Origin of the sequence: Bacillus sp. NTK074B (assembly GCF_017303375.1) — a bacterium.
GTDB lineage: Bacteria > Bacillota > Bacilli > Bacillales > Bacillaceae_B > Rossellomorea.
This window is the reverse complement of record NZ_JAFKOH010000006.1, coordinates 1-55,756: the sequence shown is the minus strand read 5'-3', so window position 1 is coordinate 55,756 and position 55,756 is coordinate 1. Positions and strand designations below refer to the sequence as shown.

The 55,756-nt window shown below is 43.6% G+C and carries 62 protein-coding genes, 1 rRNA gene and 1 pseudogene (1 of these 64 cut by a window edge); 42 read left to right on the top strand and 22 right to left on the bottom strand.

Features of this window, described 5'->3' with window-relative positions:
* The 6 genes and pseudogenes from JI667_RS11495 to JI667_RS11470 all read left to right on the top strand — a co-directional run.
* A protein-coding gene (locus JI667_RS11495; protein ID WP_206853389.1) for a class F sortase crosses the window boundary here: on the top strand, positions 1-253 show its 3' portion. It extends 356 nt beyond the left edge of the window; the window shows 253 of its 609 coding nt (coding positions 357-609); its start codon lies beyond the left edge, outside the window; it ends in the stop codon at positions 251-253.
* 128 nt (positions 254-381) lie between these two features.
* Positions 382-1,770, top strand: coding sequence for a bifunctional metallophosphatase/5'-nucleotidase (locus JI667_RS11490; RefSeq protein ID WP_206853386.1), 1,389 nt, complete (start codon positions 382-384; stop codon positions 1,768-1,770).
* Between the two features lie 76 nt (positions 1,771-1,846).
* Positions 1,847-2,872 (top strand): alpha/beta hydrolase, encoded by a 1,026-nt coding sequence (locus JI667_RS11485; RefSeq protein WP_206853383.1) that lies wholly within the window; start codon positions 1,847-1,849, stop codon positions 2,870-2,872.
* 15 nt (positions 2,873-2,887) lie between these two features.
* A complete protein-coding gene (locus JI667_RS11480; RefSeq protein WP_206853381.1) occupies positions 2,888-3,976 on the top strand; it encodes a threonine aldolase family protein in 1,089 nt (362 codons plus the stop codon).
* A gap of 232 nt (positions 3,977-4,208) precedes the next feature.
* Positions 4,209-4,823 (top strand): annotated as a pseudogene (locus JI667_RS11475) (FAD-linked oxidase C-terminal domain-containing protein); the annotation flags it as partial.
* Entirely contained in the window at positions 4,820-5,797 is a 978-nt protein-coding gene (locus JI667_RS11470; protein ID WP_206853347.1) for a bile acid:sodium symporter family protein, read from the top strand. The pseudogene JI667_RS11475 and the gene JI667_RS11470, both read left to right, overlap by 4 nt.
* Before the next feature lie 180 nt (positions 5,798-5,977).
* Here JI667_RS11470 and JI667_RS11465 read toward each other — a convergent pair whose 3' ends face one another.
* The 5 genes from JI667_RS11465 to JI667_RS11445 all read right to left on the bottom strand — a co-directional run bounded on the left by JI667_RS11465 (position 5,978) and on the right by JI667_RS11445 (position 9,196).
* Positions 5,978-6,682, bottom strand: a complete 705-nt coding sequence (locus JI667_RS11465; RefSeq protein WP_206853345.1) for a DUF421 domain-containing protein — start codon at positions 6,680-6,682, stop codon at positions 5,978-5,980.
* Positions 6,683-6,778: 96 nt separating this feature from the next.
* Entirely contained in the window at positions 6,779-7,501 is a 723-nt protein-coding gene (locus JI667_RS11460) for a TerC family protein (protein WP_206853342.1), read from the bottom strand.
* A gap of 247 nt (positions 7,502-7,748) precedes the next feature.
* Complete coding sequence (locus tag JI667_RS11455) at positions 7,749-8,045, bottom strand: hypothetical protein (RefSeq protein WP_244668294.1); 297 nt, start codon at positions 8,043-8,045, stop codon at positions 7,749-7,751.
* A gap of 355 nt (positions 8,046-8,400) precedes the next feature.
* On the bottom strand, positions 8,401-8,847 hold the full coding sequence (locus JI667_RS11450) for a hypothetical protein (RefSeq protein WP_206853340.1): 447 nt from the start codon (positions 8,845-8,847) through the stop codon (positions 8,401-8,403).
* Positions 8,848-8,857: 10 nt separating this feature from the next.
* Positions 8,858-9,196, bottom strand: a complete 339-nt coding sequence (locus JI667_RS11445) for an ASCH domain-containing protein (protein ID WP_206853337.1) — start codon at positions 9,194-9,196, stop codon at positions 8,858-8,860.
* 139 nt (positions 9,197-9,335) lie between these two features.
* Here JI667_RS11445 and JI667_RS11440 point away from each other — a divergent pair, with 139 nt between their 5' ends.
* From JI667_RS11440 to JI667_RS11420, 5 genes are all read left to right on the top strand, one after another.
* On the top strand, positions 9,336-10,274 hold the full coding sequence (locus JI667_RS11440; protein WP_206853333.1) for a DMT family transporter: 939 nt from the start codon (positions 9,336-9,338) through the stop codon (positions 10,272-10,274).
* An 81-nt stretch (positions 10,275-10,355) separates the two neighbouring features.
* Positions 10,356-10,877, top strand: a complete 522-nt coding sequence (locus JI667_RS11435) for a ferritin (RefSeq protein WP_206853331.1) — start codon at positions 10,356-10,358, stop codon at positions 10,875-10,877.
* Positions 10,878-10,922: 45 nt separating this feature from the next.
* Positions 10,923-11,543 carry a DUF3189 family protein gene (locus JI667_RS11430; protein WP_306465456.1) on the top strand — a complete coding sequence of 207 codons (621 nt, stop codon included), beginning with the start codon at positions 10,923-10,925 and terminating at the stop codon, positions 11,541-11,543.
* Between the two features lie 106 nt (positions 11,544-11,649).
* Entirely contained in the window at positions 11,650-11,793 is a 144-nt protein-coding gene (locus JI667_RS11425; RefSeq protein ID WP_206853328.1) for a hypothetical protein, read from the top strand.
* A 125-nt stretch (positions 11,794-11,918) separates the two neighbouring features.
* Entirely contained in the window at positions 11,919-12,554 is a 636-nt protein-coding gene (locus JI667_RS11420; RefSeq protein WP_206853325.1) for an FMN-dependent NADH-azoreductase, read from the top strand.
* 54 nt (positions 12,555-12,608) lie between these two features.
* Here JI667_RS11420 and JI667_RS11415 read toward each other — a convergent pair whose 3' ends face one another.
* Both JI667_RS11415 and JI667_RS11410 read right to left on the bottom strand, forming a co-directional pair.
* Positions 12,609-13,883, bottom strand: coding sequence for an MFS transporter (locus tag JI667_RS11415; protein WP_206853323.1), 1,275 nt, complete (start codon positions 13,881-13,883; stop codon positions 12,609-12,611).
* A gap of 31 nt (positions 13,884-13,914) precedes the next feature.
* The gene (locus JI667_RS11410) at positions 13,915-15,210 is read right to left on the bottom strand and encodes an ectonucleotide pyrophosphatase/phosphodiesterase (protein WP_206853321.1); all 1,296 of its coding nucleotides are present in this window, start codon (positions 15,208-15,210) and stop codon (positions 13,915-13,917) included.
* A gap of 314 nt (positions 15,211-15,524) precedes the next feature.
* Here JI667_RS11410 and JI667_RS11405 point away from each other — a divergent pair, with 314 nt between their 5' ends.
* The 3 genes from JI667_RS11405 (at position 15,525) to JI667_RS11395 (ending at position 20,881) form a co-directional block, all read left to right on the top strand.
* Entirely contained in the window at positions 15,525-17,576 is a 2,052-nt protein-coding gene (locus JI667_RS11405; RefSeq protein WP_206853318.1) for a catalase, read from the top strand.
* A 458-nt stretch (positions 17,577-18,034) separates the two neighbouring features.
* The gene (locus JI667_RS11400; protein ID WP_206853316.1) at positions 18,035-18,475 is read left to right on the top strand and encodes a hypothetical protein; all 441 of its coding nucleotides are present in this window, start codon (positions 18,035-18,037) and stop codon (positions 18,473-18,475) included.
* A gap of 270 nt (positions 18,476-18,745) precedes the next feature.
* A complete protein-coding gene (locus tag JI667_RS11395; protein ID WP_206853314.1) occupies positions 18,746-20,881 on the top strand; it encodes an ATP-dependent Clp protease ATP-binding subunit in 2,136 nt (711 codons plus the stop codon).
* Positions 20,882-21,118: 237 nt separating this feature from the next.
* Here JI667_RS11395 and JI667_RS11390 read toward each other — a convergent pair whose 3' ends face one another.
* Together JI667_RS11390 and JI667_RS11385 are read right to left on the bottom strand one after the other, a co-directional pair.
* Entirely contained in the window at positions 21,119-21,631 is a 513-nt protein-coding gene (locus tag JI667_RS11390) for a CBO0543 family protein (protein ID WP_206853312.1), read from the bottom strand.
* A 114-nt stretch (positions 21,632-21,745) separates the two neighbouring features.
* Positions 21,746-22,489, bottom strand: a complete 744-nt coding sequence (locus JI667_RS11385) for a Cof-type HAD-IIB family hydrolase (protein WP_206853310.1) — start codon at positions 22,487-22,489, stop codon at positions 21,746-21,748.
* Positions 22,490-22,620: 131 nt separating this feature from the next.
* Between JI667_RS11385 and JI667_RS11380 the strand changes: the two genes are divergently transcribed.
* Positions 22,621-22,974, top strand: a complete 354-nt coding sequence (locus tag JI667_RS11380; protein WP_206853307.1) for an MGMT family protein — start codon at positions 22,621-22,623, stop codon at positions 22,972-22,974.
* A 236-nt stretch (positions 22,975-23,210) separates the two neighbouring features.
* Here the strand turns inward: JI667_RS11380 and JI667_RS11375 are convergent, their stop codons facing one another.
* Together JI667_RS11375 and JI667_RS11370 are read right to left on the bottom strand one after the other, a co-directional pair.
* Entirely contained in the window at positions 23,211-24,833 is a 1,623-nt protein-coding gene (locus tag JI667_RS11375; protein ID WP_206853304.1) for an ABC1 kinase family protein, read from the bottom strand.
* Between the two features lie 158 nt (positions 24,834-24,991).
* Positions 24,992-25,504, bottom strand: coding sequence for a TetR/AcrR family transcriptional regulator (locus tag JI667_RS11370; protein ID WP_206853302.1), 513 nt, complete (start codon positions 25,502-25,504; stop codon positions 24,992-24,994).
* Positions 25,505-25,600: 96 nt separating this feature from the next.
* On the opposite strand from JI667_RS11370, the gene JI667_RS11365 reads away from it, so the two are divergent.
* Positions 25,601-25,942 carry a VOC family protein gene (locus tag JI667_RS11365; protein ID WP_206853300.1) on the top strand — a complete coding sequence of 114 codons (342 nt, stop codon included), beginning with the start codon at positions 25,601-25,603 and terminating at the stop codon, positions 25,940-25,942.
* 154 nt (positions 25,943-26,096) lie between these two features.
* On the opposite strand, the gene JI667_RS11360 is transcribed toward JI667_RS11365, so the two are convergent.
* From JI667_RS11360 to JI667_RS11350, 3 genes are all read right to left on the bottom strand, one after another.
* A complete protein-coding gene (locus tag JI667_RS11360; RefSeq protein WP_206853282.1) occupies positions 26,097-26,282 on the bottom strand; it encodes a YfhD family protein in 186 nt (61 codons plus the stop codon).
* A 100-nt stretch (positions 26,283-26,382) separates the two neighbouring features.
* Entirely contained in the window at positions 26,383-26,508 is a 126-nt protein-coding gene (locus JI667_RS11355; protein WP_206853279.1) for a YfhE family protein, read from the bottom strand.
* A 71-nt stretch (positions 26,509-26,579) separates the two neighbouring features.
* Positions 26,580-27,485: a TIGR01777 family oxidoreductase gene (locus JI667_RS11350; protein ID WP_206853276.1), complete on the bottom strand. Its 906-nt coding sequence runs from the start codon at positions 27,483-27,485 to the stop codon at positions 26,580-26,582.
* 90 nt (positions 27,486-27,575) lie between these two features.
* On the opposite strand from JI667_RS11350, the gene recX reads away from it, so the two are divergent.
* Entirely contained in the window at positions 27,576-28,382 is an 807-nt protein-coding gene (gene recX / locus JI667_RS11345; RefSeq protein WP_206853273.1) for a recombination regulator RecX, read from the top strand.
* A 51-nt stretch (positions 28,383-28,433) separates the two neighbouring features.
* On the top strand, positions 28,434-28,847 hold the full coding sequence (locus JI667_RS11340; RefSeq protein ID WP_206853270.1) for a hypothetical protein: 414 nt from the start codon (positions 28,434-28,436) through the stop codon (positions 28,845-28,847).
* 41 nt (positions 28,848-28,888) lie between these two features.
* Here JI667_RS11340 and JI667_RS11335 read toward each other — a convergent pair whose 3' ends face one another.
* Positions 28,889-29,560, bottom strand: coding sequence for an SDR family NAD(P)-dependent oxidoreductase (locus JI667_RS11335; RefSeq protein ID WP_206853266.1), 672 nt, complete (start codon positions 29,558-29,560; stop codon positions 28,889-28,891).
* Positions 29,561-29,912: 352 nt separating this feature from the next.
* On the opposite strand from JI667_RS11335, the gene JI667_RS11330 reads away from it, so the two are divergent.
* Entirely contained in the window at positions 29,913-30,239 is a 327-nt protein-coding gene (locus JI667_RS11330; RefSeq protein ID WP_060673394.1) for a YfhH family protein, read from the top strand.
* Between the two features lie 37 nt (positions 30,240-30,276).
* Here the strand turns inward: JI667_RS11330 and JI667_RS11325 are convergent, their stop codons facing one another.
* The gene (locus JI667_RS11325; RefSeq protein WP_082051311.1) at positions 30,277-30,435 is read right to left on the bottom strand and encodes a YpzG family protein; all 159 of its coding nucleotides are present in this window, start codon (positions 30,433-30,435) and stop codon (positions 30,277-30,279) included.
* 31 nt (positions 30,436-30,466) lie between these two features.
* Positions 30,467-30,631 (bottom strand): small, acid-soluble spore protein K, encoded by a 165-nt coding sequence (locus JI667_RS11320; RefSeq protein WP_034762570.1) that lies wholly within the window; start codon positions 30,629-30,631, stop codon positions 30,467-30,469.
* Positions 30,632-30,782: 151 nt separating this feature from the next.
* On the opposite strand from JI667_RS11320, the gene JI667_RS11315 reads away from it, so the two are divergent.
* Positions 30,783-31,058 (top strand): YfhJ family protein, encoded by a 276-nt coding sequence (locus JI667_RS11315; protein WP_206853264.1) that lies wholly within the window; start codon positions 30,783-30,785, stop codon positions 31,056-31,058.
* A gap of 43 nt (positions 31,059-31,101) precedes the next feature.
* Here JI667_RS11315 and JI667_RS11310 read toward each other — a convergent pair whose 3' ends face one another.
* Positions 31,102-32,088: a metal-dependent hydrolase gene (locus tag JI667_RS11310; protein WP_206853261.1), complete on the bottom strand. Its 987-nt coding sequence runs from the start codon at positions 32,086-32,088 to the stop codon at positions 31,102-31,104.
* 86 nt (positions 32,089-32,174) lie between these two features.
* Between JI667_RS11310 and JI667_RS11305 the strand changes: the two genes are divergently transcribed.
* Complete coding sequence (locus tag JI667_RS11305) at positions 32,175-32,483, top strand: hypothetical protein (RefSeq protein ID WP_206853259.1); 309 nt, start codon at positions 32,175-32,177, stop codon at positions 32,481-32,483.
* 52 nt (positions 32,484-32,535) lie between these two features.
* On the top strand, positions 32,536-33,639 hold the full coding sequence (gene mutY / locus JI667_RS11300; RefSeq protein ID WP_414635236.1) for an A/G-specific adenine glycosylase: 1,104 nt from the start codon (positions 32,536-32,538) through the stop codon (positions 33,637-33,639).
* A 42-nt stretch (positions 33,640-33,681) separates the two neighbouring features.
* On the opposite strand, the gene JI667_RS11295 is transcribed toward mutY, so the two are convergent.
* Positions 33,682-33,906: a hypothetical protein gene (locus tag JI667_RS11295; protein WP_206853255.1), complete on the bottom strand. Its 225-nt coding sequence runs from the start codon at positions 33,904-33,906 to the stop codon at positions 33,682-33,684.
* Positions 33,907-34,011: 105 nt separating this feature from the next.
* On the opposite strand from JI667_RS11295, the gene fabL reads away from it, so the two are divergent.
* The 10 genes from fabL to nikC all read left to right on the top strand — a co-directional run bounded on the left by fabL (position 34,012) and on the right by nikC (position 44,476).
* Entirely contained in the window at positions 34,012-34,755 is a 744-nt protein-coding gene (gene fabL, locus JI667_RS11290) for an enoyl-[acyl-carrier-protein] reductase FabL (RefSeq protein WP_206853253.1), read from the top strand.
* 76 nt (positions 34,756-34,831) lie between these two features.
* Entirely contained in the window at positions 34,832-35,038 is a 207-nt protein-coding gene (locus tag JI667_RS11285) for a gamma-type small acid-soluble spore protein (protein WP_034762583.1), read from the top strand.
* A 369-nt stretch (positions 35,039-35,407) separates the two neighbouring features.
* Entirely contained in the window at positions 35,408-35,668 is a 261-nt protein-coding gene (locus tag JI667_RS11280; RefSeq protein WP_206854417.1) for a YgaB family protein, read from the top strand.
* 204 nt (positions 35,669-35,872) lie between these two features.
* Complete coding sequence (gene ntdP, locus JI667_RS11275; protein ID WP_098441923.1) at positions 35,873-36,403, top strand: nucleoside tri-diphosphate phosphatase; 531 nt, start codon at positions 35,873-35,875, stop codon at positions 36,401-36,403.
* A 166-nt stretch (positions 36,404-36,569) separates the two neighbouring features.
* Positions 36,570-38,318 (top strand): ABC transporter ATP-binding protein, encoded by a 1,749-nt coding sequence (locus JI667_RS11270; protein ID WP_206853251.1) that lies wholly within the window; start codon positions 36,570-36,572, stop codon positions 38,316-38,318.
* Between the two features lie 305 nt (positions 38,319-38,623).
* Positions 38,624-39,640, top strand: a complete 1,017-nt coding sequence (locus tag JI667_RS11265; protein ID WP_206853248.1) for an ABC transporter ATP-binding protein — start codon at positions 38,624-38,626, stop codon at positions 39,638-39,640.
* Positions 39,615-40,580: an ABC transporter ATP-binding protein gene (locus JI667_RS11260; protein WP_206853246.1), complete on the top strand. Its 966-nt coding sequence runs from the start codon at positions 39,615-39,617 to the stop codon at positions 40,578-40,580. The genes JI667_RS11265 and JI667_RS11260 overlap by 26 nt, the downstream gene beginning before the upstream one ends.
* 75 nt (positions 40,581-40,655) lie before the next feature.
* On the top strand, positions 40,656-42,245 hold the full coding sequence (locus tag JI667_RS11255) for an ABC transporter substrate-binding protein (RefSeq protein WP_206854414.1): 1,590 nt from the start codon (positions 40,656-40,658) through the stop codon (positions 42,243-42,245).
* 301 nt (positions 42,246-42,546) lie between these two features.
* A complete protein-coding gene (locus tag JI667_RS11250; protein WP_206853243.1) occupies positions 42,547-43,551 on the top strand; it encodes an ABC transporter permease in 1,005 nt (334 codons plus the stop codon).
* Positions 43,552-43,579: 28 nt separating this feature from the next.
* Positions 43,580-44,476, top strand: coding sequence for a nickel transporter permease (nikC, locus tag JI667_RS11245; RefSeq protein ID WP_206853239.1), 897 nt, complete (start codon positions 43,580-43,582; stop codon positions 44,474-44,476).
* 43 nt (positions 44,477-44,519) lie between these two features.
* Here the strand turns inward: nikC and JI667_RS11240 are convergent, their stop codons facing one another.
* Both JI667_RS11240 and JI667_RS11235 read right to left on the bottom strand, forming a co-directional pair.
* Positions 44,520-45,602, bottom strand: coding sequence for an FUSC family protein (locus JI667_RS11240; protein WP_206853237.1), 1,083 nt, complete (start codon positions 45,600-45,602; stop codon positions 44,520-44,522).
* Between the two features lie 255 nt (positions 45,603-45,857).
* Entirely contained in the window at positions 45,858-47,147 is a 1,290-nt protein-coding gene (locus JI667_RS11235; RefSeq protein WP_206853234.1) for a glutamate-1-semialdehyde 2,1-aminomutase, read from the bottom strand.
* Positions 47,148-47,811: 664 nt separating this feature from the next.
* On the opposite strand from JI667_RS11235, the gene JI667_RS11230 reads away from it, so the two are divergent.
* The 8 genes from JI667_RS11230 to perR all read left to right on the top strand — a co-directional run bounded on the left by JI667_RS11230 (position 47,812) and on the right by perR (position 53,720).
* A complete protein-coding gene (locus JI667_RS11230) occupies positions 47,812-48,822 on the top strand; it encodes an ABC transporter ATP-binding protein (RefSeq protein ID WP_206853230.1) in 1,011 nt (336 codons plus the stop codon).
* Positions 48,823-48,873: 51 nt separating this feature from the next.
* On the top strand, positions 48,874-49,665 hold the full coding sequence (locus JI667_RS11225; protein WP_206853214.1) for an ABC transporter permease: 792 nt from the start codon (positions 48,874-48,876) through the stop codon (positions 49,663-49,665).
* 3 nt (positions 49,666-49,668) lie between these two features.
* The gene (locus tag JI667_RS11220) at positions 49,669-50,454 is read left to right on the top strand and encodes an ABC transporter permease (protein ID WP_206853196.1); all 786 of its coding nucleotides are present in this window, start codon (positions 49,669-49,671) and stop codon (positions 50,452-50,454) included.
* A gap of 62 nt (positions 50,455-50,516) precedes the next feature.
* Positions 50,517-50,921 (top strand): ion channel, encoded by a 405-nt coding sequence (locus tag JI667_RS11215; RefSeq protein WP_206853181.1) that lies wholly within the window; start codon positions 50,517-50,519, stop codon positions 50,919-50,921.
* A gap of 74 nt (positions 50,922-50,995) precedes the next feature.
* A complete protein-coding gene (gene bcp / locus JI667_RS11210) occupies positions 50,996-51,460 on the top strand; it encodes a thioredoxin-dependent thiol peroxidase (RefSeq protein ID WP_206853179.1) in 465 nt (154 codons plus the stop codon).
* Between the two features lie 226 nt (positions 51,461-51,686).
* Entirely contained in the window at positions 51,687-52,637 is a 951-nt protein-coding gene (locus JI667_RS11205; protein WP_206853176.1) for a D-2-hydroxyacid dehydrogenase, read from the top strand.
* Position 52,638: 1 nt separating this feature from the next.
* Positions 52,639-53,190 (top strand): cob(I)yrinic acid a,c-diamide adenosyltransferase, encoded by a 552-nt coding sequence (locus JI667_RS11200; protein ID WP_206853157.1) that lies wholly within the window; start codon positions 52,639-52,641, stop codon positions 53,188-53,190.
* Between the two features lie 89 nt (positions 53,191-53,279).
* Positions 53,280-53,720: a peroxide-responsive transcriptional repressor PerR gene (gene perR, locus JI667_RS11195; protein WP_414635234.1), complete on the top strand. Its 441-nt coding sequence runs from the start codon at positions 53,280-53,282 to the stop codon at positions 53,718-53,720.
* A gap of 341 nt (positions 53,721-54,061) precedes the next feature.
* Here the strand turns inward: perR and JI667_RS11190 are convergent, their stop codons facing one another.
* Positions 54,062-54,412, bottom strand: coding sequence for a YgzB family protein (locus JI667_RS11190; RefSeq protein ID WP_034762624.1), 351 nt, complete (start codon positions 54,410-54,412; stop codon positions 54,062-54,064).
* 158 nt (positions 54,413-54,570) lie between these two features.
* On the opposite strand from JI667_RS11190, the gene JI667_RS11185 reads away from it, so the two are divergent.
* Both JI667_RS11185 and JI667_RS11180 read left to right on the top strand, forming a co-directional pair.
* Positions 54,571-55,437, top strand: coding sequence for a nucleotidyltransferase-like protein (locus JI667_RS11185; protein WP_206854411.1), 867 nt, complete (start codon positions 54,571-54,573; stop codon positions 55,435-55,437).
* A gap of 259 nt (positions 55,438-55,696) precedes the next feature.
* Positions 55,697-55,756, top strand: a 16S ribosomal RNA gene (locus JI667_RS11180); the annotation flags it as partial.

Genomic DNA, 55,756 nt, shown 5'->3' with positions numbered 1-55,756 from the left:
TGTTTTTTTTGAACTGAAGAAACTTGAACCAGGTGATAAGGTCGTTCTGCAAGATGAACAGGGAAAAACCTTTACATTCGAAGTAAGGGGAAAAGTCGCTTATGAAAAAGATGATGCACCACTGAGAAAAATCTTCGGACCAAGCGATAAAAGGATGCTGAACCTGATTACGTGCACAGGATATTTCGATCATGATATTCATAATTACGTAGAACGTTTAGTGGTTTATACAGAACTGATAGATGAATCTTGATGCAGAGCTTAACTCCCATTCCGTGGTAGGTAAGCTCTATTTTTTTCCAAAAAAAACCTTTACACGATCTTAATTTCCTATACTATTAATAGAGAGAGTTTTCTGATAAAAAAGTTGTGGAGGTTAAGATGAAATTAAAAATCATACATACGAATGATATACACAGCCATTTTGACGCATTTGGGAGAGCGGCTTCTCTGATCAAGGAATTGAAGGACGAGTCTACTATTATTCTCGACGGCGGGGATTTTGCTGATTTCAAGAGCATCGAGCTTCAGGGAACGAAAGGGATGGCGGCGATTGAACTTCTTCAATCTGTCGGATACGATGCGCTGACCATTGGAAACAACGAAATGTTCAACGGTTTCGACACTCTTGAACATATGGCTAAAAGCAGTCCCATTCCTTTTATCAGCAATAATCTTTACAGAAAAGACAAAGCGGAAGTCAACGGAGTGAAGTCAAGCGTGATTCTGGAGAAGAAAGGTATCAGGATTCTCATCACAGGTTCCTCTCCTGATCTTCAAGGATTCAATGATGGTCTAGGTGTTCATATAACAGATTATAAAGATGCCATCAGGGAAGAGCTGGAACGCAACCGGGGGGCATACGATCTTTGTATCCTGCTTAATCATGTAGGGACTGAAGCCGATGAGGAACTGGCTAATGAACTGGATGAGGTGGACATCATTCTTTCCGCACATGATCATCGACTTTTTACAGAGGCAAAGCTTGTCAATGGGACCGTGGTGAACAGTGCAGGCTGCTATGGGGAACACATCGGAATGGTCGAAGTGGACGTGACAAGTGAAGGGAGTGAACTTGTACGGGGGGAAACGTTTGCGACTAGTTCGTTCCCACTGGATCATGAAGTCATAGGCATTCTTAAGAAAAACAAGGAGATGGCGATTGAGATGTTGAGTAAACCGCTTTATACGATCGACCAGTCCCTTTGGCATGACGTGTTGGAAGAAAATCCGATGACCAATTTGATTGCCGATGGTTTGCAGGACATGCTGAAATGTGATTTCGGTATGATCAACAGCGGGATTGTGAACGCTGGGGCCTTTCAAATGATCAGTCATAAAAAACTTATAGAAATCTGCCCATCTCCATTGAATCCGACTTCTTTTGATATCCAGGGGAAACATATAAGGACAGCAATTGAAGAGTCCCTGGATGCGGAGGTCTGCCTGGCAGATGGAAGAGGTCCTGGATTTCGCGGGAAGTTTGTCGGGAGACTGCATGTTTCCGGCGCTGAAATTATTCACAATGGGCAAGAGGTCTTTAGCATACTAATAGGGGGGGAGCCGTTGGAAGATGAGAAATGGTATTCTGTTGCCTCCTCCGATTATCTACAGAGAGGTTCCGGCTATGAATCACTTGGTCATGCCCAAAATGAAAGATATTTACCTGAGGAAATACGGGATGTGATCAGGATATATGGGGAACGTGAAGATTTCATTAAAAGGGCGCAGACAAATAGATGGAAAGAGAGTAGTAATATAATCGTTTAAATCGTTCTTAAAGCGCCCGGGGAGACCTGGGCGTTTTTCACTTGAGATGAACGAAGCAATTGGACGTGTCTTTTCTATGAATCTGGTAACTTATTCGGGTAAAATAGAAGTAACTTATTTGTACGAAGGAGACCATGCCATAAAGAAGAAAATTGTGTGGAGTGTGAGCAGTTTGCTATTGTTGACTGTCATTGGTTTGATCGTTTCCGGAAACTACTTTTACGATGTAGCCATTAACCGCAGCAATGAAGCGGTTGAACTATACGGCGGCACAGAAGAAGCGGTGGAAGCGGTCAGTGCTTTGGAGGAGGAACAGGAGAAATTAGAAGAATTGCGAACCTGGACAAGTAAACGGGATTTTCAGGAGGTGAAGGTGAAATCGAAGGACGGCTTGACTCTCAGAGCCCAGTACCTCGAGAACGAGTCACCGAACGGGAAGACGGTGATCCTTGCCCATGGGTATAAGGGAAACAGTGAGCAAATGCCTGAAATCACTAAATTCTATTATGAAGAGGGATACAATATTCTAAAACCTGATGCCCGGGGCCACGGTAAGAGTGAAGGGGATTATATAGGCTATGGCTGGGACGACAGGTTGGATGTAAAAAAGTGGATTCAATTCCTGACCGATGAAAAAGGACAAGACACCATCTTTCTCCATGGCTTTTCCATGGGGGCAGCTACCGTGTTGATGACGAGTGGTGAAGAGCTCCAGGAAGAAGTAAAGGGGATCATTGCGGATAGTGGATATACCTCTGTCGACGAGGAGCTTGCCCATCAGTTGAAATATCTTTATCGCCTGCCGGCATTTCCAATTATGGATATCACGGGTGTGGTGACGAAGGTGAGGGCAGGTTATTCATTTAAAGAAGCATCCGCACTGGAGCAGGTGAAGAAGAACCATTTGCCCCTATTCATCATTCACGGTGATAAGGATGAGCTTGTGCCGACAGAGATGGCCCAGCGCTTGTATAAGGCAGCAGGAGGGGTAAAGGAATTATGGATCGTGCCCGGTGCGGGTCACACGGAAGGCTTTACAGTTGAAGAAGAGGAGTATAAAAAGAGGATCAAGGGGTTTATTGCAGAGGCGATGAAATCATAGAAGGGGTGAACGGTGATGGGAGAGAAAAGGTTATTTGAGGCGTATAGAAATGCTCCATATTCTGTACAGGGGCATGGGAAAAGGAATCTTGAAGTTTTGAAAGAGGCACTAGATAAGCTCGAGGGAGACATGGACAGCGATATGTATGGATCCGGTAAGATCATAGAAGACTTTCAGGAGAAGATGGCGGATCAACTGGGGAAGGAACGTGCAGTGTTCTTCCCCAGTGGAACGATGGCCCAGCAGATTGCCCTCCGTATATGGTGTGACGAAAAAGAGGTTCCGAAAGTGGCTTATCACCCTTTATGCCATCTGGAAATACATGAAGAGGATGGGTTGAAGAAATTACACGGGATCGAACCCATCTTATTGGCAGATAAGGAACGTGTAATAAATCTTGAGGACGTATCCGGCTTGGAAGAAGATATTGCATGCTTATTATTGGAGCTTCCTCAACGGGAAATTGGAGGGCAGCTGCCTGAGTATGAAACCCTTGAAGCCATCTCGCGATTCTGCCGTGATAAAGGGATCAAGCTTCATTTGGATGGGGCGAGACTTTATGAAGTGCTCCCTTATTACGGGAAGACGGCCTCAGAAATAAGTGATTTGTTTAATAGTGTGTATATTTCATTTTATAAAGGGTTCGGCGGTGTAGCAGGGGCAATCCTGGCCGGGAGCGAGGCATTCACGGCAGAGTCCAGAGTGTGGAAGCGGCGGCACGGCGGTGATTTGATCAGTCTGTATCCTTATATTATCAGTGCCGATTACTATTTTGATCAGCGTGTCGGTAAGATGAATCAGTATTATGAAAATGCAAAGGAACTGGCTGCTCTTTTCAATGGCTGTGAGGGGATATCGACTCTGCCGCTGGAGCCGGTTTCGAATATGTTTCACGTCACCTTTGACTATCCTCAAAAACACGTCGAATCCAGACTGATCGACGTGTACGAAGAAGCCGGGGTCGGCTTAACCGCATACGTGAAAGAAATCAATGAAAACAAGTGTATCTATGAAGTAAGCATAGGTGACCAATACCAATCCATCCCAAAAGAAAACCTGCAAGCAACATTCACACTACTTAACCAAAAGCTAAAACAAATTTAAACCAGGAACCAGTGGTATCGGGTCTACACCCGATACCACTTTTTTGAGGGACGGACCTTGCTGAAATCCCGGTATGATAGTAAACAGCGTCTTAAAGTGATTGTTTTGGAGGTCCGTCCCTCAAATGAACACACAAATGGTTCCCCGAAAAGAATCCGATTTTACTATTGAAATATTCTGATTATTGGGTATAATTCGATACATTATACATTTTTTGAAGGGGAGAGTGCAAAACCGGTTCAGTGATACGGATTATATAGAAAAACCTACCCTGTTCCTTGAGTTTCATGGAAATGAGGCGGGGCTGAATCAAGATGTTGAATTCATGAAAGAAATCGTGAAAGATCATCAATGTGAAGACATGGTCTTTGAAGAGGATACCAGAGCTCGGAATAAACTGTGGGAAGCAAGGCATAACCTTGCCTATGCTTATGTGCATGGGCATCCTGGAAGAAAACTCATGGTGACGGATGTCTGCGTACCTATTTCCCAATTATCCGGTGCTGTTCAATTCGCACGGAAGAAGCTCGAAGAATTAGACCTCATCGGAGGGATACTCGGGCATGTGGGAGATGGGAATTATCATACATCACTCATGATTGATCTGAATGATCCCGATGAGGTGAAGAGGGCTGGATTATATAACGAACTGATTGTAGAATATGCCCTTCTGCGGAACGGGACATGTACGGGAGAACACGGTGTAGGTGTCGGAAAGATGAAGTATCAGGAGCGTGAGCACGGTGGAGCTTTAAAGGTCATGGAGAAAATCAAGCATGCCCTTGATCCACTTGAAATCTTCAACCCTCATAAACTCGTACATAAAAAGAAGGAGGAATCAGAATGAAAATTCTTGAAACCATCAGCAATCTGGCAGGGAAGTACTTTGCCGTCTGGGTCATCCTCGTAGCGGCTGTCGCTTATTTTGTTCCTGCACCTTTTCTGCCATTGGGTGCCTATATTACGATTCTATTAGGTGTCGTGATGTTCGGGATGGGCCTAACCTTAAAGCCTGTTGATTTTCAACTTGTACTGAAAAAACCACTCCCTGTCATCACAGGGGTCCTGGCACAATTTCTCATTATGCCTCTTGGTGCTTTTTTGATTGCCTACATACTTGGTCTGCCGGCTGAACTGGCTGCCGGTTTGGTATTATTGGGGTCTGTTCCCGGTGGGACGGCATCAAACGTCATGGTGTACCTGGCCAAAGGGAATCTGGCATTGTCCGTCGCCATGACTTCCCTTTCGACCCTTTTGGCACCCATCGCCACGCCGTTGATCCTTCTGGGGCTTGCGGGTCAATGGCTGCCGGTCGATCCAGTCGCCATGTTCCTTTCAATCCTTCAGGTGATCATTCTTCCAATCACAGTGGGGTTAGTAATTCGTAAACTATTCCCGGGGGCGGTGGAAAAAAGCTTGAATGTCATTCCCCTCATTTCAGTACTGGCGATTATCATCATCGTTTCAGCCGTCGTTTCGGCTAATGTAGAAAATATCGCGGCTTCCGGCGCAATCATTTTTACGGCGGTCATCCTTCATAATCTATTTGGGCTAGGTCTCGGTTATGGAACAGGAGTCTTGATGAAACTGGATGAGGGAACAAGACGGGCCATCTCCTTTGAGGTCGGGATGCAGAACTCCGGGCTGGGTGTAGCCCTTGCCACCGCGCATTTCGGTCCACTTGCTGCCCTCCCGAGTGTCATTGCAGCTGTATGGCATAATATTTCAGGACCGATCCTCGCAACGTTATGGAGTAAGAAGCCCGAGGCAGCCAAGGAGGATGAATACAGAAGTCCGGAAGTCAGTCCGACGGTGAAATAGCAAGAAGGGACGGACCTCCTAAATTAGGCTATTAATCCCTTCATTGTAGCATTCCTTCGTTAAAATTGAGGTCCGTCCCTCTCCTTCATGTTGCCGAGTATACAAGAAAGTGAAGGGAGGACTGTTTAAGGAGATGGTGATTTCATGTTGTGAAGAATACCTCTGCTGGTGGAGGGAGTGTCATTTGTATAAATAGATTTTTATTTGATCTTGCTTATCAATGGTAGCAAGGAGGACGTTATGTATTGTTGTCTGGTAAGAGTTTTTTAATTGATCATGCAGCCATACTTCGGTTTTATTTAGCTTCAGTAATTCTGAAAGAATGATTTTTCCATCTTCTACTATTGGTATGGGAAGATCAAAAGCTTTAGTTGGGACTCCGGCATCCTGATTTGTTAGGGGCTGATACTTCGGCTTCAGGAAGATTGAAATCTCCCCTCCAGGTTCCCAAAGGGCTATGGCCACTTTATGCACTTCTTCAATTTGCTGTTTTCTTAATTCTGAAAGCAAGCTCTCTAAAGGAATTCTTGCTTTCTTGAGGTTTTTATACAATATCTCCCCATTATGAACGATTGAAATAGGAGAAGGGTCAAGTACTTTACGTATAGTAGTTGAATGAAGGCTGAGGTAAATCCCAACCAGATAGAGAAAGACCAGGGTTCCCATCGTGAGCATAGATCCCTTCATTCCTAACCCTTCGTCAGATAATGGGTGAGCCATAATATTCCCTATTAATAGCGCCATCACAAAATCAAGGAATCTTAGCTGAGAAATCGACCGTTGTCCCATTAATTTGGTGATCCCGATTAAAAATATAAAACCTAAAGCGGCACGGGAAATCCATTCCACCGCAGTTAGCGAGTTCTGGCTCATGAAGAAATCCATTCCACACGTCCTCCTTCATAATAACTGCCATTTAGTCTTCCCAATAACTTCTTACTCAAAACAAAAAATGCCTACAATTGTAGGCATTTTCCAATGTTATGCATTATATTGATGAACCTTTTTGTGATCGGATTGAGAACGTTTGTTTGTGAGGAATCCACCAAGAAGAATCGCAGCAGTTAGTACGATAGTGATGATGGTAGTAATAAGTCCATGTTCAATATTGATCAGGTCTAAGAATTTTTCATCTGTTACAATCATTTCACCTGCTGTGTAGGCCAGGATTCCTGCTCCAAGGTATGCGATCCAGCGAAACCTTTCAAGGATCTTCACAATGACCTTAGAACCGAAGATCATGATTGGAATCGAGACGAAGACGCCAAGGGCGATCATGCCGATATGTCCGTGGGCTGCCCCTGCGACGGCAACCACATTATCCAGGCTCATGGCCGCATCGGCGACAATGATGGTCGTGATGGCCTGTCTCAGTCCAGTATGCGATTTAATGTTGGCCTCTTCTTCATCCTCAACGAGTACCTGATAGGCAATCCATAGGAGCAATATTCCTCCGATGAGATGCACAAAAGGAATTTGAAGTAAATAAACGATGACGGCTGCAAAGAAAATGCGAAGGATGACGGCACCTGCCGTTCCCCAGAAGATCGCTTTATTCTGCAGTTCTTTTGGTAATCGTCTGGTTGCCATAGCGATGACAATGGCGTTATCTCCAGATAGAATGATATCGATCGCTATAATTTTTAAAAGGGCAATGATTGCACCAGTAGAAATGGCAAGTCCAAGTGGAAATAAGAAATCCATACCGCTTCCTCCTTGTGTAAACAAATCTATGAATAAATTGCTAACTAAACTATTATACCACAATTTATTCATAGAAAAACGTCCACCATATTAATTGAATAGTAATCTCTATTCCTTAGGAGGAATTACATGGTTAATAGAGAGAATGTGACAAAACATAGTAGTGGCGGAAGTTTCATTTAGGAAGACAACCGTAAAAAAACCCCCGACTCTATTCACAAATCGAGGATTTTCGTCATTTATATACTTACTGCGGGTAAGGTGGTGGATAGGGATAAGGATAGGGATAAGGATAAGGATAGGCTGGCACCGGTACTGGGTATGGTCCGGGGGATGCTGCGGCACCAACGGCTAAGCCAGTCACTGTCCCGGCTGCAAATCCCGGGTAACCCCATCCGTGATTCCAGTTCCCTCCGTGATTCCAATTTCCGCCCTGATTCCAGCTTGTTCCGTGTCCCCAGGTCGCGTGACCATGCCCGTTTCCCCAACTTGCATGCCCCCCACCGCCATGTACGGGTCTATACATATTAAATGGCAGATTCAATGTCATTCTCACCTTTCTCAAAATAGGAGTTGCTATATCATATGTCGTTTTTACAGAAGAGGAATAAGAATTTACTACAATGAATTTTTAATGAGGGTTTTGGAGTCAAAAGGAGGGAAGGACAATGAGTAGGAATGCCTGGCTGGCCTCAAGCAATGGGGTAAGAAAATGGAGGGACGATTTCACCCTAAGATGACAAAACAAATCGCTAAGGAGCCCAAGTTGGAGCGTAAGTGGGACAAGTTAGTCGAAAATAGCCTAAATAAAAATCTGGTTCGTTTCAACAAAAGCAGATATTGATGGTTTTCACCATTTCACCTTAGAAAAAAGTACCAGGTTCACTGGTACTCGTAAATTATAACCACATTCCCGGCTTCACGACCATAAACCACAGCATGGCCATCAGGAGTATGAGATAAATCCAAACAGTCCGACGTAATTTTCCGATCAGCCACTCCTTGTCTGATTCAGCTTCTTCGAATTTCCGCAAAGTTGGCGAAAATGCCCTGGCGAGAAAGAAGAGAGAGCAGAACAGGATGACGAGGGTCATGATGATCCACGGAGTCGTCCATGTCCAAGGTCCAAGTATAACCAGAAGAACTCCCGTACCCACAAGCACGTGTCCCGAATGCTTCGAAAGCTGAACGGTGAAGCGGAACGTATCCAGATAGGAGGGGAGGAGAGAGTCCGACGCATCGCCCAGCTTCTTTATCATAGGCAATAAAAGGAAGAATGGACCGATAGACGCCACAACGCTGATGACATGAAGATAAATCAGTGTTTTGTATAGTAGCTGCTCCATACGAAGTGCTCTATTCAGTCACTAAGCTGAATTCATGGACCCACACTTTCATGTCTGGGTGCCAAGGCATTCCCGGATGATAGGAGAGAATGGTATTTTTATATTCCTCCACGGTTTGAAATCCTTCTTGTCTGGCATGTTCATCCGTCAGTTCACCAAGGGATTGTGAATAGACGCTATTCACTATGTATTCCTTACCGTGAAGCTCCATGATTTCCCCGATATCCGCATACCTTCCATTGCGGCGGGTCGCTGTTTTCGTTCCTTGAAGTACCTTCTGGACATCTTCAGATTTTGTGACAAGTCGTTCGATGGTACATGTCTTCGGTGGCAGTTGTTGATTTGTCATTTTAAAAAAACTCCTTTCAACTTTAACTATAGCATAGTCTCCGGGTGATAAGAATGCGGATTTTTTTCTCTGGCAGAGATGGTTTTGGGGTGCTATGATTGGATGAAATATCTGAAATAGAAAGAAGGCGCCGTAAGTTTTGAAAAAATGGCAAACCTATTTGATTCTTGTATTCATCATGTTGATATGGGGCTTTAATGTCCCCGCATTGAAAACGCTGGTAAGTGAATTTACACCTGTGACCATCACTTCACTCCGCATTTTTACGGCAGGTATTACGGTGTTCATCATTCTCGGTATTATGGGGAAGATCAGGAAGCCGACAGCTAAAGAACTTTTGTTCATCATGAGCGGTGGCCTGTTGAATGTAGTGAGTCATCATTATTTCTTATCAGTAGGATTAACAGGGACGTCTTCTACGAACGGGGGGCTGATCCTCGGAACGGGACCGCTCTTGACTGCTTTGATGGCAACGATCATTCTTAGGAACCGGCCGACCGTGATCAAAGTCATCGGATTTCTATCAGGCAGCATCGGGGTGGCAATCATTGTATTATCCGGAGGTGAAGGAATCGGTGGGTTGAAGATGGGTGACCTGTACATCTTCATCTCCATTTTTTCTCAGGCATTGAGCTTTATCATTATAAGCCGTGCTGCCAAAACACTGGATCCCCGTTTGTTGACGGGTTATATGCTCGTGTTCGGTTCCATCGTTCTGTTTATGATTAGTTTATTTACAGAACCGGGGGGGCTTAGACAATTAGGGGATGCACCAGCTTCGATTTGGGTATTATTCTTCGCCTCGGCCATTATGGCGACAGCTGTCGGACATATGGTCTACAATCATTCAATTGGAAAAATCGGGGCTGCGGAAACGTCGATTTTCCTGAACCTCAATACGTTTTTCTCCCTGGTTGGAGCATCCCTCTTCCTCGGGGAAGCCGTGACATATTATCACCTGATCGGATTGGTGTTCATTGTACTTGGTGTCGTGTGCGGCTCAGGTACTCTGGAAGAGTTGGTGATGAGAAAGAAACAAAAACGCTACTTGGAGCGAAAGCAGAACCATCAGCTGTAGATGGTTCTGTTTTTTTATCATCATATTTAAAGATTCTTCTCAATAAGATAGAAGGTCAGTACATTTATGAGGAGGACGGCTATGCTTAATGATCAAATTCAAAAGTTGGTGAATAATCTGATCCAGATCGAGCATGTGTCAACGACATTATACCTGGCTATGTCGGCTTATATGGCGAACCAAAATTATACCGGGATGGCTAACTGGTTAAGGATCCAATCCGAGGAAGAGCGAAAACATATGTTGAAACTCATTGATTATTTGACGGACAGGGGAGGAATGGTAGAGCTTCAGGAGCTTCCAGCCCAGCCGAAGGAATATGGATCACCTTTGGAAACATTTCAAAAAGTGTTGGAGCATGAGCAATTTGTTACTAATTCGTACCGTCAAGCCTATAATTATGCTGCACAGACGGATCAACAAACCGCGGTGATCATTCAGGAATTTCTAAGAGAACAAATCGATGAAGAAGCTCAGTCCCAGAAAGTTGTCGACCGCTTAAAGATTGCCGGGGATAATCCTTCCGCCTTACTGGTCATGGATCAGGAGCTTGGTCAACGTACGGCAGGGCCAGCAGCAGGTGCCGCACCTGCAGGAGGTTAAATACATTCGGAAATGCCGCTTCCTGTATTCAGGGAAGCGGCATTATTGTTAAATGATTCATTAAATGGGATACTGCCCGCCCATACGGTTCATACTGAAGGGAAATGGATTTATTCAAAGGGTGGGCATATGATTTATATTTACAATGATTTTGGTGGAACCCATACAACGTCTATGGCTGCTGCGTATCATTTACATTTATTAAAACAAGGTGACCTTACAAAGGACGACATCCTTTCAATACCTTTTTTCAACAAGCTGACCAAAAAGGATACCGGTCACATTCTTTATCATGGCATGGACCAAGAGGATAATCCTGTGTATACAATCGGAAGGAGAAATAACAAGTATGTTGTTCCGGCCTTAGCCGATTTATGTGGCATTCTCCTTAGTAGATATGACCAAAAAGAAAAAATCATCATCTCCAACACTTCTCCTACCGTACCGCCATTCATGACTGCGGGGGGATTATTCTCGAGAGAACTTGGCATTGATTGGATAGGGGTTCCACTCCTAGTCAAAGGGGCCAAGCAATGTCACCGGCTCATTCAACATCTTGTGGAAGAAACCAAACATGTGGCAGCGGCATCATCTGAACAAATCGTCGTATTAGAAAATAAAGAATATCAATATAAAATGGGAAAAAAGGATATATACTTGAAGTGAGGCATATTATAATAAGCAAATACAACCGGGTAAAAGGTCCATAACTTTAAAAACCGGATAGACCGTTACATAATGACCAAACTATAATAAATCGGAGGTGTCAACATTGGAAGGTAAACCGATTCACTTTGATGGCAGTCACCATTTCGCAGCAGGGGAAGCACAAGAGAACACTCCATTTGAATTAACAGACGAAATGAGAAAGAATATCGGGGGAAACCCTTTTGAAGTGCCTGGCGAAGAAGAATAAGGTATTTCAATCAATGCTGCCCTAATACAGGCAGCATTCTTTTTTTACCGGATAATGAGGATAATTCCCCTCTTATCTTCACAAAATACGAGTGTCTATAAAACGAAGCAAAGGATGGATGACGAATGGCACATGTATTATATATAACGGCGCACCCCCATGATGATACACAGTCGTATAGCATGGCGGTTGCAAAAGCATTCATGGATACATATAAGGAAGTGAACCCCGGAGATCAAGTGATTCACGTCGATTTATATCAGGAACATATACCTCATATTGATGCGGATGTTTTCAGCGGATGGGGCAAGCTTCAATCAGGTAAAGGTTTTGAGGAGCTTTCACAGGAAGAGCAGAAGAAAGTGAATCGCCTGAATGAATTATCTGACCAGTTCATAGAAGCCGATAAATATGTATTTGTCACTCCGTTCTGGAATTTCTCATTCCCTCCGGTGATGAAAGCTTATATTGACTCTGTTGCAGTGGCAGGGAAATCGTTTAAGTATACGGAACAAGGGCCCGTCGGATTACTGACGGATAAAAAAGCCATCCATATCCAGGCCAGGGGAGGCATTTACTCTGAAGGACCGGCAGCGGGAATGGAGATGGGTCATCGATATTTAAGTCTTATCATGCAGTTTTTCGGTGTGCCTTCTTTTGAAGGAATATTTGTGGAAGGACACGCAGCTATGCCGGACAAAGCAGATGAAATTAAGCAGAATGCCATTTCCCGTGCGAAAGATGCAGCACATACTTTTTAAACAACCAGAAGAGCAAGGAAAAGAGCCCGATCCTCTGATCAGGCTCTTTCTTGTTTACACAATCGCAGACTTTTCCACATCATGTTCCTTTGGCTCTGGAACGAAGGCGAGCACCACAATTCCGATGATGAAGAGGATGACAAGACTGAACACGCCACTGTTGGATGCACCTGTCACTTGAGCTGTGACAGCCACGAGCAGCGGGCCAAGGATGGATGCAAACTTACCGAAGATATTATAGAAACCAAAGAATTCGTTGGCATTTTTCTTCGGGATCAGTTTGGCGAAATAAGCTCTGCTGAGTGCCTGAATGCCTCCTTGAGAAGAGGCGACAAGCATGGCTAATATCCAGAAGTCCATGGTCGTTTCCAAGAAATAAGCATAAATGCACACGATGATATATACGCAAATGCCTACATACAACATCTTCTTCCCAGTGAATCTTTCTGCCAGTCTCCCATATAGAATTGCAAAAGGTCCAGCCACTACCTGTGTCACAAATAGGATGATCAAAAGATTTGTGGAGGTAATACCCAGATCCGATCCGTATGCAGTGGACATGGTAATGATGGTACCTACACCGTCTATATAAAAGAAATAAGCAAGGAGGAATAAAAAGAGTGCCCGGTATTTTTTGATTTCTTTCATCGTTTTTCCTAGCCGCTTAAAGCTATTTGCCACCGGGTTTTTCTCACGTTGGATAAAATAGCGCTGATGTACATTTTTTAACAGGGGAATAGAAAAGAGTCCCCACCATAAAGCGGTGATCACGAAGGCGATCTTACTGGCGACAGTGACAGATAAGGGGATAGTGCCGCTTTGGGATAAAACAATAATGGCGATACTGATGATGAATGGAATCGTACTGCCGATATATCCAAATCCAAACCCCCTAGATGACACCCGGTTCATCCGTTCCTCCGTCGTAACGTCGGTCAGAAACGCATCATAAAAGACATTCGATCCCGCTGAACCGACGGCCGCCACTGTATAAAAAATCAATAAGAGCAGCCACTGATCACTCGGAACAAAAGCGAGGAGGGCGGTGAAGGTCACACCTAATGCAAAGAAGAAGGAAAAGAATTTCTTCTTGTACCCTTCATAATCGGCGATGGTACCAAGAATCGGACCGATCATGGCAAGGATGAAGGTGGCAATGGCAATGGTGTACCCCAGATAAGCCGTTGAATTAGCGGCACTCACCCCTGCATTTGTGGCGGCAGCTTTATAAAACAATGGAAAGACGGCGGTAGAGATAATGATAGAGTATGCTGAGTTGGCCCAATCGTAAAAAATCCAGCTGCTTTCTTCTTTCGAAAAACGCTTCATTGTTTTTCCCCCTACGGAAACAGATTCTTCTTTATATGTCCAGCAGTGCTTTAATCGGTTCTCCGTCTGTGTCTTCTAAGCTGAGGCCGAGCAATCTTGCAAATGTCGGTCCTTCATCGATAAGGCGCATAGAGGAAATTTCCTGATGTGAGCGTATGCCTTTTCCAGCAGCCATAAAAATAGTGCAGTAGTTCTCTTTTTCCGGAGAATAGCCATGAGATCCATACGTATAACGTTTCTTTCTGACATCTTCCGGGGTGATTGTATGAATGAAAGGACCTTCCAGTGCGTCTTTGAAATAATAACCACGACTGGCCTCTAGCATAAACGCACAATGTCCGTCGGCCCCTTTTTCAGCTGCTTCTTCACCAGTGAGAAAGGATTCGATTCCGTTGGAAGGGTCAGGTTGTAATTTTTCCAAGAGCCATTTTACTTCCGATGCTGTTTTATCATCTTTTGTGTAGACGTAGGCTGAGCCATCACATCCTTGGCAATATGCCCTCCAATTCGAAATCTTCCCCTGTTCGGTTACGGTAATCATTCCTTTTTCCTTCAGGAGGATGTTTAGTTGAACGGCCCTGCTTTCATCAAGTGCACTATGATCCCCCAAAACGACGATCGCCGTTTCTTCATACATGTCGTTTTCCTTTAACGCTTTCATGATTCTCCCCAGTCTATCATCATGACGGTGAAGAGCGTCCCTTGCTTCTTTGGATGAGAAGCCATGATAATGCCGCTGAGTATCAAGATCTGTAAAATGAACAAGCAGTAAGCCGGGTTTCCTCTTCATCGTTTCGATCGTTGATTCAAGAACGAAATCATCCAATTCAGGCTGGTTAAGGCCGTTTCTAATATGGCCAAAAAGACGATTCATCTGCCATTGATAGAGAGGGCTGCCATTCAAGAGGGAAACAAGGATTTGATTATGCCAGGGCCGGTTGGCGAATATTTCAGGCATATTATAATCAATAGATGCCCCCGCCGTCACTGGCCAGAGCAGGGCGGCCGTGGTCAACCCTGCTTTTTTTGCCTCATCGTATAGGGTGGTACCCCGGATTGATTTCCTGTACCAGTGCCAATCCGGGGAATCCCTGCCTGGCTGAAGTAGTGTGTTGTTCACAACACCGTGGCGGTTAGGATACTTGCCTGTCACAATGGTTGCGTGACAGGGATAGGTGACAGAAGGATAGATGGTTTCAACCCGGTTACAGAAGGACCCGCGTCTGAGAAGTTCCTTAAAGTGGGGAAGATCTCGTAGAATGGGGTAATCCAGGGCAGACAAACAATCGAAAGAGATGACTATCAGGTGATCGGTCAAACGTTCCATAAAGTCCTCCAGTATTCTGAGCGGGATTGTACTATATACCTATTAATATAGCAGAACATTCAGAATAAAAATATGAAATTTAGATGATACAGAGGTAAAGGAGACGTAAACAAAGGAGGATAATACAAACAAAAGTGTAAGTCAGGTGATTTTTTTACATAATATCCAGGTTTACCCATTGTCAATTGAAAGAATTCGTCTGAATATTTGTTAAATCAGCCTATTGTAAATGTTTAAAACGCTCCTTCAAGGGTACTAGTGAATCAGAATGTTTTACATAGTAAACTTCAATAAATGTGGAGAGGGATGAAAGAATGGGAAACGATCGTCGTACGAAGGTGAATGGCAGCAGTAAGGATGAACAGCTTGAACAGTATCGCGTGGAGGATGAAGGAAAGGATCTTACAACCAATCAAGGTTTGAAAGTATCCGAGGATGAATTCTCGTTGAAAGCCGGAGACCGTGGCCCCACGTTAATGGAGGATTTCCACTTCCGTGAAAAGATGACTCACTTCGACCATGAGCGTATCCCTGAACGGATTGTCCATGCCCGTGGATTCGCAGCTCATGGAGAATTCGAACTCTATGACTCTATGAAAGAATATACACGTGCTGGATTTCTTCAGGACACCACAAAGAAGACACCGGTATTTGTCCGTTTTTCGACTGTGGCCGGCTCAAAAGGTTCTGCGGAGACGGTGCGGGATGCCCGTGGATTTGCCACGAAATTTTATACGGAAGAAGGAAATTATGATCTTGTCGGTAACAACATCCCTGTTTTCTTTATTCAGGATGCCATCAAATTCCCGGACCTGGTCCACGCGTTGAAGCCGGAACCACACAATGAAATGCCTCAGGCAGCTTCCGCCCACGATACGTTTTGGGACTTTGTAGCGAACAATCAGGAATCTGCACATATGGTTATGTGGGCCATGTCAGACCGTGCCATCCCGCGAAGCTTGAGAATGATGGAGGGCTTCGGTGTCCATACATTCCGCCTCGTGAGCGAGGAAGGTAAGGCCCATTTCGTGAAGTTTCATTGGAAACCGGTCCTCGGAACTCATTCCCTCGTTTGGGATGAAGCCCAGAAGATCAACGGAAAAGACCCGGATTTCCATCGCCGGGACCTGTGGGAATCCATTGAAAACGGAGACTACCCTGAATATGAACTGGGTGTGCAGCTCATTAAGGAAGAAGATGAATTTAACTTTGACTTTGATGTACTGGATCCCACCAAGCTGTGGCCTGAAGAAGAAGTCCCTGTGAAAATCGTCGGAAAAATGACCCTCAACCGCAATGTGGATAATGTATTTGCAGAAACGGAGCAGGCGGCGTTTCATCCGGGATCTGTCGTGCCAGGGATCGATTTCTCCAATGACCCATTATTACAGGGCCGCTTATTCTCATATACCGATACACAATTGATACGCCTTGGAGGGCCAAACTTCCATGAGCTTCCTATTAATAGACCGGTGTGTCCGTTCCACAATAATCAGCGTGACGGATACGGTAGGCATACGATCAATAAAGGGCAGGTAAGCTATCATAACAACTCACTTGCCCAAAATACACCAGCTCCTGCTTCCAAAGAAGAGGGTGGATACACCCACTACCAGGAAAAAATGGAAGGGCGTAAAGTACGTGCGAGAAGTGAAAGCTTTAAAGATCACTTTTCACAAGCGACCATGTTCTGGAACAGCATGAGTAAGCCTGAGAAAGAGCATATTGTCCAAGCTTTCAGTTTTGAACTTGGGAAAGTGAAGAGCAAATCGGTTCAGAAACAGGTCGTTAACATGTTTGCCAATGTTAGCAGGGAGCTGGCAAAAGGATTTGCGGAAGCCATCAATGTAGAAGTCCCTGAAGGTGAAGAATCCAGGGTGACCAAATCTTCAAAAGCCTTGAGCCAGGAAAATACAATCAAGAAACCTGCTACTCGAAAAGTGGGGGTCATCGTAGGAAATGGCTTTAAAGGCGAAGAAGTGGACATGGTCCTTACTGCCCTTAAAGGAGAAGGGATTCAGACTGAGATCATAAGTGATAAGCTGGGGGTTCGAAAAGGTGATGATGCTACAAAACTAGAAGTGGACCACACCTTTTTAACAGGCGAATCGGTCTTGTTTGACAGTTTATACGTGGTAGGCGGAGAGGATGAAGATAAGAAATTCTCCCAGGCTACAACCTACTTTGTCAAAGAAGCTTATTCTCACTATAAGCCGATCGGGGCCACACATGAAGGGATCCACTGGCTGGAAGAAGCCGGGGTGAGCGGTTCCGGTGTAGTAACAGGAGATGATATGAAGGAATTTGCCAAGGAACTCATAACAGCGATTTCAGCTCATCGCCATTGGGACCGCCAATTGGTATAAAAGAACAGGTAATAAGGAGAAGAGAAGTGGTTCTCTATTAGATTGAGTAAAATGCTAGCCCTGATATTTCTGGGCTAGCATTTTTTCATGGATAAACCAGCCCTTTTTACTAGCAAATAGACGATTATATCATTCCAATCTAGCAATCCGTACATAAGATACCATGTAAAGTGCTTTACAAGTATTGAATAAGTGAGGTGATGATGGATGGGTGCGAGTCATTCTCATAGCGAATTTGATTTTTACAGTTTGCTTTTGGTGTTACTGATTGTGGCATTTCTAGTACTACTTGCGATTAATCCTCTAGCAGCGTTGATCGTAGGAATTGCCATTCTGGTTCTGCTTGCAGTAAGTGCCATTGGCTAAACCGGGATTTAAACCATTCCTTGAACATGGGTAGCCTTACTCATTTCAAGGAATGTTATTACATCGAATGATAAGGAATTGGAGGGGAAACAATGAGTGAAAAAAATAATCCACTCGAGGGAATCATGGATATGATCAGCCAGTACACAAAAGAAGATGCAAATAAGCTTGACCTTGATTTTGTAAAAGATACCGTAAGTTCATTACTAAGTCATGATCAATTAAAAAGTCTCCTGAATACGGGTTCTGGTGGAAAGGCTTCTCTGAATGCGCTTGGTTCACTTGGAAGTTTAGGAAATATGGCGAACGTGATGAGCGTCCTGCCAATGGTTGAAAAGGTGGTGAAACAACGTATGTATAAGAAACAATCAGGTTCCCATCAGCATGAAGGTTGTAAAAAAGACAAGCATGAGGAAAATGATATTAAAGAACTTCTTGAAGATATTTTGGATGAATTAAAGAAGATTAAAAAATGTACATGCTACAAAAAGAAGCATGGATGTCATAAAGGTAACTGGGAACATTGGTATTAAGAGAGCTGGCATGAATGCCGGCTTTTTTTGTACGTATAAATCAATCGCTTGAATTCTATTTCCAAATCTCCTACACTCTACTTCAACACTTCATTACGCACTGGTAATGAAAAAATTCCCATAAGCAAAAATGTTGAAAGTCAAAAAAGGTCAAAGTATACTATATTTATAAGGTCAAAGAAAGTCAAAGTCAAAGGTGATGTGTTTGATCTTATCTAAATCAACTAATAATTCATAAATCATATACAAGACTACAGGAGGTCATGTTTGATGAAATGCCAAGTATGTCAACACAATCAAGCAACAGTTGAAGTGTATACGCAATTGAATGGTAAAAAATCCAGTATAAAAATGTGTTCAGCTTGCTTTCAAAAGCAGCAGACACCTTCTGGCATGAGCGGAGGATTTCCATTTGATGAGTTGTTTAAAGGCATGAGCATGGATGGAAACGAGAAATATGGGTTCCAACCCCAACAGCAGCCATCCAATCCGGAAACAAAGAGTGGACATGGAGGTAATGGCATCCTGGATCAATTCGGCCGAAATGTCACAGGCGCTGCCAAAGCCGGTTTGATTGATCCCGTCATCGGAAGGGATAAAGAAGTGGAACGTGTCATCGAAATCCTTAATCGTCGAAACAAGAACAACCCAGTTCTCATCGGGGAACCAGGAGTAGGAAAAACGGCCATTGCTGAAGGGTTGGCAAGTAAAATCGTCGCTGGCGATGTCCCATCCAAGCTATTGAATAAAGAAGTATATGTGTTGGATGTAGCTTCTTTGACAGCAGGTACTGGCGTGCGCGGATCATTTGAGGAACGGTTGAAAGCGATTATCAGTGAATTGCAAAAACGTGAAAACGTAATGTTATTCATCGATGAAATTCATCAATTAGTCGGAGCCGGTTCCGCCGAAGGTTCTATGGATGCGGGTAACATCTTAAAACCTGCCTTGGCACGTGGAGAATTTCAGGTGATCGGGGCTACGACGCTCAAGGAGTATCGTCAAATTGAAAAAGACGCGGCCCTTGAACGCCGATTCCAACCAGTGATGGTGAATGAACCGACTACGGAAGAAGCGATTGAAATACTAAAGGGTCTAAAAGACCGATATGAAGACTATCACGGGGTGAAATTTACAAATGAAGCCATCGAGGCATGTGTGAAATTGTCACATCGCTATATCCAGGACCGCTTCCTGCCAGATAAAGCCATCGATTTAATGGATGAGGCAGGTTCAAAAGTTAATCTTTTATCGGAGGGCAAAGACAAAACGACCCTCCACAAAAAGTTATATGATGTACGATTGAAGAAAGAACAGGCTACAAAGGATGAGAACTATGAGCAAGCGGCTATTCTTCGGGATCAGGAAGCGGACTTGGAGAAAAAGCTTGGACAGGATTCGACTGATTCTCAAGCTCTCGTAGAAAAGGAATTGATCCAGACGATCATTGAAGGCAAAACGGGTATCCCGGTAGGAAAACTTCAAAGTGATGATCGAAAGCGTATGAAATCACTGGAAGAAAACCTTGCCCATAAAGTGATCGGCCAGGGAGAAGCGGTGAAGAAAGTGGCAAAAGCTATTCGTCGCAGCCGTGCCGGACTGAAAGCGAAGCATCGTCCGATTGGTACATTCCTATTTGTCGGGCCGACGGGTGTAGGTAAAACTGAGTTAACGAAGACACTCGCAGAAGAATTGTTTGGATCTAAAGATTCCATGCTTCGGTTGGATATGAGTGAGTACATGGAGAAACATTCAGTGTCTAAACTGATCGGCTCCCCTCCAGGATATGTAGGACATGAGGAATCCGGTCAACTGACTGAGAAGGTTAGGAGAAATCCCTACTCCATCATTCTTCTGGACGAGATTGAAAAAGCACATCCAGATGTCCAGCATATGTTCCTTCAGATTCTTGAAGACGGTCGTCTCACGGATAGCCAGGGCAGAACGGTCAGCTTCAAGGAAACCGTGATCATCATGACAAGTAACGCAGGAGTAACCGATAAGAAGGAAACTGTGGTCGGTTTCGACACAGGCGGCACAGATGCAATTAAGGAAACAAATATTCTTAAATCATTGGGTGCCTACTTTAAACCAGAGTTCCTGAACCGTTTCGACAGCATCATTGAATTTGAATCTCTTGAAAAAGAAGAGCTCCTTGAGATCCTCGATTTAATGCTGGGTGAGTTGCAGCTTGAACTTAAGGAGCAGGGAATTACGCTGACCATCAACGGTGAAGCGAAGCATAAGCTCGTTGAATTGGGATATCACCGGGAATTTGGTGCACGTCCATTACGTCGCGTCATTCAGGAAAGAGTGGAAGATAAGATAGCCGACTTCTTACTGGATGAAGAAGCTGTATCAAATATTTTGGTTTCAGTTCAAAATGATGAAATTGTCGTGAAATAAATACAAAGAGGCTGGGACAATAGGGTTTCAGCTAAAGGAAAATCCGAACGAGTGATTTGTTGGAAATCTTACTCGTTCGGATTTGTGCGTTTTTAGAGCATATTGATTTAATTATGTCCCAACCTCTTTTTTTAATCTTTCCTTTTCAAAATCGCGATATAAATAGCCATGGTTAAATAAACGCCTAAAACCAATATAATAAATAGAGGAGTGGAAAAGGAAGACATTGAAACACCCTCACTTTAAATCGTGTAAAGATGGATGGAAAAGGAATAATAGAATGGCGATGATAGGCAAGGAAATAATGATGGCAAGTAAAGGCTTCTTGTGATGTAAACCTAAGATGGAAAACATAATGATATTAAACACAGCGGACCACCCTAAATTCCAGCCATTCTCGTACAGGAACAGACCCTTTTTATGAAACAGGTATTCCAGAAAGGTGAAATAGGATATCCAGCAGGTAAGGTAGAGCCATTTCTTTTTTCCGTATGGATAATAACGGAGAAAGATCATGATCGCAACAGGAATGATGAAAAAGGTGAAGACGAGTTCGATAAGAGTATGGTTTAGCCATTCTACCGTCACCGCCTTGTACTTCCATAAAGTATGGTTATAAAAAATCATATTATATGTAAGGTTACAGATAATATAATATTGAACGGTTGGGTAATACTCTTTCCAACGTTTCCAATCAATAAAGAGTTTAGCAAAAATCAGATAAACAACCACTACCAGTAATAGATACATGTCGGGTACAATCCTTGTTTTTATACTCAGTATGGACCTAATGTAATAATAATAGACACGATGGAAAGCGAAAGTGCCTGACACTTATTGAATCAGGCACCTTCATCAACATGTTTATTCCATTTCTGCCATTACTTTATCGATTGCTTGTGCCACGCCATGATCAGTATTGATACCCGTTACCCAATCGGCTGCTTCTTTTACCATTTCCTGTGCGTTGCCCATGGCCACCCCGAAACCTGCTTCACGAATCATGGCAATGTCATTCATACTGTCGCCGACCGCCATGACCTGATCCATGGAAAGATCCAGCCATTTACATACTTTCACTAATGCCGCGGCTTTATTGACTCCGGCTGGATTAATTTCAATATTCGTCGGGGATGAATTCGTAATCTCAAGTCCTTCATTTTTCACAAGTTCGTCCATCACGACTTTGCGGACATCATCATCCTGTATATCAAAGCCAAACTTCAGCCAATTATAGGTTTCAATGTCCTGATCAAAAGGCTTCTTACTATTGAACAACCCTTCTGAAGTAGAGGACCAGAAGTAAACATCATGCTCTTTCTTCAACTCCCAAAGCTGCTTCACCAGATCAATATCCAAGGGGATGCTGTCAACAAGATTATATTCATGATCGTAGATTTCTCCCCCATTCACAGTCACAAGATAAGATGAACGGCCCAGTTCGTCTGAAATATCACGGCATGTGAAAAGAGAACGTCCAGTACTTAACACGACATGAATTCCTTTCTCCTTCGCACGTTGAATGGCTTGTTCATTCTCTGGGGAAACCTCTCCTTCATGGTTGACGAGAGTCCCGTCCATATCCAGTGCAATCAGTTTAATATCCATATAATCATCACGTCCTTTTCTTCTTTCATATACAGTCTAATATAATGAAAGCAAATCTTCTAGGAACCCGGCTTGTGAAGGCATTATTTACTATGTTCAAGTCCTCATATTACAATAGGGGGAGTAGTTGAATGAGAGAGAAAGAGGAGGTAACGAGTTTGAAGCCGTTTACCGAAAAAGCCGTGAAAATTATAAAGAGGATACCTCCCGGGAAGGTCATGACGTACGGACAAATCGCTCTGCATGCAGGCAGTCCGAGAGCGGCAAGGCAGATCGTCCGGGTCCTCCATTCTATGAGTGAAAAGTACAATCTGCCGTGGCACAGGGTACTGAATAGTAAAGGGGAAATCGGATTTCGTGATGAGGAGCAGAAGATGATCCAAAAACGACTCTTGGAAGAAGAAGGAGTTTACTTTATTGGAGATAACCGGATTGAATTGGAGGAGTTTCAGCATCAGCCCGAAATTAGTTTTAATCAAGTATGACCACCATAATGAACAATAAAGATGCTAGGGCCGTGAATGTGATCATCCCATACCCGATGATCCGGATTCCGAGTGGGGGTTTGCTTATTTCTGGTTACTCATAGGTGCCCCTTCAATCTTGGACAAATGGTCGATCACATCATTAAACGGTTCTTTACGATTTGTCATAGTATCCCTCCTGTTTGGATTCTACCATAAAAAGGCAACCTTATTATAGACAGGTTACCTTTTCACGTTTAATGCAGTTGCCCATTCTTCAATTTCTTTAGCCAGGCTCTTTGTTTTATATCAACCATCCAATACAAAGTGATGCCGAATCCGGCAAGTCCAAAGCTACCTTGCCAGATGAACTCCATTCCGAAACCAAGCCCAGTAAATCCACCAGCGCCCCCCGCCAGAAGCAGGATGAACGCTTGCTTCTTTTGGCTTTCAAAGAGATTGAAATGAAATTCATTTAGCTGATGGCGGTCCTTTTGTTCCAGTTTTAATTCCGGTACGTCCAACAACTGCCGTACCTTTTGAATCGTCTGAAAGACAGGCAGTGCCCCAACCCATTTCATAAGAAGCTCCCATTTATTTGTGTTGCCATCCTTCACCCAATCCAAAAAGGCCGGTTTAACGACATCAAGGATTTCCTCTTCGGGGCTCAGCGTATGGACAAGCCCCTCGATGGTGGCAAATGAACGACCTAAGAAGATAAAGCGGGTCGGTACCTGAACCGGAAGTGATTTCACCATGTCGTTGATTTCCTTTTTAACTGAAATCATATCCATCTTCTTAAACTGCTCCATATCGAGTGTGACAAATTCCTTCAGGACAGGCTCAATGGTCTTCGGACTTGCATTTGGGAGCAGGAACCCTAAATGAGCCAGTGCCTCTGAAGCTTTCCGGAAATTTTTTAATAGGACCCCTTCCAGAAGATCTTGAAAATGTGCAGAATCCCTTTTCGAAATTTCACCGATCATCCCGAAGTCCAATAAAACAAATGAACCATCGGGCTGAAGCAGGATATTTCCTGCATGGGGGTCGGCATGAAAGATCCCCGGCTCAAGCCACTGAGGGAGGAAGAGCCGGAATAAGTGCTGTGCAAGTTTCTGTCCGTCCAGTCCATACACATTTATCGCTTCTTTATCATTCAATCGGACACCATCCACCCATTCCATTACAAGTACTTTATCTGTGCAATGGTCAGGGTACATGGCGGGGATCTTCACATTGGAATGATCCTTAAATCTGTGCTTAAAGGAAATGGCCGTACTCATTTCCTTCGAAAAATCCAGTTCCTGTTCAATCACCTGTTTTAATTCTCTATAGAGCATCTTAAAGTCAAGGAACCCTTTTGGCATGGGAGCGAAATGCCGGGCAAACCAGATGATGATTGAAAGAGTGCGGAAATCCGTCTTGACGAGTATTGGGATTTCCGGACGCTGTACCTTGATGGCTACTTGAGTTCCATCCAGTAGTCTTGCTTTATATACTTCGCCAATGGAGGCCGATGCAACGGCTTCTTTGTCTATGTCCATGACTATCGAAGAAATGGAGGTTCCCCATTCACGTTCAAGAACCGATTGTATTTGATCCCATGGGGATGGAGGAACATGATCCACAAGATCTTGAATTTGACTGATAAAGCCTTTGGGAAGTAAATCTTCCCGGATACTGAGAAGTTGCCCGACTTTAATTAACACACCATTCAGTTCGAAAAGGGTATCTTTGAATTCCTTGCCGATTCGTTCCCAGAGCTTATCTTTTTCCCATTGGGACTTACCGGGGAGTCGATACCAGTACACCCGCACGACGATGGATAAGGCAAGGGACAGGATTTTCCACATTCTCCAAAGCTTGTTCTCTGATTTCATACTCTAATCCTCCGTAAACGGCATCTGTTTATTTCTATTATGTAATACGGATCTGTAATAAGAAAGTTTCGATAATAAACAGACCATAAGTGACTTTCATTGTGAAATTTCCTTGATTCATACGTTGTCAGGATAGTGAAAGAGGCAGGGAGCCCCTTTCACAACTTTTTTTGAAAAAGCCATGCTATTAATTCTCTTCCTTGGCCTAGATCAATCTTTTCATTTTCAATGGCCGCCAGGATCGAGCGCCATGATGGAAGAACAATGAATTCCAGGCCGGCAATGGTTCCTTCAAGGAGCTGTAGAACAAATTCTTCGATTTTATCGGCTGCGTGTGGATTTTCTTCACATAATAACCGCCCGACTCTTAGCTTTATCGTAGCATCGAGTCCTGTTACTAAAGCCATTTTAAGTTTATTGACAGGATCACTGACCGTATCCGCGGCACCTTCCATCCTGTCTATAATCCGCTGCTCTACATCCTGTCTGATCACTGAATATAACTGTGCCTTTGAACCAAAATGGTGATAAATCACACCGGTCGTCATATTCGCCTCCTTTGCTAAATCCTTGATATTGACCCCTTCATACCCTTTCTCTTTAAATTGTTCTAGAGCTAATTTAATAATCGTTTCCTTTTTACTTCCTGGAACAGGTATCCAATTTTTCATATTAGGAGTATATCATATTGACATAAATTTGTAACTAAGTTACGTTATACATAACCAAGTTATGTTTTGGTGAAAAATACTATTGAGGTGGAGTAAATGAAGCTGGCTTTTTTGTGTCATCCAGTAACAGACTTAGTGAAATCTCTCCATTATTATCGTGATACGCTAGGATTTGAAGAGGCCTGGAGAGAGGGGGACCATACAATTGCCCTTAAACTGCCGGGAACGGATGTTCAATTAATGATTGAAAATGATGAGGCAGAATTGGGTCCAGGCGGGATTTTTATTGTCGACAGCGTAGATGATTATGTTGAACAATACCAGGATAAGCTCCATTTCATTAAAGCACCATGTGATATCCCTCCAGGCAGATATGCCATTTTCCAAGATGAGAATGAGAATTTGATCCGGATCATTGATTTGAGTCGCGAGGGATAATGGTAAGATCATGACGTATATGAAACGATTGATTTCACATAATCAGAAGAATAACAAAAAGCCGTTTGTGGTTTGAGTGAATAAATGAAGAAGGGACCCTTGCTATCTCAGCAGGGGTCCCTTTTTGCCTGAATGTTTAACTAATGGGATTGCACTATTGGTTTTTCTTCACTCGTGCACGCTGATTGGAAGCATTTGCACGGGCTTGTGCTTCCATGTCAGCCTGGTCGGCAAGTTCTGTTGAGAACTCTTCGTCAACACCATCAGATTTGAGCTGAGCGGGTGTTTGTGGCAGGCTGTTTTTATTTCCTCTTTTGCTATGGCCGCGTGATCTTCCCAATATAAACATCCCCTTTTCGCTAAAAAAATAAAGGCACAGGCTTATAACCTGTACCTTTATCTTTCTTCAAAGCAGGGGTTTTTAGTTAGGAAATAATTGACTATCTATGCGCTTTCGGATTAAAGCCTGCGGCACGGTCTGCTGCTTTAAATTCACGTGAGTAGGTTACTTCCTGAGCGCTTGAAAGTCCCGATTTGTTTTTGTCTTTCTTCTTTTTATTATCCATTCTTATGTACATCCCTTCTTTTCAAGATTAGTTCTATTTTTACCTTGAAAAGGAAGGGGCATACCTCTTACTTATCGATATATTTCCATCAGGGCACTCTTTAATTCAGGGAATGAGAATTTGAAGCCATGTTCTAAGAGGACACTTGGAAGTACTTTTTGTCCTTCCAACACAAGGGCGCTCATTTCACCCATGGCCGCTTTTAAAGCGAATGATGGGACCGGTATCCAGTGGGGCCTGCTCATTACGTCCCCGAGTGTCTTTCCGAATTCTTTCATGGTGACAGGGGAAGGTGCGGTGACATTAACCGGTCCTTCAATCCCCTCTGTTTCGGCTACAAAATTCACGGCTCTCGCGATGTCTTTGATGTGAACCCATGACATCCACTGTTCACCTGAACCGACCGTGCCTCCGACAAACATTTTATAGGGTAGTGCAATACGGGGAAGGGCACCTTCGTCTTTACCGAGAATGATGCCAAATCGCGTATATGCAACGCGAATGCCCAACTGTTTGGCCTTGGCCGCTTCCTTTTCCCATATTTGCACGGTTTCCCCAAGGAAATTGTCTGCCGTTTCCGTCGAGGCTTCCGTATACGTATTCCTCTTTGAAGAAGGATAATAGCCGATTGCGCTGGCATTGATTAAGCATGCAGGTTTTTCTTTCAGAGCCTTAATTATATTAATCACTTCCCCAGTGGAGGTGAGCCGGCTATTGATGATGCGTTTCTTGCGCTCATCGGTCCACCGTCCGCTATTGATGGATTCTCCAGCAAGGTTGATAAATGCATTGATTCCTTCAAGTGACTCTTCGGGTCTTGCTCCATCAGACAGCCATTTCACATACTTCACACCTGGACGTGCTTCATGCTTATCCGGATTACGTGTAAGAATCAGTATTTCATGTTCATGTGAAAGAAGTTCCTCCGTTAGTGCCTGGCCGACAAAACCTGTTCCACCTGTAATGGCGATCTTCATTTTCATCCCTCCAGTTATATTATTATTTTACCTATCTTCAGAATAAAAAACATATGTTGAATGTGTTAGGATGATGGAGAGGTGGAAAAAATGGGGAAGATTACAAAAATAACGAAGCAAGTGAAGAATGATGAGCGTTACAATTTATTTATAGATGGTAAATATGCCTTCAGTGTCGATGAAGCGATACTGGCTAAGTTCCAGCTCAGAAAAGGTCTTGAGGTCGATGAGCTGGAGATTTCAGAACTTCAATACGAAGACGATGTAAAAAAAGCATTCAACAAAGCGATTCAGTATCTGGCCTATCGTATGAGGACGGAAAAAGAAATCCGCGATCATTTGCAGGAAGGGGATCCGGAAGATGGAATCGTCCAGGAAGTGATCCATAAATTGAATGAGATTAAATACATCAATGATTTGGAGTTCGCCCATGCATTTGTCGGTACTCAGATGAATACGGCTGACAAGGGGCCGACTTGGATCCGCGGGGAATTAAGAAGAAAGGGTGTCGGAGATTCCCATATTGAAGAAGCTCTGGCCGCATTCACTCAAGAGAAGCAGGTAGACAAAGCGGTCGCTTTGACAGAAAAGCTCCTTCATAAATACCGAAAGGATTCCAAGATGATTGCCAAGCAAAAAATCGAACAAAACTTGATGAGAAAAGGTTATCCCGGTTCAGTTATGAAAATTGTATGGGAGACAGTCGAATCAGACCGGGATGACGATGAGAGATGGGATGCGGTTTATCATCAGGGATTGAAGGCTCACCGAAAACTCAGTTCAAAATATGATGGATATGAATATGTCCAAAAGATGAAACAAACGTTGTATCGAAAAGGATTTTCCATGGAAGACATCGAAAGGCTTCTGGAGGAATTAAAAGAAAATGAAGAGTGATTTTCTTCATCATTAAAGGGATAAGGAAGGGGTACGGAAAGGGGGAGTTCGGTGGAGGTATTTGCTCTTCTGTTCGTTATTGTCACGCTGCCACTTATTATAGGAACTAGTAGGAAATTCAAGATTTACACTGGTGGAATAGTAATGGGGATTGCCCTTATATTTCTCATTGGTGAATTGATTATTAAAGTGCAAACAGACTTCTTTTCAATAGGCAGGCAGGAGTGGCACAACCAGGGGTATGCTGAGGATATGGGGAAATGGGTCGTACCATTTTTCCTTATTGGAGTGGCAATCTTCATGATCCTGGTCAATATCAGGATGATACAGCAGTTTCTAAAAAGAAAAGATGTCATCCGTTGGGTATGGATTGCCTTCGTAGTGGTCATTGATGTCTTTGCATTGCTTTTAGTTCCAATGCTTTTATTTTTTGTGGCCTTTTTGTTCTTTCCTTTTGCTCCTTAAATCAAGGCAGCTTTCGTATATCGAAAGCTGCCTTTTGAGGTTTATTTTTTTGACTCGATGACGATTTCATCTTTTTCCTGGTAATCATTTACGATCATCTCCGCCACTTCTCTGGGAGAACGAAGCCGTGAAGGATCGCTAATATGGTCGCTATTGTCCCAGAACGGAGTATTCATACCACCCATATAGGCATTAACGATACGAAGACCGGTCCCTTCATATTCTTTTTGCAGGCTTTCCCCGAACCCTCTTAGTGCGAACTTACTTGCGACATACAAGGACTCATTTTTCTTACCTCTAAGGCCAGCTGTAGAAATGATATTAATGATGGTGCTATCCTGCTCCAGTTGAGGTAGTATGGCTTTTGTTAACCGTATTGGTCCGAGGGCATTGGTCTCGAACATGGTTACTAATTCATCGTCAGTTGACTCGTTGAAGGGACCGAAGAAGCCAACGCCGGCGTTATGTATAAGTAATGAAATATGACGGTTTGTAAAGTGTTGCTCAAGGAATTTTTTAATCTCAACCTTTGAGCGAATATCCAATGTGGCAAATGATGCTTCGCCGCCCTCATGTTTAATTTCAGCAGATGCTTCTTTCAACGTGTCTTCAGATCGTCCCACCAAAAAGATTTGAAAGCCTTGTTTGCTGAGAATTTTGCCTAATTCTTTCCCGAGGCCGGAGCCTCCGCCTGTTATGATGGCTGTTTTCATGTTGAATTCATCCTTTCTTATGCTTGTCGCCTCTGGGCAAAGCCCCTCCGCTTTTCTTATTGTCCAGCTCCGGGGCTTAGAGGCTCGAGGTCATAAGTCAAGTAAACCAAAAAGGCAAAGAGCGCCTTTCCAGTTTACTCGCCTTATGCTTGTCGCCTCTGGGCAAAGCCCCTCCGCTTTTCTTATTGTCCAGCTCCGGGGCTAGCCCCTCGAGGTCATAAGCCGTAATGGCCAAAAAGGCAAAGAGCGCCTTTTCAGCCATCCCGTCTTATGCTTGTCGGGTCTGACCAGCCGCTTGCGCTTTTCTTATTGTATCATTTTATCTATACTACTATTAGTAGAGGTGATGAGAATGGAACAAGAGAGAAGATATAGTGAGATGACGGAGCATGAGTTGAGGCAGGAGATTGCTTCGTTGAAAGAGAAGGCCAGAAAGGCTGAGCAGTTGGGGATTGTGAATGAGTTTGCCGTACTGGAGCGAAAAGCCCTTATGGCTCAGGCTTATTTGATGAATCCTGATGCTTATAAGCCTGGCGGGATTTATGGAATTGAAGGCGATCCCGGCACTTATTTTAAGATTGACTACTTGAATGGAGTATTCGCCTGGGGTTACAGACTGGGTGGAGACGGCAAAGAAGAAGCTTTACCCATTTCCCTTTTAGCAGCAGAAAAGAAATAAAGAAGAGGTCCGTCATTAGGGACGGACCTCTGAAGATCTAGGAACGCTTACGTGTCTGGTTTTCCAGAATGATTAAGTCTTGAGTCTGTGTCGTCTGTCCATTTGCCTGGGAATGGGCATGCTTCGGATTGTAGAATGCCTTGTTAAATGGACTGCTGTACTTGTTTCGGTAAAAGTTGTTTTTCATGTTTGCCATCGTGACTACCCCCTAATCAAATTTCACTGTATTAAAGTGAGTCGTGATCTCGCTGTCCAGAAGATTTCATGCGTTCTTGAGGATGGGTATTGATGGTGCCATTAGCCCTTTTAGATGCATATTCCGCTTTTGCTCTCGGTTCACCTTCGAATTTATTATTGTTCATATTGGGGAACCCTGTCGATTTATTTCGCATAATGTGCCTCCTAAAAGGTGAAATTTACTGACTCATACCGTGAAGAAGCAAAGATTCACAACTAAGCTTAACCACGTATCTTTAGTATGGGTGAAATGGTCGACATTATCATAAAAGCACGAACTAAATATTTGGAAAAGGAGGAGACAAAATGGAGTCAACATTCCACGAATTAACACAATTGTTGATTGAGAAAAATAATAAACTTTCCTATGAGAAAGCGAGAACATGGATTGAACTTGTCTGGGAGGATTTCGAAGCGACATACGCCAAAGCAGGTTACGATTATAAGGGAAAAGCAGTGACGGAGAAAGTCGTTCGCCAATGGGTCAACACATACGGTGAACAAATCCATGAGTTTGCTGCCCAAAACCCTAAATACAAGCACCTGATCGACGATAAAGAAGATGATGGCTTAATACATTAACGTGATGAGGGACGGACCTTTTAAAGGTCCGTCCCTCACTGTTTTAATCAATTAAAATGTCGATGTCCACTTTTGAACGGAGTTTTTCTTCGCTGAAAACCCACCCTGTGTAGGAGCTGACGATGTTCAGGTTTTTGTCGAGCTGCACAAGGGCAACGAATGGGTAATGGCCATTATTTCGATACCGGAGGTCGATAAAACGGACTTCATAATGGTCATCGTACTCATCCAATTCCCAACGGTAAACCGGGGAAAAGGAAAGGAATGCTGCCAGATTTTTATCTTTCCTGGCGGCATCGATGATTGGGTTTTTTGGGATCGGCACCCGTTCAAATTTATCAAAAATCGTGATCGACCTTCTATAGGCCCTGGCTACGTAGTAATGGTCGCTTGTGACAACGGCCAGACGCCATTGGAAAAACCGGATCGTCGGTGAAACGATGATTTTCTCTGCTTCGGGAACCCTGCGTTTCACGGCATTTTTTACGGCCTTTTGAACCTGAAATCTCAACACATAATAGGCGAAAATCACAATGTACATGATCAAAAAGGTTATTCCAGGAGGTAGTCCGACTCCCCATAGGATTAAACCGACAATATGAATCCCGAAAATAATCGGGTCAAACGTGTTGATGACCCCTAAAGCGACCCATTTCGACGAGATCGGCCTGATGGCCTGTGTCCCATATGCGTTGAAAATGTCGACAAATACATGGAGGAATACGGCTACAAATGTCCAAATCCATAAGTGAAGCAAATCTGCACCAGGAATAAAAGGATAAAGACAGGCGACAATCAGCAGCGGCCAGAGAATAACCGCCGGTATACTATGTGTGATCCCGCGGTGGTGACGAATATAAACCGCATTATTGCGAAGTTTCAAGATGGTATCAATATCGGGTATTTGAGAGCCGATGACTGCTGCAATCAATACGCTTTGAGAAGTAGCGGCGCTCTCGGCAACAACGGGATCCAGTGTTGCCAATCCCCCGAGAGCGAAGCCCATGACGATATGAGTGCCTGTATCCAAAAAAAGTCCTCCCTTGGCTCGCATTTCTAAGATTTGTTTATGACGTATCATGGTGAACATGATATGGTTAAAAGGAGATTATTTCAATGAAGAACACCTTACACATTTACTTGGAATATGAAATAAAACAGCATTTAAAGCCTCGGTATAAGCAAATTATGACCAGCATCGCAGAGACATTACCACAATATGATGCTTTTGATATCAGTTGGGAGAAGGCTGAAGACGCTTCCAACCGCTATATCGAAACCTTCGTTGTCCCGACCGAATCTCATTTTCATGTGTTAAAACGTTTACGAAAATCCCGTCGTCATTTATTATTTGGATTACTGGACGAATGTATTTGTGGTGGTGTAAAAGAAATTAACCTTGTCTGTTTAAAAACAGAGCATTAATTATTTATTCCCTAATCAATGTAACATTTAACATCCTGGAGGTACAAAATTGATAGAAGATTCATTGAAACATTTACAGACCATCAATCGTGAGGAATTTCAAACAGATCTCATCACCTGGTTTTCAAGAGAACAACGCGATCTTCCGTGGAGGAAGGATCAGGACCCCTATAAAGTGTGGGTATCTGAAATCATGCTTCAACAAACAAGGGTGGATACGGTCATACCTTATTTTAACCGATTCATTGAAAAGTTTCCCACAATAGATGCTCTTGCCTTTGCGGATGAAGAGGACGTCCTGAAAGCATGGGAAGGCCTTGGTTATTACTCAAGAGTTAGGAATTTGCAGACTGCGGTTAAAGAAGTGAATGAAAAGTATGAAGGAATCGTGCCAGATACCCCAAAAGAAATTACTTCTTTAAAAGGGGTGGGGCCCTACACAGCGGGGGCTATTCTTAGCATCGCCTACAGTAAACCCGAACCTGCTGTAGATGGAAATGTAATGCGGGTTTTTTCACGGATCCTCTCCATATGGCTTGATATTGCCAAGCCCTCATCCAGAAAGGTGTTTGAAGAAGCTGTAAGGAACCTGATTTCTCATGAAAATCCATCTTATTTCAATCAGGCTTTAATGGAACTGGGGGCTTTGATTTGTACCCCAACATCACCCTCATGTCTCCTCTGTCCTGTACGGGAACACTGTCAGGCTTTTGAAGAAGGGGTGCAAACCGAACTCCCCATCAAATCGAAGAAAAAATCAGCCCGAAAGCTTAACATGGCTGCAGCCGTGCTTTTTACTGAAGATGAAAGAGTCGTGATTCACAAACGCCCTGGAAAAGGATTGCTCGCTAACTTATGGGAATTCCCTAATTTTGAGATTGGAAATTCAGGCAGTGGTCGGAAGCAATTGCTTGATCTTATGGAAGAAAGGTATAAAGTGGATTGTTCGTTAAAGCCGGGGGTTGTCACAAAGATTCAGCACATATTCTCTCACATCGTATGGGATATTGAAGTATATGCCGGATCGATTGACAGCAACACTCTCCAGGGCAGTGGCCTAGTGGCTGTTACACCAGATGAGATGGAGAAGTATGCCTTTCCGGTTTCACATCAGAAAATTTGGAATGAAACCGGAGAAGGGATTTTACAGAACTAGACAGGAGCAGCGGGTCCCGCTGCTCCTGTCGTCATTTCAACTTTAGTCGTAACTGATCTTCGTCCCATGGGTGTAATCGGCTTCGCCACGCTTCAATCCTCCACGGTTTTCAATTTCTTCGACAATTTCCCGGTGAATCGATTGTCCTTCTGCATTCAAATAAGGTACTATTTGTTGTAGTGAGTGGTGAAAGAAAGCAAGTTCGCTTTTCTTCCATTCGTCTTTTGAAATCATTGAAAGCTCTGTCATATCTCTGCCTACATACATAACTCATTCCTCCAATTAACTGATATGTTCTTATTAGTTTGCATGTTCAGAGCCTCTTTATGCCCTGGACCAATTGGAAAATGAAATTTGAAAGGATGAAGAAACATGAGTCAAAAAGTAGCGTTAGTAACAGGAAGCAGCCGCGGTCTTGGAAGGGAAATTGCCGTACAGCTTGCAGAAAAAGGATACGATATCGTCGTCAATTATGCCCGAAGTAAAAAAGGTGCCCTCGAGACGGCTGAACAAGTTGAAAAGCTTGGCCGTAAAGCATTTGTTGTTCGCGCAAATGTCGGTGACGTGGATAAGATCAAATCCATGTTTGAACAGATTAAAGAAGAATTCGGCCGCCTGGATGTATTGGTAAGTAATGCGGCTTCCGGAGTATTGAGACCTGTCATGGAGCTTGAAGAGTCTCATTGGGACTGGACGATGAATATTAACAGTAAAGCATTATTATTCTGCGCCCAGGAAGCGGCTAAATTGATGGATAAAGGAGGGCGCATCGTAAGCATAAGTTCTTTGGGATCGATCCGTTATTTGGATAATTACACGACAGTGGGTGTTTCTAAAGCTGCCGTTGAAGCATTGACCCGCTATCTTGCGGTTGAGCTTGCGCCTCGTGATATTATCGTAAATGCCGTTTCCGGTGGTGCAATCGATACAGATGCACTCAAGCATTTCCCTAACCGTGAAGAGCTTCTGGAAGATGCCCGCAGCAAAACTCCAGCAGGACGCATGGTCGAAATCGATGACCTTGTGAAGTCTGTCATGTTCCTCGTTTCAGACGATTCTTCTATGATCAGGGGACAAACGATCATCGTGGACGGTGGTCGTTCACTTCTCGTTTGATGGAATGTTTTTCCTGAAATTAATGGAATAGTGAAATCCACGCTTGGTTATCTTAATAAGCGTGGAGGTGATTACAATGGCAAAACAACCAAACAAAACTCAATCTGGTACAAGCGTTCAACACGTGAAACAACAAAACGCTCAAGCTGGACAAGCTCAGCAACAACAATACGGTACTGAGTTCGCTTCAGAAACAACTGCTGCTCAACACGTGAAGCAACAAAACCAACAAGCAGAAGCTAACAAAGCGAAAGCTTCTGGTAAATACGGTCAACAACAATAATTTCATTGTTTTGATGGAAAAAGCACCCATTCAGTTGGGTGCTTTTTCATTTTTGTTTCATTCACGGGCTTTAAAGCATATTCAATGGATTATAAGTACCTTCTTGTCAGTGAAATGCCCCTTTTGAAGATATCCTAAAGTGGGGGATTGCGTCATTATGATTGATGATTGCGTCGTTTTCATTTTTGTTGCGTTATTCTGGTCGTGAATTGCGTCCATTAACATATATTGGAATAACTAAACTGGCGCCCCGGCTTTTGCCGTTCACATCGACAAAACTTTCACGATTATGACAGAAAAAGTCAAAGGGTTTGTGCACATAAAGAAGAATGTGTTAGGAGAGCTTGTTTAGAGGAGTTGGTTGAAGTGATGCAGCAGCGTTTTAATGAGTTGGTTACCGTGCAGTTGGAGACGATGGATAAGTTGTTATATCTTCAGTCCGAGATTGAACGTTGTCAGGAACTGGAGGAAGAATTGATTGCGCTTCAGGAGATGACAAAGGTTGAATCGATACAAAAAGAAATCCATGCTAAAAAGAAGGAACTCAGGGAAATACAGAAAACCTTTCAAGAGCAGACCGATGAAGTGATTCGCTCCTATCAAAAAGAACAAAGCGGCGTTACATCGTAATCTTCAGAAATCATCGTGCTGTTCGGCAGAAGATTTCTTATATTTCCATAATCACCTCCCCATTTTGGAGCTATTCCGGGCCATTCTTAAAGGATATTTTCTTTAAGAATAGCCCTTTTGTTTTAAATTTTCTGAGGAAACGTTATAATGATAAAATAGACAAGTATATATAAAGGTAATTTTGACATGAAAGAAGGGGATACGATGGCGGTTCCCACTGAAGGAAAATCTGTACAAATACATAGCTTCAAGCATGATGGAAATATTCACCGCATTTGGAATGAGACGACGATCCTGAAAGGGACGACGAATCAGATCATCGGTGGAAATGACCGGACGATGGTGACGGAGTCAGACGGAAGGACGTGGATGACCCGTGAACCGGCCATCTGCTATTTTCATTCTGAGCTATGGTTTAACATTATTTGTATGATTCGTGAGGACGGTATTTATTATTATTGTAATTTAAGCTCACCATTTGTATATGATCATGAGGCAATCAAGTATATCGATTACGACTTGGATATCAAAGTGTTTCCGGATATGACATATACACTGCTCGATGAAGATGAGTATGAAGCTCATCGGAAACTATACGGTTATCCTGATGTGATCGATCACATCCTGAAGCGGAATGTTGATAAACTTGTCCGTTGGATCAGACAAAGGAAAGGGCCGTTTGCCCCGGACTTTATTGACATTTGGTACGAGCGTTATCTGACGCACAGGGGATAGCAGAGATTCACAAAATTGTATAGGTGTCGCAGGGCTGACCCGGTAAGGAGCAACCTTCTCCTGATCGATTATTCGATCAGGAGGAGCTGCAGTGCTTCTTTCAGTAAAGGGTCACCCCTTTTTATTGGGCAAACTAAACACATACAACTAAGAAAGGAGTAATCGCTTGGATAGTATCAAAAGGTACCTTCAGTTTGTCAAACCGTATAAGTGGCAAATCATAGGTACATTAATCATAGGTATCATAAAATTCACAATCCCTTTGCTGATCCCTGTTTTAATCAAATATGTCATCGATGATATAGTGGGGGCCAAAGGGTTATCGGCCGATGAGAAGACAAGTCAGTTACTCATGATCATGGGGATCATGCTCGTACTGTTCCTTCTCGTCAGGCCTCCGGTGGAATATTACAGGCAGTATTTTGCACAATGGACGGGAAACAAGATCCTGTATGACTTGAGGGACTATTTATTCTCTCATATCCAGCGGCTCAGCTTTAAGTATTATTCGAATACAAGGGCAGGAGAAGTCATTTCAAGGGTCATCAATGATGTAGAGCAAACAAAGAATTTCGTCATCACCGGACTGATGAATTTATGGCTCGATGCAGCCACCATCGTGATTGCACTGTCCATCATGTTCACAATGGATGTATCCCTGACCCTGGTGTCTCTCATTGCTTTCCCATTTTACGCTTTCTCTGTCCGTTATTTCTTCGGCAGGCTCAGGGGCTTGACGAGGGATAGATCCCAGGCACTTGCTGAGGTGCAAAGCCACCTGCACGAACGGGTTCAGGGGATGGCTGTCATTAAGAGCTTTGCTGTGGAAGATTATGAACAAAAGCAATTCCAGGAGCAGAATCATAATTTCCTTTCTAAAGCGTTAAAGCAGACAAGCTGGAATGCAAAGGCGTTTGCGGTAGTCAACACCATCACGGATATTTCACCCTTGATCATCATCGGATATGCTGGTCTGCAGGTAATTGAAAAAGATCTTACGATTGGTACGATGGCAGCATTCATTGCCTATATCGACCGTCTGTACGGGCCACTCAGACGACTGGTGAACTCTTCAACAACACTGACTCAATCCATTGCTTCCATGGACCGCGTTTTTGAATTCATGGACGAGAAATATGATATCGATGATGAACCAGGAGCTATTCCATGTAATGATGTCCGAGGAAATATTCAATTCAAAAACGTTTCCTTCCGATATGAATCAGAAGAAGACAGAGTACTGCGAGACCTCAATCTGGATATCAGAACGGGTGAAACCGTCGCTCTGGTCGGGATGAGCGGAGGAGGGAAATCTTCCTTCGTCAGTTTGATTCCGCGCTTCTATGATGTGACAGAAGGTGAAATCCTTCTGGATGGAACGGATCTCAGGAAATTTCAAGTGCGATCTTTACGTGACAATATCGGTATGGTTCTTCAAGATAATATACTCTTCAGTGAGTCGGTCAAAATGAATATTAAGTTCGGTAATCCCGAAGCGACGGATGAGGAGGTCATTGAAGCAGCGAAAGCGGCAAATGCCCACGACTTCATCATGAAATTACCTCAAGGGTATGACACCCGCGTGGGAGAACGTGGAGTGAAGTTATCAGGCGGCCAGAAACAGAGGGTTGCGATTGCAAGGGTATTTCTTAAGAATCCACCGATCCTTATCCTGGATGAAGCAACATCTGCCCTTGATTTGGAAAGTGAACATCTCATCCAGGAATCCCTTGAAATCCTGGCAAAGGATCGAACGACCTTTATTGTGGCCCATCGTCTATCAACCATCACTCATGCGGACAGGATCATACACATGGAGCACGGTGAAGTCGTCGAAATGGGAACACATGAAGAATTGATGGCAAGAGAAGGCCACTACTACAAACTCTTTCAAGTACAACAACTTGACCAATAAGAATGAAAGTCATGACTTATCACCATTACTGTGATAAAAGTCATGACTTTTTTGTTGATTAAAAGATCATATCAAACTTATTTCAGGGCTGTTGTGAATAAAGAAGGACTTAATTACTTTATATAGAAGGAATGAACCGGGTAATTGGACATATATTGAATTGGAAAGGAAATATTGAATTTATGTAGAAAAATTCTGAAAATAGATTGCAACATTTGTAACATCTTGTATAATAAGAAACATATAAAATTTAGAAAATATGAACTATTACGAAAAGATAGAAAGTTACGAAGAGGAGGATTTGAATGACAGAACAGCGTCCTTTACTAAAAGTGGAAGATTTAAGGACCTCCTTTTTTACTGATGATGGAGAAGTTCCGGCAGTCGATGGAGTCAGTTTTCATGTGAATGAAGGGGAGGTGCTCGGGATCGTGGGGGAAAGTGGATGTGGAAAGAGTGTGACTTCCCTGTCCATTATGGGTCTTGTACCAAAACCACCCGGGAAAATAGTAGGTGGAAAGATTCTTTATAAAGATGAAGATCTGACACAGGCGTCTGAAAAGCGGATGAGAGATATCAGGGGAAATGATATAGCGATGATCTTCCAGGAACCGATGACATCGTTAAACCCTGTTTTTACCATAGGTGATCAATTAACCGAAGCAATACGAATACATACAAACGTTGGAAAGAAACAAGCAAGGGATAAGGCAGTAGACATTATGAAAATGGTCGGCCTGCCGAGGGCGGATGAATTGATCAAGGAATATCCACACCAATTATCCGGAGGAATGAGGCAAAGGGTCATGATCGCCATGGCAATGGTTTGCGACCCGCGTGTCCTGATTGCAGATGAGCCGACAACCGCACTTGATGTGACAATCCAGGCCCAAATATTAAAATTAATGAAGCGATTAAATAAAGAGTTGAACACTGCGGTCCTCCTGATCACACATGACTTAGGGGTGGTCGCTGAAACGTGTGAACGCGTCGTCGTGATGTACTCAGGAAAGGTTGTGGAAGAGGGAACTGTCGAAGAAATCTTCAAAAATCCCCAACATCCTTACACGAAGGGACTGATACAGTCCGTTCCCGATATGCGTATCAAACAACAGCGCTTGCATTCGATCCAGGGGAATGTGCCTAAACCCGGATCCATCAAGACCGGGTGCCGGTTTGCAGCGCGCTGTGATTCTGCATTCGATCGCTGTTTAGTCGAAACACCTGAATTATATGAAACATCACAAGGACATTGCACACGATGCTTCCTGTTCGATGAAGTGGAGGAGGGAGTTTATGACAGAACCATTGCTAAAGGTTGAGAATCTTAAGAAACACTTCCCGATTACCGGGGGAATCCTTGGACGACCTGTCAGTTCCGTGAAAGCGGTGGACGGGGTTTCCTTTACCGTGAATAAAGGGGAGACCCTTGGAATCGTTGGAGAAAGTGGCTGTGGAAAGTCGACGACGGGCAGGATGCTCATGAGACTCATCGATCCATCAGAAGGAAAGGTCACATTCGAGGACCGGGAGCTTACGAGTCTATCAAACTCGGAAATGAGGAAGATACGCAGGGAAATGCAGATGGTCTTCCAGGATCCCTTTGCATCCTTGAATCCGAGGCATACAGTGGAGAAGATTCTCGAAGAACCACTCAAGGTTCATGGAATGGGCTCTGCCAAGGAGAGAAAAGAGAGGGTGCATGAACTCCTAAATATCGTCGGGTTAAGCAGTTATCATGCCAAACGTTACCCACATCAGTTCAGTGGAGGTCAAAGGCAGCGCATCGGTATTGCAAGGGCACTTATGACGAAGCCGAAGCTTATCATTGCCGATGAACCGGTATCTGCACTGGATGTATCCATACAATCCCAAGTGCTTAATCTGATGCAGGATTTACAGAAAGAGTTCGGACTCACCTATATCTTCATCGCGCATGATCTCGGTGTAGTCAGACATATCAGTGACCGGGTGGGAGTGATGTATCTCGGGAAAATGGTAGAGCTCAGTAACAGTGAGAATCTCTATGAAAAGCCGCTCCACCCATACACCCAGGCACTCCTTTCGGCGGTTCCGGTACCGGATCCGGATTTCAAGAGGGAAACCATCCTTTTACAGGGGGATATCCCGAGTCCGTCGAATCCGCCGAGTGGATGCACGTTCCATACCAGATGTCCACATGCAACGGAGATTTGTAAACAGAAAATTCCGGAATTCAAGGAACACCAACCAGGGCATTATGTAGCTTGTCACCTTTACTAGGCCGGCAAGTCTCATAAGTATATAAACATTATTCAGGAGGGGATTTAGTTGAGAAAAAAGAGCTGGTCAATTTTAATGCTGCTCATCCTGCTCGTATCATCCGTGCTATACGGATGTGGAGGAGATGAAAAATCTTCAGGTGACGGCGGCAACAGCGGAGATAAGGGAGATCCTAAAGTACTGATCTTTGGTCGCGGGGGAGACTCTGTAGGACTTGACCCAGGAACAGTAACGGATGGTGAATCATTTAAAGTAACAAAAAATATTTTTGAAACACTTATTGATTTCGGAGAGCAGGATACGGAAGTGAACCCTGCATTGGCAAAAGAATGGAAAGTATCCGATGATGGTTTAACCTATACGTTCATGCTACGAGATGGAGTGAAATTTCAAGATGGCACTGATTTCAACGCAGATGCCGTTGTGAAGAACTTCGAGCGCTGGATGAACGGGAATGCAGATCAATTTCCTTATTACGGCTCCATGTTTGGCGGTTTCAAAGGGGATGAAGGTCATGTGATCAAAGAAGTGAAAGCAGCTGATGATATGACTGTTGAATTCACGCTAAAACGTCCACAAGCACCATTCCTGAAGAACATTGCCATGAGCCCTTTCGCAATCGTAAGTCCTAAGGCAATTGATGAATTGGGAGACAAGCTTGCTGAAACTCCGACTGATGCAGGAACTGGTCCTTTCAAATTTGTTGAGTGGAAGCGAAATGACAAAATCGTCATTGAAAAGAACGAAGACTACTGGAACAAAGACTTACCAAAACTAGATCAAATCGTATTCAAATCGATTCCTGAAAACTCAGCTCGTCTGAATGCACTGATTTCGGGTGAAATCGATCTTGCAGATGGTATCAACCCAAGTGATGCAAGTAAAGTCGAAGGCGATGACAACCTGCAATTATTCGAACGTCCATCTATGAACGTTGGATACTTAGGTTTAACATCTACCCGCAAGCCTTTCGATGATCCTAAAGTACGTCAGGCGATCAACTATGCGATCAATAAGCAGGAAATCATTGATGCTTTCTTCGAAGGAAAAGCTGAAATGGCGAAAAACCCGATGCCTCCGGTAATCGGCGGTTACAATGACGATATTGAGGGTTATGAGTACAACCCTGAAAAAGCGAAGGAACTTCTTGCTGAAGCAGGGAAGAAAGACGGCTTTGAAATGGAGCTATGGGCTATGCCTGTTCCTCGTCCATATATGCCGGATGGCCAAAAAGTAGCTGAAGCCATTCAAGCAGATCTTGCTGAAGTCGGAATTAAAGCCAAAATCGTTTCTTACGAGTGGGCTACTTACCTTGAAAAAGCGAAAAATGGGGAAGCTGACGCATTCCTACTTGGTTGGACAGGTGACAATGGAGACGCTGATAACTTCCTATATGTCCTTCTTGACGAAGACAATATCGGAAGCAACAACTACTCTTACTACAAAAACGATGAAGTACACAAAATCCTGATCGATGCTCAAACAGAAGTAGATCAAGGAAAACGTGAAGAGCTTTACAAGAAAGCCCAGGAAATCATCCATGAGGATGCTCCGTGGGTGCCACTTGCTCACTCTACACCACTACTTGCCGGAAGTGCAGCTCTTAAAAACTTCAAGCCACATCCAACCGGTTCCGACTGGTTAGGCGCAGTGGACATGGAGTAATAAGCAACAAACCAAAGGGGAGACATCTACGATTTCTCCCCTTTGTACATAGAAAAGCGGAGCCGACTGTTCAGCCCCGACAAGCATTTCCGAGGAAGCAGATGAGGGCGTTCTTTGCCCTCAACTGCTTGATTGGAAATGACCTCGAGGGGCTAGGAGGCGGAGCTGGACAGATAGAAAAGCGGAGGGGCTTTGCCCAGAGGCGACAAGCATTTCGAACAAATAACTAATAATATCCACAATGCAATTTTATTATATTAATACTAGTTAATCAGAATCTCCACACAGAGAGGTGAACATAATGTTCCAATACACCATTCGTCGATTACTGCAACTCATTCCTGTTTTACTCGGGATGACTCTTATCGTCTTTTTCATCATTCGTGCAATTCCGGGAGATCCCGCTCAAGTCATATTAGGGCAGCAGGCTACGAAAGAAGCTGTGGCTGCGTTAAGAGATCAGCTCGGTCTCGATAATGCCTGGTATATTCAGTATATTGATTATCTTAAAGGATTATTGACAGGGGATTTAGGTAGTTCCCTTCGCACAAAGACGGAAGTTTCATCTGAAATCTGGCCGTATTTGGCTGCTACGGCTGAACTTGCAATCGTGGCCATCATCATTGCAGTCGTCATCGGGGTCAATGCCGGTATCATCAGTGCATGGTTCCAGAATTCCTGGTTTGATTATACGGCCATGATTCTTGCCCTTATCGGTGTTTCCGTGCCTATTTTCTGGCTGGGATTGATGGAACAATGGACATTTGGCATTCAGCTGGACCTCCTGCCTACAACAGGAAGGGAGAATATACGAAACCCCGTTGATTCCATTACCAACTTCTATATTCTTGATACGATCATGCAAGGGCGGTTCGATCAGCTTGGTGACGTGTTGAAACACATCATCCTACCGGGAATTGCCCTGGCAACGATCCCGATGGCGATTATTGCCCGTATGACCCGTTCAAGTATGTTGGAAGTCATGCGTTCTGATTATATCCGTACTGCACGTGCAAAAGGCTTGAAAATGTTCTGGGTCGTGTATAAACATTCGTTGAAAAATGCCATCATACCCGTCCTGACAGTCATCGGGTTGCAGATGGGCCTTCTCCTTGGGGGAGCGATCCTGACCGAGACCATCTTTGGCTGGCCGGGGATCGGAAGATATATTTACGAGGCAATCGGTTATCGGGATTATCCTGTTGTTCAATCTGGAATCCTGGTCGTTGCCATGATCTTTGTCACAATTAATCTAATCGTCGACTTACTCTATGCGGCTGTCGATCCCCGCATTAAATACAACTAACATCAATAGAAGAAAGAGGTGATCTCTCATGGCAGAATTAGCAGAACCGCAAAAGGAGCTTCATCCTTCTTTGGAAGAAGAGACGGTCTCTCCCTGGAAGGAAGCATGGAAAAGCTTCACCAAGAATAAGATAGCACTCGTCGGATTTTGTATCGTCCTATTCTTTGTCATCCTGGCGATTGCAGCACCCATCATCGCACCCCAAGGAATCAATGAGCAGGACCTTTCAAAGCGGCTTCAGGCACCATCTTCCGAGCATTGGTTAGGGACGGATGACTTTGGCCGGGATATCTTATCAAGAATCATCCATGGAGCACGTATTTCTCTATGGGTCGGGTTCTTCGCGGTCATAGGGTCTTCTGTAATCGGAAGTTTACTTGGTATCGTCGCAGGTTATTACGGCAGGTGGATTGATACCATTATTTCCCGTATCTTTGATATCATGCTTGCATTTCCGAGCATCCTGTTAGCGATTGCCGTCGTGGCTGCACTTGGGCCATCCCTAAGAAACGCGTTGATAGCCATTGCCATCATCAATATCCCGAATTTCGGGCGACTTATTCGGTCAAGGGTGTTGAGTGTGAAGCAAGAGGAGTATGTAATGGCGGCGAAAGCCATCGGGATGAGTGATTTCAGGATTCTATTCAGTCATGTGCTGCCAAATAGTATGGCACCGATCATCGTCCAGGGAACACTGGCCATTGCCACTGCCATCATTGAAGCAGCGGCCCTGGGTTTCCTTGGCCTGGGAGCACAGGCACCAGAGCCTGAATGGGGGAAAATGTTGTCCGATGCAAGGCAGTATATGCTTCAAGCCCCGTGGACGATGATCTTCCCCGGACTTGCCATCATGCTGACTGTATTAGGATTTAACTTGATGGGGGACGGGCTTAGGGATGCCCTTGATCCTAAAATGAAAAACTAACCACAAAAAAAACGGAGCAAAGATTTTCCTTTGCTCCGTCTTTCTATTCTTCCTCTTCCCCAATCATTACTTCATTATCCTCTTTATGATACGACTGGAAGCTTGTAATGAGCTTTTCAAGATGTTCCAAATGCTCGTCGTACTCGAAAATGGCAGAGAAAATATGAAGCAGGTGAAAATTATGGATGTTGTCGTCTTTTGTATGATGATTGACTTCCTCGAGCATGATTTTCATCAGCTCTTTACGATGAAGGCATACGTCTTGTTGTGCTTCTGATTCAGCATGTGGATGCATTTTCCCAAGAAACTTCAACAAAAGCTGTTCATGATAGGTCAGTAGACAATCAAGCTGATTTTTAATGACTCCCCGTAATTCATCAGGTAATTGAAAGATTTCATTTTCATAGCGGTTTAACCGCTTCAAGATTTCAAAGCTTCGATTGGTCGATGAAATCATCTGTCTGAAAATAACAAGCTTTCGGCTTTTCACTATCGAATTCTTCTTGAAATAATCCCGTTCCTCTTTATAAAGAAGATAGAGTTGATCGACCTTTATAAGCTTTTCTTTGATGCGTTCCAGATCCTTTTTTAATAGGTGGAATTCTGTAGCATGCCTCATGCTCAACCTGATCCACTTCAAGATTTCCTCGGTTGAATCGGCTACTTTGTGATACAGCTTGGTTTCATACTTTGGAGGCAGAAAGACTAGATTGACCAGAAATGATGAGAATACCCCGATCATGATCGTCGAGAAGCGGATGAAAGCAAACTGGATGAAATCCTGATCCGTCACTTCCATGATGGCGATCATCGTCACTAATGCAAGACCGATCGTGTTTTGTAATTTTAATTTCAGAATGATTGCAATGGCGATAACAGCAGCCAGTCCAACGATCAATGGATTACTTCCGAATAATAATACAAATATGACTGCAATCCCTGCACCAATGAGATTTCCTTGGATTTGTTCAATAATGGATAGATAAGAACGATAGATAGTGGGCTGGACGGCAAAGACTGCCGCGATTCCCGCGAACACTGGAGACGGTATGCCCAGCAGCTCGGATACAAGTAAAGCCAATACAATCGCAATTCCCGTTTTAAGGATGCGAGCACCAAGTTTCATGGAATTAGAATCCTTTCTTGTGTTCCTTTTTAATAAACAATACTGTACTATACATGTACTTACAAGTAATATCAATAGGGAAATCTAAATAAGTTTCTACAAAAATATGTACCTGTTTCAGAGGGGATGTAAACACCGGTTTCACTGCAACATCCATAGTTATGTGAGATGGAAATGAATTATTCTGATTGTCAAAAAAACTGTTTCACCAGGTTATGTAACCTGATGAAACAGTCTTATCTTGTACTTCCTATTCTATTGTAATTGTGCAAATGCCTGATCGACGGCTTCCAGGGTAACCTTGATATCTTCTTCTGTGTGAGCTGTCGTCAAAAACCAAGCTTCATATTTTGAAGGTGCAAGATTGATTCCTTGATGAAGCATGAGCTTGAAGAACTTTGCAAACATTTCTCCGTCAGTTGCTTCAGCCTGTTCATAGTTTTCCACTTTTTCCGTCGTGAAGTAGAGGGTGAGGGCCCCCTTTAATCTATTAATGGAAATCGGCGTATTATGTTTTTCTGCCGCGGCTAAAATTCCTTCTTCGAGCATTGCGCCAAGCTCGTCTAACTTCTCGTAAAGGCCCTCTTCTTTTAAGACTTCAAGACAGGCGATTCCAGACAGGATGGAGGCAGGGTTACCGGCCATCGTTCCGGCCTGGTAGGCAGGTCCTAATGGTGCGACCTGTTCCATGATTTCTTTCTTCCCTCCGTAAGCACCGATCGGAAGTCCGCCGCCGATGATTTTTCCAAGGGCCGTCAAGTCCGGCTTCACCTTTAACATGTCCTGTGCCCCTCCATACATAAAGCGGAACGCAGTGATGACTTCGTCGTATATAACAAGGGAATTTGAAGAATGGGCTATGTCATTCACTTGCTCGAGGAACCCTTCCTTCGGCTCCACGATACCGAAGTTCCCGACGATTGGTTCCACAAGGACCGCGGCAATTTGATCTCCCCATTTTTCCATCGCTTCTTTAAATGGCTCGATATCATTGAATGCGACGGTGATGACTTCCTGAGCAATGCTCTTGGGAACGCCTGCAGAATCGGGGGTTCCAAGGGTTGACGGACCTGAACCAGCTGCAACCAGTACTAAATCTGAATGACCGTGGTAACAGCCGGCGAACTTGATGACTTTGTCCTTACCTGTATATGCTCTTGCTACACGGATTGTGGTCATCACAGCTTCGGTACCAGAGTTGACGAAGCGGACTTTGTCCATGTAAGGCATGGCTTCTTTAATCATTTTAGCGAATTTCACTTCATGACGTGTTGGAGTACCGTAAAGGACCCCATTTTCTGCTGCCTTCGTAATCGCTTCTGTGATATGCGGATGAGCATGACCTGTAATGATCGGACCGTATGCTGCTAGGTAGTCAATGTATTTGTTTCCGTCCACATCCCAGAAGTATGCACCTTTTCCTCTTTCCATAGCAACGGGTGAACCGCCTCCAACTGCTTTATAAGAACGGGATGGGCTGTTTACCCCTCCGACAATATGTTCCAATGCTTCTGTATGTAAAGTTTCCGACTCAGTGAATTTCATGTTTTCCTCCCTGTTAAAGCTTATTTTTCTATGCTGTACTCTTCTATTGTAGTACGGCCTTTTCCACTTTAGCAAATCCGGAATCGATTGGGTATCCTAATTTATAAGCAGACTGTTCAAATAGGGACTCTCCTTTGTGGTACACTATTCTTTGTTTGTAAAAGGCTCTTTTTGCAAAGGTTGTGTTTTTTAACGAAGTGAGTGCTGGTTGATTTCCGCTGCAGGTGCCCGCTTTCCGCGGGACGTGAGTAGAGCCTCCTCGGGCTTTGCCCTGGGGGGTCTGAACTTCACGCGTTCCCCGCAGGGAGTCGAGCACCTTCCGCTTCAATCACCTATCCAAATTGGATCCTAAACCAATGTTAAAAACAATGTATCCCCCAAAAATTGTTTTTGTTGTTAAAGAACATTTCTCGACTATTATTAAGCACTATTTTTCTCTGTCACTTCAAACTTATTAAAAGGGTGAGGGGAATTGCGCAGACTCTTCGTGTAAAACGGGCGCGGCGAGACCCCGAAGCAAACTGTGCTGAGGAGGCTCGCCGCGCCCTCTAGCACAGGCTTTATTGACAGAGCATGGTAATTAAAGTCCGTTAAAATATCAACAATGTTTACGAAAAGAGCTTGTAAAAAGTAATCACTTTATTTGGATCTAGGAGGACGCAAGATGAATGCGATTGAAGTGAATCATTTGCGTAAGGAGTTCAAGGCTTTTTCCAGTCGTTCGGGGCTGAAGGGCGCCTTCAGGGATTTGTTTACGCGTAATTATAAAGTCGTTCCTGCTGTGAATGATATTTCATTCAATGTGAAGCAGGGGGAGATGGTCGGATATATTGGTGAAAATGGGGCCGGCAAGTCCACCACCATCAAAATGTTGACGGGCATCTTGACTCCGACAGGGGGAGAATTGACCGTCAATGGTATGAATCCACATCGTGACAGGGAAAAATTCGTACAGACGATCGGCGTTGTGTTTGGACAACGCTCACAGCTCTGGTGGGATATTGCCGTACAGGAATCTTTTCAGCTTTTGAAAAAGGTGTACAAAGTGCCGGACCAGCAATATAAGGAGCATATGGATCATGTGATTGAGACGCTTGATATTGCTCCGCTTCTGGACAAACCGGTCCGGAAACTGTCTCTTGGTCAGAGGATGAGATGTGAACTGGCCGCGGCGCTTGTTCATAACCCACCTCTATTATTTCTGGATGAACCCACCATCGGACTGGATGTCCTGGTGAAATTGAAGATCCGTCAATTTTTAAAGGAGATCAATGAGAAGTACAACACCACCATATTACTTACGACCCATGATTTAACGGATATCGAAGCCCTATGTGAACGGGTCGTCATGTTGGATGAAGGGAAGATCATTTACGATGGTGAACTGAGTCGTTTGAAAGAAAACTGGGGAGATCAAAAAGAAGTCGTCTTTCAATTCCTGGATGAAGTGTCACTGTCCTCTTTATCCGACCTGACTAAGAACTTCAGTATTACGTGGTCCTTTGACGAAAAGAAGCAATCCTATTCTGCCGTAACGGAGGCGGATGAAGAAATCATTTCACAGCTCATCACCAACGTCGTAGCAAACTTCAAAGTGAAGGACATGAAGATAGAAGAGACGACCACCGAAGAGATCATCCGAAACATCTATGAAAAAGGAGCTGTGACAAGATGAGTGGTGCAACAGAAGTGACTCCACGACTGCTCTTGCGTGGAGGTAGGTATCGTGGCTAAGTATATCGAAATGATCCGCATCCGATTTCTCATGATGCTCGCCTATCGTACGAATTATTACAGTGGGATTTTAATTTACAGTATCAATATCGGAGCGTATTATTTCTTGTGGCAGGCTATTTACGGAGGCAAACAGGATATCGAAGGATTATCAATCATTCAGATGACGACATATGTAGCCGTATCATGGATGGCAAGGGCCTTTTACTTTAATAATATTGATCGCGAAATTGCACAGGAAATCAAAGAGGGGAAAGTGGCCGTTGAATTCATAAGGCCCTATAACTATCTCGGAATGAAAACAATGCAGGGGCTTGGTGAAGGAATCTTCCGATTGGTCTTTTTCTCCTTCCCGGGGATGATCATCGTGAGTCTGATTTTCCCGCTTCAGATTGGAACGGGGATAGATACGTTTGGCCTCTTTGCATTGTCCATCATGTTCAGTTTCATCATTAATACACAAATCAATTTGCTGACAGGAATCACGACTTTTTTCTTATTTAATAATGATGGTCTTATTCGTGCGAAACGGGTCGTCATTGATTTGTTCTCAGGCTTATTGCTGCCTATACATTTCTTCCCCCTGTGGGCGCAGAATGTGATGGAATATCTGCCGTTTCAGAGCATCAGCTATGTACCGAGTATGATTTTTACAAATGGTTTTTCTACCTCGGAATCATTCAACGCCATCCTGATGCAGGGTCTTTGGTCATTGATCCTTCTTATACCAATTAAAGTGCTCTGGGTCATGGCAAAAAAACAAATGATCATTCAAGGAGGGTGACCGATGTTCTATGTAAAGATGTTCTTTCAATACGTCGCCCAGTATATGAAGATCAGACTGCAATATCGAGCCGACCTGATCGTCGAGATTCTTTCTGATTTATTATTTCAAGCGGTTAACCTTGTATTTATCCTCGTTGTATTCGGACACACCCAATTATTGAGCGGGTGGACGAGGGATGAAATCATTTTCATTTATGGATTTTTCCTGGTTCCGTTTGCCCTGTTCAGCTCCTTCTTCAATATCTGGGATTTTAACGACCGGTATGTGGTGAAAGGAGAATTCGACCGGATACTGACGAGGCCGATCCATAGCCTATTTCAAGTAATTTTAGAGCGGATGGAGTTAGAGTCCCTTTTTGGTGTCATCACTGGTATGGCCGTTATGTTTTACGCAGGTGGCAGGCTTGATATTACATTTGAATGGTATGAACCGTTCCTTTTCATCGTCTTTGTTTTCGGTGGGGCACTGGTTTATGCGGGGATCTTCATAGCTCTTGCAAGTATTGCCTTCTGGTCTGATGCGAAGACGTCCATCATGCCGATGATGTACAATATCGGAAACTATGGAAGATATCCGGTTGATATTTATAACAGTGTGATCCGATTTGTACTGACCTGGATTTTACCCTTTGCGTTCGTAGGCGTGTATCCATCTGCCTTTTTTCTGGAAAAGACGGAATGGTACCCCTATTCCTTTCTCACTCCATTTGTGGGTATCGGATTTTTTGTCTTTTCCATCTTTCTTTGGAATGAAGGTGTGAAAAGGTATAGAGGAGCAGGTAACTAGAATTTTTCCAGGATGAAAAGCGTACATATACTAAGAGACAAGCAGAAAAAGAGGGTATGTACATGCTATATATCATTGGATTTTTTATACTGTTCTGCATGGCCATGAGTCTTCGGGCATTATTTTATCCTTCACGGTGGAAAGAACACCATGTTTCCCTGCATCATTTCCTCTTCTTAGGGATGAGTTATATCACGATCATGATTGGATTTGGTCTATTATTTACACTTTTGGAGCTTGAGGGGATCCCGATTCTCGTTGAAGGAGGAATCCCTATTAGGGGAGACTTCCTCGATCATTTTTTTACGACGATGTACTTCAGTGGTATCACACTCTTTTCGGTAGGGTACGGGGACGTCACTCCGGTCGGCATCGGGAGAGGGATTGCCCTCATTGAATCCTGGCTTGGCTATACCATCCCGGCAGCCTTTGTCGTGAAGTCCTTCCTAAACTATGAGAACAAGTAGCGTATGGTTTGAGTTTTTCCTGTCTATTGGGTACGCTAAGGTCAGAACAATATCCAAGTAGGAGGGGAAAACATATGACAGTAGGTCAAAAAGCACCTGAATTTGAATTACTCGCAAGCAATGGAGAAAGGGTGAAGCTTTCCGATTATCATGGAAAAAATGTGGTCTTATATTTTTATCCAAAGGACATGACGCCGGGTTGTACAACAGAAGCGTGCGACTTCAGAGATCAGTATGAGAACTTTGAAGATCTTGATGCGGTTATCCTTGGAGTGAGTCCTGATCCTGTTGATAAACATGAAAAGTTTGTAGACAAGCATGGATTGCCGTTCCTCCTCCTTGTAGATGAAGATCATAAGGTGGCAGAGGAATATGGTGTGTGGAATCTGAAGAAAAACTTCGGTAAAGAATATATGGGAATCGAGCGTTCCACATTCATCATCGATAAAGAAGGAAACCTGTCCAAGGAATGGAGAAAAGTGAAAGTGAAAGGGCATGTAGAGGAAGCTCTCCAGTACATTCAAGACAACCTTTCCTAAGCCTATTTTAAAGCCTATTTTAACGGGTTTGAGGCTTTTGTCCATTCACAAAAGCGGTAAGGACATATAGTAAGAGTAGGGCAACCTCCTCAAATAAGTCAGTCTCATCCGTGTAGCAGGATCGACCAAGTCGATCCTCTTTTTTTTGTCCTTTAGAAGGCTGGCGCTAGGGCGAACCATCCTCAATATGGTAAAATAATGGACAAATGGGATGGGGGGCAACCACATGAAAATCATCTTTACATTTCAACCTAAAGAAGAATTTGTCTCAGATTTGAAGAACAGCTTCCCAGAGGCTGAGTTTCATTTTTATAAAAAGGTAAAGGAAGCAGAGCATGAACTGCCTAATGCAGAAGTGATCGTCACAATGGGGGAAGATTTGACGGAGTATCATATCGAAAGAAGTGAAAAGTGCAAATGGATCATGGTCACTTCAGCTGGCTTGGAAAAGATGCCATTTGAGGCCATTAAAAGAAGGGATATCCTTGTAACAAATGCAAGGGGAATTCATAAAATCCCCATGGCTGAGTTCACCTTCGGATTGATGTTGCAGCATGCCAAACAGCTTCAGCCGGTATGGAAGCAGGAAAAGCAGGCCGTTTGGAGCAGAAGATTACCCACCTCTGAACTTTATGAAGCATCTCTTCTCATTCTTGGAGCAGGAGCCATCGGCAGTGAGATTGCCCGTCTGGCAAAAGCGTTTCGGATGAATGTGAGCGGTGTGAATACAACTGGTTCAGATGCAGATCATTTTGACAAGATGTTTACATTGGACACATTCAGGGAGCAGTTGCCAAATGCCGACTACATCTTATCCGTTTTGCCCAGCACGCGTCTTACGAAGGGAATCCTGAAAGTAGATCATTTTGAGGAAATGAAAGACACTGCCGTATTCATCAATATCGGCCGGGGTGACCTCGTGGAAGAATCAGTGCTTCTGGAAGTGGCGGAAATGAATGCGATCGGACATATGTATCTTGACGTATTTGATCAAGAACCACTGCCTGAAGATCATCCATTTTGGAAGAAGGAAGGAATTACGGTGACGCCTCATCTTTCAAGCATTACAAAAAAATACATGCCGAGAGCACTTGAAATCTTTAAAAAGAATTTATCTACATATCGTAATAACAGGGAAAACTATATTAACGTTATTGATGCAGAGAGGGGATATTAAGATGAAGATCTATACTAAATCGGGAGACAAGGGAACAACGTCATTAGTGTATGGAACACGTGTATCCAAAAAAGATCAACGAGTAGAAGCATACGGGACATGTGATGAAGCAAATTCCATGATTGGTCTTGGTCTAAGTTATATTAAAACTGAATATTTTGATGGAAAAGAAGAATTTGAAAAGTTCTTCCATAAAGTGCAGACAGTTCTCTTTCATGTCGGGGCAGAACTAGCTACTCCTGCAGGAAAAGAAGTGAAATGGAAGCTGGATGAGACACATATCAAGGAATTAGAAGAACAAATCGACTTTCTGGACGGGTCTCTAACACCACTCAGCAACTTCATTCTTCCAGGTGGTCAACCGGCCGGTGCCGCCCTTCACACTGCAAGGACGATCGTCAGAAGAGCTGAAAGAGAAGCGGTAGGGATTGATGAAGACATTAACCCTTTGGTACTATCTTATCTGAATCGACTTTCTGATTATCTATTTGTAGCTGGCCGTTATATCAATCAGCAACTGGGGGAACAGGAGAAAAACCTCCACGAGCAGTAGGGAGAAAGATTGACAAAAGGGAACGTTGATTAGTACACTATTTATAAAGATTATAAAATAATAATTCTTATGAAAAGAGGTGCATGACGATGTCTGAAGAAGGACAATTAAAAGAAGCGATTTCGACATTGAAGGAAACGGGAGTCCGCATCACTCCTCAGCGTCATGCGATATTAGAGTATCTCATTGATTCAATGGCCCATCCAACTGCCGATGACATATATAAAGCACTTGAAGGGAAATTCCCTAATATGAGTGTGGCGACCGTTTATAATAATTTACGCGTATTCCGTGAAGTAGGCTTAGTGAAAGAGTTGACTTATGGAGATGCTTCCAGTCGGTTTGACTTTGTGACAACGGATCATTACCATGTGATCTGTGATGACTGCGGCAAAATTGTCGACTTCCATTACCCTGGACTGGATGAAGTGGAACAACTTGCTTCCCATGTCACTGGATTTAAAGTGAACAATCACCGGATGGAAATTTACGGAACGTGCACGGAATGTTCGGTTAACGAAACGCATTAAGTTTGAATGGTTCTGGTTTTCAGGGCCATTCTTTTATTTTGGCTGTTTTCCCAAAGATTGTTGCTATTTGCATCCAAACTTAGATTTACGATGCTCTGTCAATTAGGTTGTGGTGCAGGAGGGTGAAGGGAACCGCTCCGCTTTCCACGGACGTTCGGCCGAGCCTCCTCAGCCGAGGAGGCTCACCGCCAGCCCCGCGGAAAGCGAGCACCTGTAGCGGAAATCAACCGCCACTCGCTACATCCAGGAGCAACAATGTTTACGAAAACAGCCTTTATTTTTGAATCCAAAAAAAGACCTTCCGGGTATCGACCCCGTTGAAGGTCTTTTCTCATGCATCTTTATCTTTTCCTTTTATTATAGTCCTCATCGAATTCTTCACCCTCAAGGTTCGGATCAAGGGTCAGGGGCTCGTTGCAATACATGCACATATCTACACGCCCAAGGACTTTGGTGACCTTGCCGCAATTGGGGCATGTAACCTGTACAGCCTTCGTAGACAGCATCCCGATCCAGAAGTAAACAACCGTACTTCCGATGATTCCCAGAAAACCCAGCAGCATGAATGTTGTCATGACCCATGGATGTTCTCTAAAATATATACCGACGTACATAATGATAAATCCGATGAAAACTAAACTTAAGGCAAACGTACGGATTTTATTGATCTTACTTGAATATTTCTTAGCCATTTGTTTGTCCCTCCTAAAAAAATACTATACCATATTTGTTGGTAGTAGAGGGATACGAAACCATTTTGTCGAAAAATGACTATATTCAGAGAAGGAAATCCTCTTTGAATGTCGAAATAGTAACCAACCAACCAATGAGTGATGTGGAGGAGTATGAAATGGAAGACATTTTACGACCGATATACCAAGAGCGTACAAGTCACCCCAATACTTTAGGAGCGCTTCTAATAGAACAAAGCAAGAAATCAAGTCCGTTGACCGATACCTTTGATATCGTCCTGTTCCTTATTGTGAAGGAGGCGGAAGAGCCGGTATTCATCAAGCATTATTCTTATAAAGAACAAAAGGCAGCGTTACATATCGTGACAGAAGCCAAGCTGAATGAGTGGATTTTACTCGGGTCCAACCGGAAAGTGATCGATTGGCTGTTCAATGGAAAAGTCCTGTTTGACCGTAATGAGTTTATCCAGAATCTTAAAACGGAGTTACGAGACTTCCCTTTCTATGGCAGAAAGATCAAAATGGGCATGGAATTTGCCAAGTTGATTCGCCGCTATATGGATGGAAGAGAATTCTTTGAAAGCAAACATTACCTAGATGCCTATAATCACATCGTGCACTCATTGCATCATTTAGCCAGGCTTGCTGTTATTGAAAATGGTTTCCATCCGGAGGTCACTGTATGGAACCAGGTTAAGCAAATAGAGCCTGAAATATACAAACTGTATGAAGAGCTTGTGACAAGCGATGAAGAGATCGATAAGCGACTTGAACTGCTGTTCCTGGCAAGCGAGTTTCTTATTCACTCAAGAACCAAGGTATCAACCGAACACCTATTAGACATCCTTGGTCAAAAAGAACACTGGACGTTCCAGGATCTGCTTAACCATTCAGAGGCCAGACACTACTCTGTGGATTTGAGCATGCTCATTGAATATTTGACGGATAAAGGGTTTGTTGAAATCGTCGATGTAGAGACAAAAGGACAAGGTATCTATCACCGATATTATCGTGCCGCAAAATAATTATAGTAAAATATTAATTTTCCGTTGACTTCATTCTGTAACCTTGTTATATTAGTAAATGTCGCTGCTGAACGACGGCAACGAGCGGTCAGTGGCGACTTAAAAAACTTAAAAAGTTGTTGACAATCAGGTCACTACTTGATAAGATGAAAAAGTCGCTTAAACGAAGCGCTTACACATTGAACCTTGAAAACTGAACAAAACAAGACAATACGTCAACGTTAATTCTAGATTTATTTTTAAAGAGCTATTCAAACTTTTATCGGAGAGTTTGATCCTGGCTCAGGACGAACGCTGGCGGCGTGCCTAATACATGCAA

What these genes read in the sequence shown, in the direction of transcription:
- JI667_RS11395 (WP_206853314.1), top strand. Translation starts at nt 18,746, where the DNA reads ATGAAATGCCAAGTATGTCAACACAATCAAGCAACAGTTGAAGTGTAT.
- JI667_RS11385 (WP_206853310.1), bottom strand. Translation starts at nt 22,489, where the DNA reads ATGGATATTAAACTGATTGCACTGGATATGGACGGGACTCTCGTCAAC.
- JI667_RS11485 (WP_206853383.1), top strand. Translation starts at nt 1,847, where the DNA reads ATGAATCTGGTAACTTATTCGGGTAAAATAGAAGTAACTTATTTGTAC.
- JI667_RS11250 (WP_206853243.1), top strand. Translation starts at nt 42,547, where the DNA reads ATGTTCCAATACACCATTCGTCGATTACTGCAACTCATTCCTGTTTTA.
- JI667_RS11355 (WP_206853279.1), bottom strand. Translation starts at nt 26,508, where the DNA reads ATGGATAATAAAAAGAAGAAAGACAAAAACAAATCGGGACTTTCAAGC.
- JI667_RS11480 (WP_206853381.1), top strand. Translation starts at nt 2,888, where the DNA reads ATGGGAGAGAAAAGGTTATTTGAGGCGTATAGAAATGCTCCATATTCT.
- JI667_RS11375 (WP_206853304.1), bottom strand. Translation starts at nt 24,833, where the DNA reads ATGAAATCAGAGAACAAGCTTTGGAGAATGTGGAAAATCCTGTCCCTT.
- JI667_RS11265 (WP_206853248.1), top strand. Translation starts at nt 38,624, where the DNA reads ATGACAGAACAGCGTCCTTTACTAAAAGTGGAAGATTTAAGGACCTCC.
- JI667_RS11350 (WP_206853276.1), bottom strand. Translation starts at nt 27,485, where the DNA reads ATGAAGATCGCCATTACAGGTGGAACAGGTTTTGTCGGCCAGGCACTA.
- JI667_RS11320 (WP_034762570.1), bottom strand. Translation starts at nt 30,631, where the DNA reads ATGCGAAATAAATCGACAGGGTTCCCCAATATGAACAATAATAAATTC.
- JI667_RS11370 (WP_206853302.1), bottom strand. Translation starts at nt 25,504, where the DNA reads ATGAAAAATTGGATACCTGTTCCAGGAAGTAAAAAGGAAACGATTATT.
- recX (WP_206853273.1), top strand. Translation starts at nt 27,576, where the DNA reads ATGGGGAAGATTACAAAAATAACGAAGCAAGTGAAGAATGATGAGCGT.
- JI667_RS11240 (WP_206853237.1), bottom strand. Translation starts at nt 45,602, where the DNA reads ATGAAACTTGGTGCTCGCATCCTTAAAACGGGAATTGCGATTGTATTG.
- nikC (WP_206853239.1), top strand. Translation starts at nt 43,580, where the DNA reads ATGGCAGAATTAGCAGAACCGCAAAAGGAGCTTCATCCTTCTTTGGAA.
- JI667_RS11295 (WP_206853255.1), bottom strand. Translation starts at nt 33,906, where the DNA reads ATGTATGTAGGCAGAGATATGACAGAGCTTTCAATGATTTCAAAAGAC.
- JI667_RS11400 (WP_206853316.1), top strand. Translation starts at nt 18,035, where the DNA reads ATGAGTGAAAAAAATAATCCACTCGAGGGAATCATGGATATGATCAGC.
- JI667_RS11220 (WP_206853196.1), top strand. Translation starts at nt 49,669, where the DNA reads ATGTTCTATGTAAAGATGTTCTTTCAATACGTCGCCCAGTATATGAAG.
- JI667_RS11380 (WP_206853307.1), top strand. Translation starts at nt 22,621, where the DNA reads ATGAGAGAGAAAGAGGAGGTAACGAGTTTGAAGCCGTTTACCGAAAAA.
- JI667_RS11230 (WP_206853230.1), top strand. Translation starts at nt 47,812, where the DNA reads ATGAATGCGATTGAAGTGAATCATTTGCGTAAGGAGTTCAAGGCTTTT.
- JI667_RS11415 (WP_206853323.1), bottom strand. Translation starts at nt 13,883, where the DNA reads ATGAAGCGTTTTTCGAAAGAAGAAAGCAGCTGGATTTTTTACGATTGG.
- ntdP (WP_098441923.1), top strand. Translation starts at nt 35,873, where the DNA reads ATGGCGGTTCCCACTGAAGGAAAATCTGTACAAATACATAGCTTCAAG.
- JI667_RS11445 (WP_206853337.1), bottom strand. Translation starts at nt 9,196, where the DNA reads ATGACAAATCAACAACTGCCACCGAAGACATGTACCATCGAACGACTT.
- JI667_RS11285 (WP_034762583.1), top strand. Translation starts at nt 34,832, where the DNA reads ATGGCAAAACAACCAAACAAAACTCAATCTGGTACAAGCGTTCAACAC.
- JI667_RS11405 (WP_206853318.1), top strand. Translation starts at nt 15,525, where the DNA reads ATGGGAAACGATCGTCGTACGAAGGTGAATGGCAGCAGTAAGGATGAA.
- fabL (WP_206853253.1), top strand. Translation starts at nt 34,012, where the DNA reads ATGAGTCAAAAAGTAGCGTTAGTAACAGGAAGCAGCCGCGGTCTTGGA.
- bcp (WP_206853179.1), top strand. Translation starts at nt 50,996, where the DNA reads ATGACAGTAGGTCAAAAAGCACCTGAATTTGAATTACTCGCAAGCAAT.
- JI667_RS11490 (WP_206853386.1), top strand. Translation starts at nt 382, where the DNA reads ATGAAATTAAAAATCATACATACGAATGATATACACAGCCATTTTGAC.
- JI667_RS11305 (WP_206853259.1), top strand. Translation starts at nt 32,175, where the DNA reads ATGAAGAACACCTTACACATTTACTTGGAATATGAAATAAAACAGCAT.
- JI667_RS11205 (WP_206853176.1), top strand. Translation starts at nt 51,687, where the DNA reads ATGAAAATCATCTTTACATTTCAACCTAAAGAAGAATTTGTCTCAGAT.
- JI667_RS11435 (WP_206853331.1), top strand. Translation starts at nt 10,356, where the DNA reads ATGCTTAATGATCAAATTCAAAAGTTGGTGAATAATCTGATCCAGATC.
- JI667_RS11450 (WP_206853340.1), bottom strand. Translation starts at nt 8,847, where the DNA reads ATGGAGCAGCTACTATACAAAACACTGATTTATCTTCATGTCATCAGC.
- JI667_RS11260 (WP_206853246.1), top strand. Translation starts at nt 39,615, where the DNA reads ATGACAGAACCATTGCTAAAGGTTGAGAATCTTAAGAAACACTTCCCG.
- JI667_RS11335 (WP_206853266.1), bottom strand. Translation starts at nt 29,560, where the DNA reads ATGAAAACAGCCATCATAACAGGCGGAGGCTCCGGCCTCGGGAAAGAA.
- JI667_RS11410 (WP_206853321.1), bottom strand. Translation starts at nt 15,210, where the DNA reads ATGGAACGTTTGACCGATCACCTGATAGTCATCTCTTTCGATTGTTTG.
- JI667_RS11330 (WP_060673394.1), top strand. Translation starts at nt 29,913, where the DNA reads ATGGAACAAGAGAGAAGATATAGTGAGATGACGGAGCATGAGTTGAGG.
- JI667_RS11200 (WP_206853157.1), top strand. Translation starts at nt 52,639, where the DNA reads ATGAAGATCTATACTAAATCGGGAGACAAGGGAACAACGTCATTAGTG.
- JI667_RS11420 (WP_206853325.1), top strand. Translation starts at nt 11,919, where the DNA reads ATGGCACATGTATTATATATAACGGCGCACCCCCATGATGATACACAG.
- JI667_RS11465 (WP_206853345.1), bottom strand. Translation starts at nt 6,682, where the DNA reads ATGGATTTCTTCATGAGCCAGAACTCGCTAACTGCGGTGGAATGGATT.
- JI667_RS11280 (WP_206854417.1), top strand. Translation starts at nt 35,408, where the DNA reads ATGCAGCAGCGTTTTAATGAGTTGGTTACCGTGCAGTTGGAGACGATG.
- JI667_RS11235 (WP_206853234.1), bottom strand. Translation starts at nt 47,147, where the DNA reads ATGAAATTCACTGAGTCGGAAACTTTACATACAGAAGCATTGGAACAT.
- JI667_RS11255 (WP_206854414.1), top strand. Translation starts at nt 40,656, where the DNA reads ATGCTGCTCATCCTGCTCGTATCATCCGTGCTATACGGATGTGGAGGA.
- perR (WP_414635234.1), top strand. Translation starts at nt 53,280, where the DNA reads ATGTCTGAAGAAGGACAATTAAAAGAAGCGATTTCGACATTGAAGGAA.
- JI667_RS11185 (WP_206854411.1), top strand. Translation starts at nt 54,571, where the DNA reads ATGGAAGACATTTTACGACCGATATACCAAGAGCGTACAAGTCACCCC.
- JI667_RS11460 (WP_206853342.1), bottom strand. Translation starts at nt 7,501, where the DNA reads ATGGATTTCTTATTTCCACTTGGACTTGCCATTTCTACTGGTGCAATC.
- JI667_RS11190 (WP_034762624.1), bottom strand. Translation starts at nt 54,412, where the DNA reads ATGGCTAAGAAATATTCAAGTAAGATCAATAAAATCCGTACGTTTGCC.
- JI667_RS11365 (WP_206853300.1), top strand. Translation starts at nt 25,601, where the DNA reads ATGAAGCTGGCTTTTTTGTGTCATCCAGTAACAGACTTAGTGAAATCT.
- JI667_RS11325 (WP_082051311.1), bottom strand. Translation starts at nt 30,435, where the DNA reads ATGGCAAACATGAAAAACAACTTTTACCGAAACAAGTACAGCAGTCCA.
- JI667_RS11470 (WP_206853347.1), top strand. Translation starts at nt 4,820, where the DNA reads ATGAAAATTCTTGAAACCATCAGCAATCTGGCAGGGAAGTACTTTGCC.
- JI667_RS11390 (WP_206853312.1), bottom strand. Translation starts at nt 21,631, where the DNA reads ATGTATCTATTACTGGTAGTGGTTGTTTATCTGATTTTTGCTAAACTC.
- JI667_RS11215 (WP_206853181.1), top strand. Translation starts at nt 50,517, where the DNA reads ATGCTATATATCATTGGATTTTTTATACTGTTCTGCATGGCCATGAGT.
- JI667_RS11315 (WP_206853264.1), top strand. Translation starts at nt 30,783, where the DNA reads ATGGAGTCAACATTCCACGAATTAACACAATTGTTGATTGAGAAAAAT.